At 69.9% G+C, this 57,671-nt stretch carries 51 protein-coding genes, 1 tRNA gene and 1 pseudogene (2 of these 53 running past the window's edge); 28 read left to right on the top strand and 25 right to left on the bottom strand.

All coding sequences use genetic code 11. The features are described 5' to 3' along the window. The 7 genes from SCAB_RS22150 to SCAB_RS22120 form a co-directional block, all read left to right on the top strand. Positions 1-163: the 3' end of an SCO family protein gene (locus SCAB_RS22150; protein WP_013002311.1), read on the top strand. 509 nt of this gene lie to the left of the window's left edge; 163 of the gene's 672 nt are visible here — the last part of the coding sequence; its start codon lies off the left edge, out of view; the stop codon is at positions 161-163. Continuing rightward, the gene (locus SCAB_RS22145) at positions 160-621 is read left to right on the top strand and encodes a copper chaperone PCu(A)C (RefSeq protein ID WP_013002310.1); all 462 of its coding nucleotides are present in this window, start codon (positions 160-162) and stop codon (positions 619-621) included. The genes SCAB_RS22150 and SCAB_RS22145 overlap by 4 nt, the downstream gene beginning before the upstream one ends. Positions 622-634: 13 nt before the next feature. Next, positions 635-2,638, top strand: a complete 2,004-nt coding sequence (locus SCAB_RS22140; RefSeq protein WP_013002309.1) for a copper resistance CopC/CopD family protein — start codon at positions 635-637, stop codon at positions 2,636-2,638. 8 nt (positions 2,639-2,646) lie between these two features. Continuing rightward, positions 2,647-4,047: an iron uptake transporter deferrochelatase/peroxidase subunit gene (gene efeB, locus SCAB_RS22135; RefSeq protein ID WP_013002308.1), complete on the top strand. Its 1,401-nt coding sequence runs from the start codon at positions 2,647-2,649 to the stop codon at positions 4,045-4,047. Positions 4,048-4,241: 194 nt separating this feature from the next. Continuing rightward, on the top strand, positions 4,242-5,177 hold the full coding sequence (gene pheA, locus SCAB_RS22130) for a prephenate dehydratase (protein ID WP_013002307.1): 936 nt from the start codon (positions 4,242-4,244) through the stop codon (positions 5,175-5,177). A 704-nt stretch (positions 5,178-5,881) separates the two neighbouring features. Then, a complete protein-coding gene (gene serS, locus SCAB_RS22125) occupies positions 5,882-7,159 on the top strand; it encodes a serine--tRNA ligase (RefSeq protein ID WP_013002306.1) in 1,278 nt (425 codons plus the stop codon). Positions 7,160-7,182: 23 nt separating this feature from the next. Next, the gene (locus SCAB_RS22120) at positions 7,183-8,055 is read left to right on the top strand and encodes an HAD family hydrolase (RefSeq protein ID WP_408054982.1); all 873 of its coding nucleotides are present in this window, start codon (positions 7,183-7,185) and stop codon (positions 8,053-8,055) included. 479 nt (positions 8,056-8,534) lie between these two features. Here the strand turns inward: SCAB_RS22120 and SCAB_RS22115 are convergent. The 6 genes and pseudogenes from SCAB_RS22115 to SCAB_RS22090 all read right to left on the bottom strand — a co-directional run bounded on the left by SCAB_RS22115 (position 8,535) and on the right by SCAB_RS22090 (position 12,940). Next, positions 8,535-8,618, bottom strand: a tRNA-Ser gene (locus SCAB_RS22115). A gap of 284 nt (positions 8,619-8,902) precedes the next feature. Then, positions 8,903-9,112, bottom strand: a pseudogene (locus SCAB_RS49555) (SGM_3592 family protein); the annotation flags it as partial. A 257-nt stretch (positions 9,113-9,369) separates the two neighbouring features. Then, positions 9,370-10,089 carry an ABC transporter permease gene (locus SCAB_RS22105; RefSeq protein WP_013002304.1) on the bottom strand — a complete coding sequence of 240 codons (720 nt, stop codon included), beginning with the start codon at positions 10,087-10,089 and terminating at the stop codon, positions 9,370-9,372. Positions 10,090-10,099: 10 nt separating this feature from the next. Beyond that, positions 10,100-11,011, bottom strand: a complete 912-nt coding sequence (locus SCAB_RS22100) for an ABC transporter ATP-binding protein (RefSeq protein WP_005482879.1) — start codon at positions 11,009-11,011, stop codon at positions 10,100-10,102. Beyond that, positions 11,008-11,961, bottom strand: coding sequence for an ABC transporter permease (locus SCAB_RS22095; protein WP_013002303.1), 954 nt, complete (start codon positions 11,959-11,961; stop codon positions 11,008-11,010). Before SCAB_RS22095 ends, SCAB_RS22100 begins: the two co-directional genes overlap by 4 nt. Beyond that, positions 11,951-12,940: an ABC transporter ATP-binding protein gene (locus tag SCAB_RS22090; RefSeq protein ID WP_037726022.1), complete on the bottom strand. Its 990-nt coding sequence runs from the start codon at positions 12,938-12,940 to the stop codon at positions 11,951-11,953. The genes SCAB_RS22095 and SCAB_RS22090 overlap by 11 nt, the downstream gene beginning before the upstream one ends. A 393-nt stretch (positions 12,941-13,333) precedes the next feature. Here SCAB_RS22090 and SCAB_RS22085 point away from each other — a divergent pair, with 393 nt between their 5' ends. The 6 genes from SCAB_RS22085 (at position 13,334) to SCAB_RS22060 (ending at position 19,723) form a co-directional block, all read left to right on the top strand. Next, positions 13,334-14,191 carry a M24 family metallopeptidase gene (locus SCAB_RS22085; RefSeq protein ID WP_013002301.1) on the top strand — a complete coding sequence of 286 codons (858 nt, stop codon included), beginning with the start codon at positions 13,334-13,336 and terminating at the stop codon, positions 14,189-14,191. Next, positions 14,188-15,972 carry an SDR family oxidoreductase gene (locus tag SCAB_RS22080; RefSeq protein ID WP_013002300.1) on the top strand — a complete coding sequence of 595 codons (1,785 nt, stop codon included), beginning with the start codon at positions 14,188-14,190 and terminating at the stop codon, positions 15,970-15,972. Before SCAB_RS22085 ends, SCAB_RS22080 begins: the two co-directional genes overlap by 4 nt. Positions 15,973-16,120: 148 nt before the next feature. Further along, positions 16,121-17,062 (top strand): MerR family transcriptional regulator, encoded by a 942-nt coding sequence (locus SCAB_RS22075; protein ID WP_013002299.1) that lies wholly within the window; start codon positions 16,121-16,123, stop codon positions 17,060-17,062. A gap of 132 nt (positions 17,063-17,194) precedes the next feature. Then, positions 17,195-17,743 (top strand): RNA 2'-phosphotransferase, encoded by a 549-nt coding sequence (locus SCAB_RS22070; RefSeq protein ID WP_041669472.1) that lies wholly within the window; start codon positions 17,195-17,197, stop codon positions 17,741-17,743. Positions 17,744-17,779: 36 nt separating this feature from the next. Continuing rightward, positions 17,780-18,682, top strand: coding sequence for an LLM class flavin-dependent oxidoreductase (locus SCAB_RS22065; protein ID WP_013002297.1), 903 nt, complete (start codon positions 17,780-17,782; stop codon positions 18,680-18,682). A gap of 171 nt (positions 18,683-18,853) precedes the next feature. Continuing rightward, positions 18,854-19,723, top strand: a complete 870-nt coding sequence (locus SCAB_RS22060; RefSeq protein WP_013002296.1) for an HAD family hydrolase — start codon at positions 18,854-18,856, stop codon at positions 19,721-19,723. Between the two features lie 59 nt (positions 19,724-19,782). Here the strand turns inward: SCAB_RS22060 and SCAB_RS22055 are convergent, their stop codons facing one another. The 5 genes from SCAB_RS22055 to hisC form a co-directional block, all read right to left on the bottom strand. Then, on the bottom strand, positions 19,783-20,847 hold the full coding sequence (locus tag SCAB_RS22055) for a M23 family metallopeptidase (RefSeq protein WP_013002295.1): 1,065 nt from the start codon (positions 20,845-20,847) through the stop codon (positions 19,783-19,785). Positions 20,848-21,062: 215 nt separating this feature from the next. Next, positions 21,063-24,674, bottom strand: coding sequence for a thiol reductant ABC exporter subunit CydD (cydD, locus tag SCAB_RS22050; protein WP_041669470.1), 3,612 nt, complete (start codon positions 24,672-24,674; stop codon positions 21,063-21,065). A 126-nt stretch (positions 24,675-24,800) separates the two neighbouring features. Further along, positions 24,801-25,805 carry a cytochrome d ubiquinol oxidase subunit II gene (cydB, locus tag SCAB_RS22045; RefSeq protein ID WP_013002293.1) on the bottom strand — a complete coding sequence of 335 codons (1,005 nt, stop codon included), beginning with the start codon at positions 25,803-25,805 and terminating at the stop codon, positions 24,801-24,803. A gap of 27 nt (positions 25,806-25,832) precedes the next feature. Beyond that, entirely contained in the window at positions 25,833-27,341 is a 1,509-nt protein-coding gene (locus SCAB_RS22040) for a cytochrome ubiquinol oxidase subunit I (protein ID WP_013002292.1), read from the bottom strand. Between the two features lie 204 nt (positions 27,342-27,545). Continuing rightward, positions 27,546-28,625: a histidinol-phosphate transaminase gene (hisC, locus tag SCAB_RS22035; RefSeq protein ID WP_013002291.1), complete on the bottom strand. Its 1,080-nt coding sequence runs from the start codon at positions 28,623-28,625 to the stop codon at positions 27,546-27,548. A 424-nt stretch (positions 28,626-29,049) separates the two neighbouring features. Between hisC and SCAB_RS22030 the strand changes: the two genes are divergently transcribed. From SCAB_RS22030 to SCAB_RS22020, 3 genes are all read left to right on the top strand, one after another. Next, the gene (locus SCAB_RS22030; protein WP_013002290.1) at positions 29,050-30,162 is read left to right on the top strand and encodes a LacI family DNA-binding transcriptional regulator; all 1,113 of its coding nucleotides are present in this window, start codon (positions 29,050-29,052) and stop codon (positions 30,160-30,162) included. Between the two features lie 215 nt (positions 30,163-30,377). Further along, a complete protein-coding gene (locus SCAB_RS22025) occupies positions 30,378-31,457 on the top strand; it encodes a metallophosphoesterase (RefSeq protein ID WP_037726029.1) in 1,080 nt (359 codons plus the stop codon). A gap of 184 nt (positions 31,458-31,641) precedes the next feature. Continuing rightward, positions 31,642-32,520 (top strand): hypothetical protein, encoded by an 879-nt coding sequence (locus tag SCAB_RS22020; RefSeq protein ID WP_013002288.1) that lies wholly within the window; start codon positions 31,642-31,644, stop codon positions 32,518-32,520. 188 nt (positions 32,521-32,708) lie between these two features. Here SCAB_RS22020 and SCAB_RS22015 read toward each other — a convergent pair whose 3' ends face one another. Both SCAB_RS22015 and thiC read right to left on the bottom strand, forming a co-directional pair. Then, the gene (locus SCAB_RS22015; RefSeq protein ID WP_013002287.1) at positions 32,709-34,154 is read right to left on the bottom strand and encodes a VWA domain-containing protein; all 1,446 of its coding nucleotides are present in this window, start codon (positions 34,152-34,154) and stop codon (positions 32,709-32,711) included. A gap of 95 nt (positions 34,155-34,249) precedes the next feature. Then, entirely contained in the window at positions 34,250-36,094 is a 1,845-nt protein-coding gene (gene thiC / locus SCAB_RS22010) for a phosphomethylpyrimidine synthase ThiC (protein WP_013002286.1), read from the bottom strand. A 220-nt stretch (positions 36,095-36,314) separates the two neighbouring features. On the opposite strand from thiC, the gene SCAB_RS22005 reads away from it, so the two are divergent. Then, positions 36,315-37,772, top strand: coding sequence for a YibE/F family protein (locus SCAB_RS22005; RefSeq protein ID WP_013002285.1), 1,458 nt, complete (start codon positions 36,315-36,317; stop codon positions 37,770-37,772). A gap of 30 nt (positions 37,773-37,802) precedes the next feature. On the opposite strand, the gene SCAB_RS22000 is transcribed toward SCAB_RS22005, so the two are convergent. The 4 genes from SCAB_RS22000 to SCAB_RS21985 all read right to left on the bottom strand — a co-directional run bounded on the left by SCAB_RS22000 (position 37,803) and on the right by SCAB_RS21985 (position 40,511). Further along, entirely contained in the window at positions 37,803-38,240 is a 438-nt protein-coding gene (locus tag SCAB_RS22000) for an SsgA family sporulation/cell division regulator (protein ID WP_005482911.1), read from the bottom strand. Between the two features lie 98 nt (positions 38,241-38,338). Further along, positions 38,339-39,064, bottom strand: coding sequence for an IclR family transcriptional regulator (locus tag SCAB_RS21995; RefSeq protein ID WP_013002284.1), 726 nt, complete (start codon positions 39,062-39,064; stop codon positions 38,339-38,341). Positions 39,065-39,816: 752 nt separating this feature from the next. Beyond that, on the bottom strand, positions 39,817-40,029 hold the full coding sequence (locus SCAB_RS21990; RefSeq protein WP_013002283.1) for a DUF5326 family protein: 213 nt from the start codon (positions 40,027-40,029) through the stop codon (positions 39,817-39,819). Positions 40,030-40,193: 164 nt separating this feature from the next. Continuing rightward, positions 40,194-40,511, bottom strand: a complete 318-nt coding sequence (locus SCAB_RS21985; protein WP_013002282.1) for a cupin domain-containing protein — start codon at positions 40,509-40,511, stop codon at positions 40,194-40,196. 57 nt (positions 40,512-40,568) lie between these two features. Here SCAB_RS21985 and SCAB_RS21980 point away from each other — a divergent pair, with 57 nt between their 5' ends. The 5 genes from SCAB_RS21980 to SCAB_RS21960 all read left to right on the top strand — a co-directional run bounded on the left by SCAB_RS21980 (position 40,569) and on the right by SCAB_RS21960 (position 44,284). Then, positions 40,569-40,946 (top strand): phage holin family protein, encoded by a 378-nt coding sequence (locus SCAB_RS21980; protein WP_013002281.1) that lies wholly within the window; start codon positions 40,569-40,571, stop codon positions 40,944-40,946. A 7-nt stretch (positions 40,947-40,953) separates the two neighbouring features. Continuing rightward, the gene (locus SCAB_RS21975) at positions 40,954-41,445 is read left to right on the top strand and encodes a low molecular weight protein-tyrosine-phosphatase (protein WP_013002280.1); all 492 of its coding nucleotides are present in this window, start codon (positions 40,954-40,956) and stop codon (positions 41,443-41,445) included. Beyond that, positions 41,442-42,587, top strand: coding sequence for a cystathionine gamma-lyase (locus tag SCAB_RS21970; protein WP_013002279.1), 1,146 nt, complete (start codon positions 41,442-41,444; stop codon positions 42,585-42,587). The genes SCAB_RS21975 and SCAB_RS21970 overlap by 4 nt, the downstream gene beginning before the upstream one ends. 187 nt (positions 42,588-42,774) lie before the next feature. Continuing rightward, entirely contained in the window at positions 42,775-43,680 is a 906-nt protein-coding gene (locus SCAB_RS21965; RefSeq protein ID WP_013002278.1) for a LysR family transcriptional regulator, read from the top strand. Positions 43,681-43,801: 121 nt separating this feature from the next. After that, complete coding sequence (locus SCAB_RS21960; protein ID WP_013002277.1) at positions 43,802-44,284, top strand: NUDIX domain-containing protein; 483 nt, start codon at positions 43,802-43,804, stop codon at positions 44,282-44,284. 36 nt (positions 44,285-44,320) lie between these two features. On the opposite strand, the gene SCAB_RS21955 is transcribed toward SCAB_RS21960, so the two are convergent. After that, positions 44,321-45,772 (bottom strand): globin domain-containing protein, encoded by a 1,452-nt coding sequence (locus SCAB_RS21955; protein WP_231885107.1) that lies wholly within the window; start codon positions 45,770-45,772, stop codon positions 44,321-44,323. Between the two features lie 678 nt (positions 45,773-46,450). On the opposite strand from SCAB_RS21955, the gene SCAB_RS21950 reads away from it, so the two are divergent. Beyond that, positions 46,451-47,317, top strand: a complete 867-nt coding sequence (locus tag SCAB_RS21950; RefSeq protein ID WP_041670834.1) for a GNAT family N-acetyltransferase — start codon at positions 46,451-46,453, stop codon at positions 47,315-47,317. Between the two features lie 28 nt (positions 47,318-47,345). On the opposite strand, the gene SCAB_RS21945 is transcribed toward SCAB_RS21950, so the two are convergent. Beyond that, on the bottom strand, positions 47,346-48,554 hold the full coding sequence (locus tag SCAB_RS21945) for an MFS transporter (protein ID WP_013002274.1): 1,209 nt from the start codon (positions 48,552-48,554) through the stop codon (positions 47,346-47,348). A gap of 140 nt (positions 48,555-48,694) precedes the next feature. Here SCAB_RS21945 and SCAB_RS21940 point away from each other — a divergent pair, with 140 nt between their 5' ends. Both SCAB_RS21940 and SCAB_RS21935 read left to right on the top strand, forming a co-directional pair. Then, positions 48,695-49,153 (top strand): MarR family winged helix-turn-helix transcriptional regulator, encoded by a 459-nt coding sequence (locus SCAB_RS21940; RefSeq protein ID WP_013002273.1) that lies wholly within the window; start codon positions 48,695-48,697, stop codon positions 49,151-49,153. Positions 49,154-49,162: 9 nt separating this feature from the next. After that, entirely contained in the window at positions 49,163-49,615 is a 453-nt protein-coding gene (locus SCAB_RS21935) for a GNAT family N-acetyltransferase (protein WP_013002272.1), read from the top strand. Positions 49,616-49,695: 80 nt separating this feature from the next. Here SCAB_RS21935 and SCAB_RS21930 read toward each other — a convergent pair whose 3' ends face one another. Both SCAB_RS21930 and dnaB read right to left on the bottom strand, forming a co-directional pair. Then, the gene (locus tag SCAB_RS21930; RefSeq protein ID WP_013002271.1) at positions 49,696-51,081 is read right to left on the bottom strand and encodes a serine hydrolase domain-containing protein; all 1,386 of its coding nucleotides are present in this window, start codon (positions 51,079-51,081) and stop codon (positions 49,696-49,698) included. Positions 51,082-51,129: 48 nt separating this feature from the next. Then, positions 51,130-52,608, bottom strand: a complete 1,479-nt coding sequence (dnaB, locus tag SCAB_RS21925) for a replicative DNA helicase (protein WP_037726035.1) — start codon at positions 52,606-52,608, stop codon at positions 51,130-51,132. Positions 52,609-53,057: 449 nt separating this feature from the next. Between dnaB and SCAB_RS21920 the strand changes: the two genes are divergently transcribed. After that, entirely contained in the window at positions 53,058-54,404 is a 1,347-nt protein-coding gene (locus SCAB_RS21920; RefSeq protein WP_013002269.1) for an MATE family efflux transporter, read from the top strand. A gap of 215 nt (positions 54,405-54,619) precedes the next feature. On the opposite strand, the gene rplI is transcribed toward SCAB_RS21920, so the two are convergent. The 4 genes from rplI to rpsF form a co-directional block, all read right to left on the bottom strand. Further along, the gene (gene rplI / locus SCAB_RS21915) at positions 54,620-55,066 is read right to left on the bottom strand and encodes a 50S ribosomal protein L9 (RefSeq protein WP_005482940.1); all 447 of its coding nucleotides are present in this window, start codon (positions 55,064-55,066) and stop codon (positions 54,620-54,622) included. A gap of 18 nt (positions 55,067-55,084) precedes the next feature. Further along, the gene (gene rpsR / locus SCAB_RS21910; protein ID WP_003949403.1) at positions 55,085-55,321 is read right to left on the bottom strand and encodes a 30S ribosomal protein S18; all 237 of its coding nucleotides are present in this window, start codon (positions 55,319-55,321) and stop codon (positions 55,085-55,087) included. A gap of 83 nt (positions 55,322-55,404) precedes the next feature. Continuing rightward, positions 55,405-55,962, bottom strand: coding sequence for a single-stranded DNA-binding protein (locus tag SCAB_RS21905; RefSeq protein WP_013002268.1), 558 nt, complete (start codon positions 55,960-55,962; stop codon positions 55,405-55,407). 75 nt (positions 55,963-56,037) lie between these two features. Beyond that, positions 56,038-56,328 carry a 30S ribosomal protein S6 gene (gene rpsF / locus SCAB_RS21900; protein ID WP_005482942.1) on the bottom strand — a complete coding sequence of 97 codons (291 nt, stop codon included), beginning with the start codon at positions 56,326-56,328 and terminating at the stop codon, positions 56,038-56,040. A 261-nt stretch (positions 56,329-56,589) separates the two neighbouring features. Between rpsF and SCAB_RS21895 the strand changes: the two genes are divergently transcribed. Both SCAB_RS21895 and femX read left to right on the top strand, forming a co-directional pair. After that, a complete protein-coding gene (locus SCAB_RS21895; RefSeq protein WP_013002267.1) occupies positions 56,590-56,904 on the top strand; it encodes a hypothetical protein in 315 nt (104 codons plus the stop codon). A 224-nt stretch (positions 56,905-57,128) separates the two neighbouring features. After that, positions 57,129-57,671, top strand: partial view of a peptidoglycan bridge formation glycyltransferase FemX gene (femX, locus tag SCAB_RS21890; RefSeq protein ID WP_013002266.1) — the 5' portion only. 579 nt of this gene lie beyond the right edge of the window; only the first 543 of its 1,122 coding nucleotides appear in the window; its start codon is at positions 57,129-57,131; the stop codon falls past the right edge of the window.

Here is a 57,671-nt window from a genome sequence, read left to right as displayed (position 1 = left end):
CCCGCCCACCAAGAAGAACGGCAAGATCGTCTCCGAGCACGGCACCCAGGTCATCGCGTTCTCGCCGAAGACCGACGCGGGCTACGTGCTGTACGACGAGGACGCCACCGTGCAGGACTACGAGAAGGACCTGCCGAAGCTGCTCAAGGGCGAGAACCCGTGAGGCCACGGCTCGCCGGCCCCGTCCTGGTCACCACCGCCGCACTCGTCCTCGCCGGGTGCGGTTCCGACGGCGACTCCACCGCCGCCGCGAGGCTGTCCGTGAAGTCCGCCTACATGCCTCAGCCCGTCACGGACTCCCTGGCCGCCGGCTATCTCGTCATCGAGAACGACGGCGGCAAGGCGGACGAGCTGACCTCCGTCACCAGCGACATCGCCCGCGACGTCACCGTGCACGAGACCACCGGGCAGTCGATGCAGGAGGTCACGGGCCTGAAGGTCCCCGCCGAGGGCGAACTCGTGCTCAAGAGCGGCGGAAACCATCTGATGTTCGAGAACCTGAAGCGCAAGCCGAAGGAGGGCGAGACGGTGTCCCTGCGGTTGCACTTCACCAAGTCCAAGGCCATCACGGTCGAGATGCCCGTGAAGTCGGCGACGTACCAGCCGACCAGCGGGCGCTGAGGGAGGGAGCACGGTGAGCCGGTTGAGGCCGTTGCTGTTGCTGTTGTTCGCCGCTGTCGGGGTGCTGCTCGCCGGCGCCGTGCCCGTCTCCGCGCACGCCGCGCTGACCGGCAGCGACCCTCAGCAGGGGTCGGTGGTCCAGGACGCGCCCGACCAGGTGTCGCTCACCTTCTCCGAGCAGGTCGCGATGTCCGACGGCGCGGTGCGCGTGTACGACCCCAAGGGCAAGGAGGCCGACACCGGCAAGGTCACCGAACTGGGCGGCAACAGCTACTCGGTCGGTCTGCACTCGGGCCTGCCGAACGGCACCTTCACCGTCACCTACCAGGTCGTCTCGGCGGACAGCCACCCCGTCTCCGGAGCCTTCACCTTCTCCGTGGGGGCACCCTCCAAGACGACGGTCGCGGTACCCGAGCAGCAGGCCGGCGGCGGGGTCGTCGGCGGTCTGTACGGGTTCGCGCGCTACCTGTCGTACGCCGGTTTCATCGTGCTGGTCGGCGGGGCGGCCTTCGTGCTGGCCTGCTGGCAGCGCGGTGCCGGCGTACGGCCCGTGCAGCGGCTCGTGGTCACCGGCTGGCTCACCCTGACCACCGCCACCCTCGCCATGCTGATGCTGCGCGGCTCGTACACCGGCTCCGGCAAGCCGGGCGACGTCTTCGACCTCGGCCTCCTGAGCCAGGTACTCCAGACGAAGACGGGCGCCGCCCTCGTCTCCCGCCTGCTGCTGCTCGCCGCGGCGGCCCTGTTCATCGCGGTGCTGTTCGGCGCGTACGCACGACGGGACGAGGAGGCCGAGCAGGTCGAAGAGGGCGAGCAGGTCGAAGAGGGCGAGGCCGAAGGCGGGGACGACGGCGAGGACGAAGGTGCCGACGAGGGCTCCTTCCGGCGGGACCTCACCCTCGGGCTGGCCATCGGCGGAGGCGTGGTCTCCACCGGTCTCGCCGCGAGCTGGGCGATGGCCGAGCATGCATCGACGGGCATCCAGACCGGCATCTCAATGCCCGTCGACATCCTGCACCTGCTGGCGGTCGCCGCCTGGCTGGGCGGTCTGGCGACCCTGCTCGTGGCACTTTTCCGGGCACCGGCGGACGCGCAGATCGAGACCGAGGCCGTACGACGGTTCTCACGGGTCGCCTTCGCGAGCGTGCTCGTCCTGACCGCGACCGGCGTCTACCAGTCGTGGCGCCAGGTCGGCACCTGGTCCGCGCTGACTGGCACCTCGTACGGGCAGTTGCTGCTCGTGAAGATCGGCCTGGTCGCCGTGCTGGTCGGGATCGCGTGGATCTCCCGCCGGTGGACCGCACAGCTGGCGGAAGCACCGGAGGCGGCGGAGACGGATGCCTCCGAGGCCGCCGTGGCGATGCGCGCCGCCGATGGATCCGCGGGGAGCACCGGCGGTGGTTCCGGAGAAGCCGCCGACGAGGGGTCGGACGAGGGGCCCGAGCGGGCCGCCCAGCTCGCCCGGCAGCGGGCGGCGGTGGCGAGCACGCGCGAGAAGCGCCTGCGGAACGCCGATCCCGGCCGCAGGGGGCTGCGCCGGTCGGTACTGGCGGAGGCGGGCGTCGCCGTCGTCCTGCTCGCCGTCACGACGGCGCTGACCGCCGCGGAACCCGGCCGCACCGTGGAGGAGGCCAAGGCGGCCAACGCCGCCGTGCGGCAGGAGAACGAGACGTCGGGAGCCCTGGCGCTGGACATGTCGTTCGACACGGGCGGCAAGAACGGCAAGGGAGTGGCCCGGCTGCAGATCGACCCCGCACGCGTGGGCGCCAACGAGATGCACGTCTACGTCCAGGGCCCGGACGGCACACCCTTCGACGTCCCGGAAGTGAAGGTGGCCTTCACCCTGAAGGCCAAGGAGATCGGCCCCCTGCCCGTCGTCCCCGAGCGCGTCACCACCGGTCACTGGACGGCGAACGGCGTGCAGATCCCCATGGCGGGCGACTGGAACATCGAGATCACCGTACGGACATCTGAGATCGACCAGGTGACCGTCAGCAAGAACGCGAAGATCGGCTGAAACACACCATGGCTGACCAGGACCTTGTCGAAGGCGACGCCGTCACGCCGGACGGCGGGCGCGGCGGTGACGGGAGTACGGCCCGGGCCGGCGCCGGTGACGGCACCGGCACCGGGCACGTGGCCGGTGCCGGGCGCGCGGCCGGCGGCGCCATCTCGCGTCGACTGCTGCTGGGTACCGCCGGCGCGACCGGACTCGCGCTGGGCACGGCAGGCGGCGCCGCCGGCTATGCGGCCGGGTCCTCCTCGTCCTCCTCAGCCCCGGGCGAGAAGGTCACGCCGCTCTCCTCCCTCGGCGCGGGGGAGGAGAGGTTTCACGTGAAACATCAGCCGGGGATCACCACGCCCCTTCAGGCCCGTGGCCACCTCATCGCGTTCGACCTGACCGCCGGGGCGGGGCGCAAGGAGGCGGCCGCTCTGCTGCGCCGCTGGTCGGACACGGCCCGGCGGCTGATGGCGGGCAAGCCCGCGGCGCAGGACGACACCGATATCGCCCGTGACGCGGGACCGTCGTCGCTGACGGTCACCTTCGGGTTCGGCCACAGCTTCTTCGCCCGTACCGGTCTGGAGAAGCAACGCCCGGAGTCCCTGGACCCGCTGCCCGACTTCTCCTCGGACCAGCTCGACAAGGCACGCAGCAACGGCGACCTGTGGGTACAGATCGGGGCCGACGACGCACTCGTCGCCTTCCACGCCCTGCGCGCGATCCAGAAGGACGCGGGCGGCGCGGCCCGGGTGCGCTGGCAGATGAACGGCTTCAACCGTTCGCCGGGCGCCACGGCCCACCCCATGACGGCACGCAACCTGATGGGCCAGATCGACGGCACCCGCAACCCGAAGCCGGCCGAGTCCGACTTCGACGAGCGGATCTTCGTGCCCGCGTCCGCCTCCCCGTCCACCTCCGGCGATCCGGCGTGGATGGCGAACGGCTCCTACGCCGTCGTACGCCGTATCCGCATGCTCCTCGACGACTGGGAACAGCTCTCGGTCAAGGCGCAGGAGGAGGTCATCGGGCGGCGCAAGTCCGACGGCGCACCCCTGAGCGGCGGTGAGAAGGCGACCGAGACGACTGCGATGGACCTGGAGAAGACCGACGCCCAGGGCAATCTGCTCGTGCCGATCAACGCGCACGCCCGCATCAGCCGCCCCGACCAGAACGGCGGCGCGGCCATGCTCCGCCGCCCGTTCTCCTTCCACGACGGCATCGACGCGAAGGGTGTCCCCGACGCCGGCCTTCTCTTCGTCTGCTGGCAGGCGGATCCCCTCCGCGGCTTCGTCACCGTCCAGCGCAAACTCGACCGCGGCGACGCCCTCTCGAAGTTCATCCGCCACGAGTCGAGCGGCCTCTTCGCGGTGCCGGGCGGCGCTGCGGAGGGGGAGTACGTGGGGCAGCGACTGCTGGAGGGCTGATCCGGCCGGTGGGTGGTGTCGCGGCCGAAGGCTGGTGGCCCGGCCGGTGGGCGCGATCGGCCTGACCCGGCGGCTGGGGGCCCGACGACGGCCCCAGCAGGCGTACGGGTGTCTCCCCGAGCCCCGCGTCGCCCGCAGGGGTGGTGGGACGGCATGCGTGCGCCGGGCCCCGCGAGGCCCATTAGGGTGAGCCCATGCCAGCCAGCTACGTCTACCTCGGCCCCGAGGGCACCTTCACCGAGGTCGCCCTGCGCACGCTGCCGGAGGCCGCGACCCGCGAGCTCGTCCCGATGGTGTCCGTCCCAGCGGCGCTCGACGCCGTCCGCAACGGCGAGGCCGAGGCAGCGTTCGTCCCGATCGAGAACTCCGTCGAGGGCGGCATCACCACCACCCTCGACGAGCTGGTCGCCGGCGCTCCGCTGATGATCTACCGCGAGGTGCTCCTCTCGATCACGTTCGCCCTGCTGGTCCGGCCGGGCACCAAGCTGTCGGAGATCAAGACCGTCACCGCGCATCCGGCCGCCCAGCCGCAGGTCCGCAACTGGATGAAGGCCAACCTCTCCCCGGACGTCGTCTGGGAATCCGCCGCCTCGAACGCCGACGGCGCCCGCCTCGTCCAGGAGGGCCGTTACGACGCCGCCTTCGCCGGCGAGTTCGCGGCCGCGCGGTACGGCCTGGAGGCGCTGCAGACCGAGATCCACGACGCGGAGAACGCCCAGACCCGGTTCGTCCTGGTCGGCCGCCCCGCCCGGCCCGCCGCACCGACGGGCTCCGACAAGACGTCCGTCGTCATCTGGCAGCGCGACGACCACCCCGGCGGGCTGCGCGACCTCCTCGGTGAGTTCGCCGTCCGCGGCGTCAACCTCATGCTGCTGCAGTCCCGCCCCACCGGCGAGGGCATCGGCAACTACTGCTTCGCCATCGACGCCGAGGGCCACATCTCCGACCGCCGGGTGGCCGAGGCCCTGATGGGGCTCAAGCGGATCTGCCTCCAGGTCCGCTTCCTCGGTTCGTACCCGCGCGCGGACGCCGCGACCGCGAAGATCCGCCCCACGCTGCCGGGCACCTCGGAAGCCGAGTTCGTGGCGGCGGCGGACTGGGTGGCGCGCTGCCAGGACGGCCGGTTCTAGCGGCGGGCATCGGACGCCCCGACCGTCACCTTCCCCCTCACCCCCACCGACGGCGACCGCGAACGCGACGGCAGATCCAGGGGCAGCCTCTTCCCGGGGCGATACCTTGCGCGTGGGTCGGCCGCCGGTCCTACCTGCCTATTTTCTTCGTCCACAGAAGTTATCCACAGGGCGGCTTCTCGACCTGGGGACAAGTCGACAACACATCGCCACACAGTCGACAAATCCCCTTGATGGCATGTGGTGCGTCCACAACCGCGTGGGTCACCCTTCGCCCATGCGTTTCCCCCCGTCAATCCTTTAGGGCGACCCATTTACCCGCGAATCCACTCGAAAGTGGGCGTGAAGGCGGTTTGAGCCGGGAATCCTCAAGTCGGCCCCCGATCCCCCTGACCGCCCGCCCCGTAGTCCACAGATCTTTCACACAGCCTGTGGATAACTCTGCGGCACGGCGTCCCGCTGTGGACGGCGCAGCCTCAAGTCCCCTTCGGAACAAGGGAGTCGAGTCAACCAGGCACCGCGACCGCCCCCTCTTTCAGGGGGCCGCGCTCCCCTCATTGACGTTCACCGTCCCCGGCACCCGGTTTCCCTCGACACCGGCTCCCCTCCGCTGCCTCCCTCGACATTCGACGCGAAAGCCCATAGAAGGGTCACGTGGTGAATTCGATTCGTGGGCCGGAACCACGCACCGGTAGCCTTGGAGGGTGATTGACCTTCGCCTGCTCCGTGAGGACCCCGACCGTGTGCGCGCGTCCCAGCGCGCCCGTGGAGAGGACGTCGCGCTCGTCGACTCCCTCCTGTCCGCCGACGAGCGGCGCAGGTCCTCCGGCGTCCGCTTCGACGAGCTCCGCGCCGAGCAGAAGTCGCTCGGCAAGCTGATCCCCAAGGCGTCCGCCGAGGAGAAGGCCGAGCTGCTCAAGCGCGCGGAACAACTCAAGGCCGACGTCAAGGCCGCCGACGCCGAGCGCGACGCGGCCGACACCGAGACCCAGGAGCTCCTCCTGCAACTCGGCAACCTCGTCCACCCCGACGTTCCCGTCGGCGGCGAGGAGGACTTCGTCACGCTGGAGACGCACGGCGAGATCCGTGACTTCACGGCCGAGGGCTTCGCGCCCAAGGACCACCTCGAACTCGGCACGATCCTCGGCGCCATCGACACCGAGCGCGGAGCCAAGGTCTCCGGCTCGCGCTTCTACTTCCTGACCGGCGTCGGGGCCCTCCTCGAACTCGCGCTGGTCAACGCGGCGATCGCCCAGGCCACCGCCGCCGGCTTCACCCCGATGCTGACCCCGGCGCTGGTCCGCCCGCAGTCGATGGCAGGCACCGGCTTCCTCGGCCAGGCCGCCCAGGACGTGTACCACCTCGACAGGGACGACCTCTACCTGGTCGGCACCTCCGAGGTCGCGCTGGCGGCGTACCACATGGACGAGATCATCGACGCCGACCGCCTCCCCCTGCGCTACGCCGGTTTCTCCCCCTGCTTCCGCCGCGAGGCCGGTTCGCACGGCAAGGACACCCGGGGCATCTTCCGCGTCCACCAGTTCGACAAGGTCGAGATGTTCTCGTACGTCGCGCCGGAGGACTCCCAGGCCGAGCACCAGCGTCTGCTGGACTGGGAGAAGCAGTGGCTGACGTCGCTGGAACTGCCCTTCCGCGTCATCGACGTCGCCTCCGCCGACCTGGGCTCCTCGGCCTCGCGCAAGTTCGACTGCGAGGCGTGGATCCCGACCCAGGGCAAGTACCGCGAGCTGACCTCGACCTCCGACTGCACCGAGTTCCAGTCGCGCCGTCTGCAGATCCGTGTCCGTGACGGCAAGCAGGTCAAGCCGCTGGCCACGCTCAACGGCACGCTCTGCGCCGTCCCGCGCACGATCGTGGCCATCCTGGAGAACCACCAGCAGGCCGACGGCTCCGTCCGCGTCCCCGAGGTCCTGCGTCCGTACCTGGGCGGCCGCGAGGTGCTGGAGCCGGTGGCCAAGTGAACGAGGCGGCTGCCGCCGGGGGTATCACGGACTCCGGGACGACCGCGGCGTCCGGAACGACCGAGGCGCCCGAGGTCCGCACACCTTCCGTGCGGCCCTCGGGCTTCCCGTACAAGCTGATCGCCACCGACCTCGACGGAACGCTCCTGCGCTCCGACGACTCCATCTCCCGACGCACCCGTGAGGCGCTCACCGCGGCCACCGACGCGGGCGCCGCCCACATCGTCGTGACGGGCTGGGCCGTCCCGTGGACCCGCCACGTCCTCGACGACCTCGGCTACACCGGCCTGGCCGTCTGCGGCCAGGGCGCCCAGGTCTACGACGCCGGAGAGCACCGACTGCTCACGGCCGTCACCCTGGACCGGCAGCTCGCGGCCGTGGCCCTCGCCAAGATCGAGGCGGCGGTCGGCCCTCTGCACCTGGCGGCCGGCCGGGCGGGACTGGAAGGCGAGGTACTCGTCGGGCCCGGTTACGCCCTGCACGGTTCCCTCCCCACCACCCCGCTCACGGACGTGTCCGACCTCTGGGCGGCCCCGCTGAACAAGATCTACATACAGCACCCCACCCTGACCACCGACGAGCTCGCCGAAGCCTCCCGCCAGGCCGCCGGCGGCTTCGTCACGGTCGCCATGGCCGGCGAGGGCATCCTCGAACTCCTCCCTCTCGGCCTCACCAAGGCCACCGGTCTCTCCCTCGCCGCCCGCCGCCTCGGCGCGAAGCGCACCGACACCATCGCCTTCGGCGACATGCCGAACGACATCCCCATGTTCACCTGGTCCGCCCACGGCGTGGCCATGGCCAACGCCCACGCCGATCTCAAGGCCGTCGCCGACGAGGTGACCGCGTCCAACGACGACGACGGCATCGCCGAGGTACTGGACCGACTGCTCGGCTAGCCACCGTGCCCCGCGGGAAACACCGCAGACGCGGGCCGGCAGCAAGGGCGTCACCGCCGTACAGGGGAACGGGGTGCGCTCGCCCTGAGAGTCACGAGCGCGCCGGCAGGTCGAAGGGCCACCGGCCGGCCGGTAGCCGCTGGAGCGCACACCGGGTGAGACCGCGCGGCAGCGGACGACGAAGCGAGCGCGTGCCGCGGGACGTGGCCGACACTTCCGGGGGCCGCATGTACACGGTGGCGGTGCGGGCCGGCCCTCCGGTCGGACGCGGTGGCGGTGGCTGGCGAGCCTTCCGGTCGGACGCGGCTGCCGGAGCCGGCAGTGTCTCTGCGCGGTGGCACCAGCGGGCTGCACCGGCGCGCTCCCTGCTGTGGCGCCACGAGCCCGCCCGCGCGCACCCTGGCCCCAGCTCGGTCGGAGTGCCCGGCCCATAGACCCCGACCCAGCAGTACGGCCAGGTCACAGCGACAGCGAAACGGCGGAGGATGCACGGATCGAACGTGCGCGGGCAGAACCCGACCACGGCTTAGCAAGCCGGTGCCTTACCACTCGGCCAATCCTCCGGGTGGGCGGCCCGCGCGAAGCGATTCGCGCGCTCGAAGCGGCCGCCCCGGGCAACCCCCCGCTGGGGGCGCGGACTCGACGGAGGGGTAACTACTCCGGAACCCGCCGTGGGTTGCCCTGCCGGGAACTCGACGTACTGCGCCTGAAGGACAGCATCGCCGGGCTCCTCTCCCAGAACGTGACGCCGGCTCGATCCGGCGACCTCGACATCAACCACTCTGCCCGGCAGCCGAGTTGTCCGCCACCGAATATCCTTCGCCCGGGCCGCCGCCCGCGGGGCCGGTCACCGTCGGCGCCACCTACGACGTCGCGCCTTGCTGAAGAACCATCCGGCGGGCGGCTCGTCCGAACGCCAGGGCTGGGGATCAGGTGCCTCCTGCCGCCAACGCGCCGCAAGCATCCGGGCCCGCGCCGACGGCTCGGCGGTCTCGGCGTCCCGTACGAAGTCCGCGTCCAGCACGACGTCGTCCCACGCGCCCTGCCCCGCACCCGCCGGGGCTCCGCCTTCGGATCTCCCTGCGGACGAGAAGCCCGCGCGGTCCTCGCCCGCGCCGTCGGTCGTCGTCCTCGGTGCGTCGCCGCCCTCGGGCGCCACCTCTGTTGCCATCCCCGTGCCTCCTGCCTCCGGGCCGCCCCTTCCGGCCGCGCATGCCCCGTGTCTCCCCTCGCCCAGTCTGCCCGGACGAGCGTGAAGCCCCGGTCAAGATCAGAGAGGCGGGCCTCCGGGGCGAAGCGCCCCGGAGGGCGCCGTCACTCCTCGCCGGCCAGCTTCAGTGTCCGCAGCTTCTGTCCCGCGTACCAGGTCGCTCCCGCCGTGACCACCGTCAGCAGAACCACCGCGGTCGGCAGGCCCACATCGGACGTCACCGGGCCGCCGTCGGTGACCTTCTGGGCGACGGCGAGTGCCCACTGCTGAACGCTGAGCGTGCGGGCGCCCTCCACCAGGGATCCGAAGAGCGTCTCCCAGACGAGTGCGTACACCAGCCCGAAGACGACCGCGTGCCGGGTGACCGTACCCAGCAGCAGGAACATCGCCGCGTACGCGATCGAGGCGACCAGCGCCGCCACCGTGTAGGCGACCGCGATCTGTTGTCCGTTGCCGTTCAGGATCAGGCCCGCGACGAGCGTCGGGACGGCCGAGAACACCATGGTCACGGCGATGGCCACGATCAGCTTGGTGAAGATGATCGTCGGGCGCTTCACCGGCTTCGCCAGCAGGTACACCACGGAGCCGTCGTCGATCTCCGGTCCGATCGCACCGGTCCCGGCGATGACGCCGATGATCGGCACCATCGTGGCGAGGGCGAACCCGCCGAGCAGGTCCGCTGCCACCTGGTCGTCGGCTCCGCTCAGGCCGCGTACGGCCACCGAGAGCACGATCAGCAGGGCGGGAAGCGCGCTGAGGATGAGGGCCCGACGGCGGCCGAGCAGAGCCCGGTAGGTGAGCCGGGCGACTGTGGGGTCGTACATCTTCGGCCTCCTACGCCGCGACGAGATACGAGAAGACGGACTCGAGCGACTCGTCCGACGGCGACACCGTGAGCAGACGGATGCCGTGGTCCCGGGCCACCCTCGGCAACAGCGTCGTGAACCTGCCGAAGTCGACGGCCTGGATACGCAACGCACCCTCGGCCAGGTCCACTTCGATCCCGGCGGTCGACGGATCGGCGATCAGTGCGGCGGCCAGCGCACGGTCGTCGCTGGAGCGCACCAGGTAGCGGTGCGGGCGGTCGGTCATCAGACGGCGGATGCGCCGGAAGTCACCGCTCGCCGCGTGCCGCCCGGCGACGATCACCTCGATATGGGCCGCCAACTGCTCGACCTCTTCGAGGATGTGCGACGAGAACAGCACCGTGCGTCCCTCGTCGCCCATGCGCCGCAGCAGATCCATGAGCTGCATGCGCTGGCGGGGGTCCATGCCGTTGAACGGCTCGTCCAGCAGGAGCAGGGACGGCTCGTGGACCAGTGCGGACGCCATCTTCACGCGCTGGCGCATGCCCTTGGAGTAGGTCGAGATCTTGCGGTCCTGCGCGTACTCCATCTCCACCGTGGCGAGCGCCCGCTGGGCGGCCTTGGCCCCCAGACCGTGCAACTCGGCGTTGGCGACGACGAATTCGCGGCCGGTGAGGAAGTCGTACATCGCCTCGCGCTCGGGGACGATGCCGATGTGCTTGTAGATCTGCTCATTGCGCCACACCGGCGTCCCGTCGAGGGTGACGGAGCCCGTGGAGGGGGCGAGGAAGCCGCCCATCATGTTGATGAGGGTGGACTTGCCGGCGCCGTTCGGACCGAGCAGGCCGGTGACACCGGGGCCGATCGTCATCGTGACGTCGTTGACCGCCACCACGTTGCCGAACCAGCGTGAGACGTGGTCGATGTTGAGGGTGGTCACAGCCCGACCTTTCGGTAGCGGCGCATCAGCAGGCCGTAGCAGCCGGCGATGAGACCCAGGACGACGAGGAGATAGAGGACTCCCTGCCCGGTGGAGGGCCCGTGCCCGCCGGGGAAGGCGGAGGTGGCGCCCAGGAAGGCGGTCTGTACGCCGTCGATCAGGGTGATGGGCGAGAAGAAGCCGAGCCAGGGCACCATGTCCGAGCTGTTCTGCTCGTCGGCGATGGCCTGGATGACGGACACGGCCCCGTAGGAGATGGTCAGGACGGCGATGACGGCCGCGATACCGAAGCCGCGGCGCGGGGTGACCGCCGAGATCACCAGGCCGATGCCGGCGAAGAGGAGCGACAGCAGTGCCACGGCCACCAGTCCCTGTGCCAGTCCCTTGGTCTGGTCGGTGAAGTCGAACTCGGCCAGCAGCGCGCCCACATAGAGCACGAGCAGGGGCACCGCGGTCAGGATGAAGAGCGCCGAGGTCAGCGCCGCGAACTTCGCGCGGACGTAGTCGGCGGTCTCGATCGGGCGCGAGAAGTACAGCGGGACGGTCTTGAAGCGCAGGTCGCGCGAGACGGCCTGAGGTGCCTGGGAGGCGACGTACAGGCCGATGACGGCCTGCATGATGACCGCGTACTCCGTGTACTTGACGGGCAGGTCCTTGATGGGCAGGCCCTGGGACTGGGTGGCGATGGCCACCGCCACCATGATGGCCGCCGGCACGCACATCACCGCGAACAGCAGCATCGGCAGCACCTTGGACTTGGCCGAGCGGCCCAGTCCGTAGGCCCCGCGCAGGGACTGCGAGTACAGCGAACGGCGGGCGTAGGCGCGGCCGAGGCGCGGACCGTCGTACGAGCGGTATCCGATGTTGTGGATGCGGCTCTGCTCGCCCGTGCCGGCGGGCTGTCCACCGGCGAGGGCCGGTGCTTGCGCACCGTGCTGCTCAACCGCCATGGCCGACCGCCTCCTTCCCTGCGTCCTGGGCGTTGCGGGTGCCCGTCTGCTCGTCGTTGTCCTGGAAGACCTCGGCGATCTGGTGCCTGCGCTGCTCCATGCGGACGAGGCCGAGACCCAGGTCGGCGACGGCGTCGCGGACCAGGTCGTAGGTCTCGTCGCCCTGGGCGGTGATCAGCAGGATGTGCCCGGCGCCGGGAAGGCCGCTTCCTTCGGACACGGTCACCCCGCGCGCGTGGAGCGCCTCGCGCAGGGCATCGGTGCCGTCGGGATGCTCGTCGCTGTCGGTGACCTCGATCGCGAGGGTCGCCGTGCTCTGGGTGAAGTCCCTGGTGGAGCTGGACCGCAGAAGCTTGCCGCCGTCGACCACGACGACGTGGTCGCAGGTGCGCTCCAGTTCGCCGAGCAGGTGCGAGGTGACGAGCACCGAGATGCCGAAGTCGGTGTGGATGCGGCGGATCAGGCCGAGCATCTCGTCCCGGCCGACCGGGTCCAGGCCGTTGGTCGGCTCGTCCAGGAAGACCAGCTGCGGGTCGTGGACCAGGGCCTGGGCGAGCTTCACCCGCTGTTTCATGCCCGTGGAGTAACCGCCTATGGGCCGATACCGCTCCTCGTAGAGGCCGACGTGGCGCAGGGTGTCCGCGGTGCGCTCGCGCGCGGCCGTCGGAGGGAGTCCGGACATGCGGGCCATGTGCACGACGAACTCGGTGGCCGAGACGTCGGGCGGCAGGCAGTCGTGCTCCGGCATGTACCCCACGCGCTCGCGGATGGTGCCGCCCTTGGTGGCGACGTCCAGCCCGAGCACCTCGGCACGGCCCTCCGAGGCGGGGGACAGGCCCAGCAGGATTTTGATCAGTGTGGACTTGCCGGCGCCATTGGCACCGACGAGTCCCGTCACACCGGGTCCGATGTCCACGGAGAGCCGGTCAAGAGCGGTCACCCTCGGGAACCGCTTGCTCAGGCTTTCGGTCGCGATCACAGTCACGATCTAGACATTAGGACCACGGGCCGACGCCGTCGTCACCCCGCAGAGCTGTCTCCGCATCACCCTCGAGTCGTACGGGCCCGTAGGGGGCATCCACCGCCGGGTCCCCCAGGGGTCCCCCTGAGGTCGAACCGGCCGGACGGGACGTGCCCCGTGGCAGTGGCCGTCAAATGGTGAACGGCCGGGGTGGCCGTTACGTGCCCGGGGGGCGCGGTTTCGTGCCCGACGCCGCATGTCGTCGTTCCCGCCCACGGTCCGGGCGTCCCGTCCTCGTCGGTTCTCCACGGCCGCCGCCCTACCCCCATTGACGCAGCCGCCGATCACTGTCACATTCATTGATGTCACATGACGAACACGGACCGTAGTCGACGAGGACGGGTGAGGGCAGTGCGTGACACGACCTCGGCACCGAACGGCGGACTCACCGCGCAGCTGCGGGGTTTCCGGCAGGTCCAGACGCTCGCGTACGAGTGCGCCGAAGCGGTCGCGGCCCAGCTGAGGCCCGGCGTGACCGAGCGCGAGGCGGCACGGATGCAGCGTCGCTGGCTGGGCGAGCGGGGTGTGCGGGACTGGTTCCATCTGCCGTTCGCATGGTTCGGGGACCGCACGGCGTTCGTGAACTTCCGTGTGCCGCTGCAGTTCTTCCCCACCGACCGCCGCCTCGAAGCCGGAATGCCTTTCATCCTCGACATGGCCCCCATATACAAGGGCTACACGGCGGACATCGGCTACTCGGGCTGCCTCGGGCCGAGTCCACTGCACCACAGGCTGATGACGGACCTTCGAACACACCGCGAGCTGATCCTGCGCGAGGTGCGCGAACGCCGGTCGCTGCGCGAGATCTACGAGGACGTGGACCGGCTCCTGGTCCGTCAGGGATATGCCAACCGGCATCGGGCCTACCCCTTCGGCGTCATCGCGCACAAGGTGGACCGGGTCAGGGAGCGCCGTTGGTCACTGCATGTGTTCGGGTTCGGCACGCAGGCGTTGAAGGGGCTCGCGTCCGACGCGCTGCGCGGACACCGCGAGGGCTGGTCCCCGCTGTGGTCGCCCCACCGCTTCTCCGATCACCCGCCTCGGCCGGGGTTGTGGGCGGTCGAGCCCCACATCGGCTTCCGGGGCACGGGCGCGAAGTTCGAGGAGATCCTCGTCGTCACCGACTCCCGGAACTTCGAGGAGAGCGCGTTCTGGCTCGACGACGACCTCCCGCACGTCCGGCGGTGGGCGGAGGAGACCTGCCGATGACCGAAGGGGGAGACATGGAAGACGCGGAATCGCTCGGAGGAGCGCGGGTGCGCCGGGTGCGGGCGGACGGGGTCGAGCTGTGCGTGGCCGAGCTGGGCGATCCCGAGCAGCCGACCGTGCTGCTCGTGCACGGTTATCCCGACACCAAGGAGGTCTGGTCCGAGGTCGCCCCACGACTGGCGGAACGCTTCCACGTGGTGCTGTACGACGTGCGCGGGCACGGCGGGTCGACGGCCCCCGAGCCGTTGCGCGGCGGGTTCACCCTGGAGAAGCTGACGGACGACTTCCTGGCGGTGGCGGACGCGGTCAGCCCGGGCCGCCCCGTCCACCTCGTGGGGCACGACTGGGGCTCGGTGCAGGGCTGGGAGTTCGTGACGGTCGAGCGGACCGAGGGCCGCATCGCGTCCTTCACCTCGATGTCGGGTCCCTCCCTCGACCACATGGGGCACTGGATCAAGCGGCGGGTGAAGCGCCCGACCCCGCGCCGGATCGGCCAGCTCCTCGGCCAGGGCGCCAGATCCTGGTACGTCTACGTACTGCACACGCCTGTGCTGCCCGAGCTCGCCTGGCGCGGGCCTCTCGGCAGGCACTGGCCCGGCCTGGTCCGACGGGCCGAGAGGCTGCCCCGGGGCGACTACCCCAGTCCCTCGCTGCCCACGGACGCAGCGCACGGGGCGTGGCTGTACCGGGACAACATGCGGACCCGGCTGTCCCGCCCCCGTGACGACGCGTACGCCCACGCGCCCGTGCAGCTCATCACGCCCCTGGGCGACCAGTTCCTCTCCGAGCAGCTCCACGACGACCTGGAATCGTGGGCTCCGCAGCTCACCCGCCGCACCCTGCCCGCCAAGCACTGGATCCCGCGTACGCGCCCCGATCAACTCGCGTCGTGGATCACCGAGTTCGTCTCGGCGACCGAGGGCGGCCGACCCGCACCGGTGGCGACCGGAACGTACACGGAGCGGTTCGGTGGGCAATTGGTGCTGGTGACGGGCGCGGCCGCCGGTATCGGCCGGGCCACGGCCTTCACGTTCGCCGAGGCGGGGGCACGTGTGATCGCCGTCGACCTCGACGCCGAAGGAGCGTCCCGCACGGCCGAGTTGTCCCGGCTGATCGGCGCGCCCGAAGCCTGGGCCGAGGTGGTCGACGTCTCGGACGAGCAGGCCATGGTGAAGCTCGCCGAGAAGGTCGCCGCCGAGTACGGCGTGGTCGACGTGTTGGTGAACAACGCGGGGATCGGGCTGTCGGGTTCCTTCCTCGACACCACCGCGGAGGACTGGCGGAAGGCCCTCGACGTGAACCTGTGGGGCGTGATCCACGGCTGCCGGCTGTTCGGCCGACAGATGGTGGAGCGGGGCCAGGGCGGTCACATCGTCAACACCGCCTCGGCCGCCGCGTATCTGCCCTCCAGGTCCCTCCCCGCGTACAGCACCTCCAAGGCGGCCGTCCTGATGTTGAGCGAGTGCCTGCGCGCGGAGCTGGCCGGCCGGGGCATCGGGGTGTCGGCGATCTGCCCCGGCATCGTCAACACCGGCATCACCTCGACCGCGCGCTTCGCCGGCGTCGCACCCGAGGAGGAGCAGCGTCGGCAGCGGAGGGCAGCGAAGCTGTACGGACTGCGCAACTACCCGCCGGAGAAGGTCGCACAGGCCGTTCTGCGCGCGGTCGTCCACGATCAGGCGGTCGTGCCCGTCACCCCGGAGGCCCACGGGGGACGCTTCCTGTCCCGGTTCGCCCCGCGGGCGCTGCGCGCACTCGCCCGTCTGGAGCCACCGTTGTGAGTCCCGGGACGGCAGGAGAGAGCGGAAACAGGCGTCCCAGGGGCAGCCCGCACCACGGCTTCCTCGGCGGCCGGGGGAGGAAGGAACGCGGCGCCGCCGTCATTCGCCGCCCGCGCGCTGACGCGCCCCGGCAGGAAGAGGCACGCAGATGGTGAACGACGAACCGGCCGGGGCCGCTTACCGCATCGAGGACCTGGCGCACCGCAGCGGTGCCACGGTCAGGACGATCCGCGCCTACCAGGACCGAGGACTGCTCCCCCGCCCCGAGCGGCACGGCCGGGCCAACGTGTACGCGGACGCGCATCTGACCAGACTGCGCCAGATCGCCGACCTCCTCGACCGCGGCTACACCTTGGCCTCCATCAAGGAACTCCTGGATGCCTGGGACACGGGCCGCGGCCTCGGCGGGGTCCTGGGTCTGGCCGCGGAGGTCGACGGACCGTGGACCGACGAGAAGGCGGTACGGATGTCACGCGGCGAGTTGGCCGAGCGGTTCGGCGGCGTACCGGACGAGGCCGCGGTGGCGGACGCCCTGCGGCTGGGCGTGCTGGAGCGGGTGCCCGGCGCGGAGGATCTCTTTCTCGTACCGAGCCCCCAGGAGCTGTCCGTGGCCGCGGAGTTGCACGCTGCGGGGGTGCCTTTGTCCGCGATCGCGGGTCATCTGCGGGAGTTGAGGGAACAGGTCGAACACATCGCCACCCGTTTCCTGGAGTTCACCACCGAGCACGTCTTCGCCCGCTACATCGGGACGCACCAGCCACCGACCGAGGTCGACGCGGTCGAGGCGGCGGCGCTCGTCCGCCGACTGCGGCCGCTCGCCCAGCAGACGGTGGACGTCGAACTCGCGCGCGCGATGCGGAGGTTCGCCACACGGCAGCTGCGCCGACATCTGGACCCCGAAGGCGCCGCCGAGCCCGTCGACAAGACGTGTTCCGTGCGCATACCGGCCTCGACAATGCGGGCCGTCGAGAAGCTGGTTGGGCCCGCACGAGCTGGGGCCTTCATCACCGCCGCAGCCGAACGGGAAGTACAGTCACGCGCCTTGGATGCTCTGGCATCAAATATGCCCGAAAGTAACAAACATGACTAATTACCCTATATTCGACGGCGAGTTGTCCACAGAATCTGCAATTCCCCTGTGGATAACCGCACTTCGCTGTGGATCAAACATCGGGATCAAAATCACGTGCGTGACGCGGGTCTCGCCAGGCACGCTGGCGGCATGGATGAACGACGTACCGTGAGAGTGTCCAAGTACCTCTCCAAACACCTGCGACACCAGCCGGAGCGGATCGGGCTCACCCTCGACGAAGGTGGCTGGATCGGGATCGACACGCTCATCGAGGCGGCCGCCGCCCATAACTTTCCCTTCACCAGGGCGGAACTCGACCACGTGGTCGCGGCCAACGACAAGCAGCGCTTCGCCGTCCAGGGCGACCGGATCCGCGCCAGCCAGGGTCACACCGTCGACGTGGACCTGGGCCTCACGCCCGCGACCCCGCCGCCGTACCTCTACCACGGGACCGTGCCGGCCTTCCTCGGTGCGATCCGCGACGAGGGGCTGCGCCCCATGAACCGGCACGACGTGCATCTCTCACCCGATCGTGAGACCGCCACCCGCGTCGGCGCCCGTCGCGGCCGCCCCGTCGTGCTCTCGGTGGACGCGGGGGCCATGCACCGGGACGGTCACGTCTTCCGCGTCAGTGCCAACGGGGTGTGGCTGGCCGAGGCGGTTCCGCCCCGGTACCTGCGGTTTCCCGAGGCGCGCTGAGCGGAACCTTCCGACGGCCGGCCTTAGGCTCGTCCCATGAGTCTGCGCCTGAGCACCGTGATCCTCCCCCACCTCCGCTGGCACGAGGGAGGCCGCGACAACTGGCAGCGGGCCGAGCAGCTCGGGTTCCACACCGCGTTCACCTACGACCACCTGTCGTGGCGCACCTTCCGGGACGGACCCTGGTTCGGCGCCGTACCCACCCTGACCGCGGCAGCCGCCGTCACCGAACGCATCCGCCTCGGCACGCTCGTCACCTCGCCGAACTTCCGGCACCCGGTGACCCTCGCCAAGGACCTGATCTCCCTCGACGACATCTCGGGCGGCCGGATGACTCTCGGGGTCGGCGCGGGCGGCACCGGCTTCGACGCCACCGCGCTCGGCCAGGAGCCGTGGACACCGCGTGAGCGCGCCGACCGACTGGCCGAGTTCGTTCCCCTGCTCGACCGCCTGCTCACCGAGGACTCCGTCTCCTACGAGGGCGACCACTACTCCGCCCACGAGGCCCGCAACATCCCCGGCTGTGTGCAGCGCCCCCGGCTGCCCTTCGCGGTGGCCGCCAACGGCCCGCGCGGCATGCGGCTGGCCGCACGGTACGGGCAGGCGTGGGTGACCACGGGAGACCCGAAGCTGTTCGAGTCGGGAACTCCCGAGCAGTCGGTCCAGGCCATTCGCGGGCAGATCGAGAGGCTGGCCGACACGGCCGCCGCGCTCGGCCGGGACGCCGCCCGGCTCGACAAGATCCTCCTCACGGGCTTCACCCCGGACCGCGGCAGGCCGCTGGAGTCACTGGACGCGTTCGTGGACTTCGCCGGGCGCCACGCGGAACTGGGCATCACGGACATCGTGGTCCACTGGCCGATCCCGGACTCGGACTTCGCCGCGGACGAGAAGGTCTTCGAGCGGATCGCCATGGAGGCACCGGCGCAGCTGTCCTGAAAGCGGCACGCAGCGGACGCGGAGGAGGTGTGCCGTACCGGTCGCTGCCGCTCGTGGTGGCCTGCGGTGGGCTCCCGCAACGGCGCGGGCGACGGGCGTACCGGACCGGCGATCACTCACCTGTGCGGCCACCCGCACGACCGTGCGCGCATATGCGCGACAATGGGGCCCGTGACCTCAGCGACGCGACAGCCCGAGACCCCGGCCCCGACCGTCCCGCTCCGGCTGATAGCCACGGACCTCGACGGCACCCTGCTCCGTGACGACAAGTCGGTCTCACCCCGCACCGTCGCCGCCCTCGCGGCCGCGGAGGAGGCAGGCGTCGAGGTCTTCTTCGTGACCGGCCGGCCCGCCCGCTGGATGGACGTCGTCAGCGAACACGTGCACGGCCACGGCCTGGCGATCTGCGGAAACGGCGCCGCGGTGGTCGATCTGCACGGCGGCCCCGGCGCCCATCGCTTCGTCAAGGTCCGCGCGTTGGCGAGGGAGAACGCGCTCGACGCCGTACGGCTGCTGCGCGAGGCCGCGCCGGGCACGGTCTACGCGGTCGAGCAGACGTTCGGGTTCAATCAGGAGCCCGAGTACCCGAAGCTGCACATGGAGATCCCCGACATTCTCGCGCCCGCGGAGAAACTGCTGGCCCCTGGGGGTGTGGCCGACGACGAGCCGGTGCTGAAGATCCTCGCTTACCACCCGTCGATCGACCCCGACGACTTCCTCGCCACCGCCCGGATCGCCGTCGGCGACCGCGCCACCATCACCCGCTCCAGCCCGAGCGCGCTGCTGGAGATCAGCGGCCCCGACGTCTCGAAGGCCAGCACCCTCGCCCTGTGCTGCGCCGAGCGCGGCATCTCCCACGAGGAGGTCGTCGCCTTCGGCGACATGCCGAACGACGTCGAGATGCTCACCTGGGCCGGCCGGTCGTACGCCATGGGCAACGCACACCCGGACGTCCTCGCCGCGGCCTCGGGCCGGACCGTGGCGAACAACGAGGACGGGGTGGCGGTCGTCATCGAGCGGCTGCTGGCGGAACGCCTGTAGCCGACGACCGACCCGGCCGGCACCCACGGCTGCCGGCCGCCGACCGGCAGATGCCGTGGCTACAACTCCACCCCGTGGTCCCGCAGCCACGGCGCCGGATCCACTCCCGACCCCAGCTCCGGGGTGACGCGTACCTCGAAGTGCAGATGGGGCCCGGTGGAGTTTCCGGTGGTGCCCGACTGCCCGATCCACTGCCCCGCCGTCACCCGATCGCCCTGGTCGACGGTGACGGCGGCAAGGTGCGCGTACTGCGTGTAGTAGCCGTCGGCGTGCTCGACGACGACCTGGATGCCGAAGGCGCCCCCGCAGGAGACCGTGACCACGCGTCCCGCCCCGACGGCCCGCACGGGTGTGCCGATCGGCACCGCGAAGTCCTGTCCGGTGTGCCGACTGACCCAGCGCTCACCACCGCTGCCGTACCCCGCGGAGAGCTCGTACCGGTCCACGGGCGTGACCCACGCGCTCGCGGTCCCGCGGTCCGGCTGGTCGAGCCGGACGGCCCCCCGGCAGGCACCGGCCGCGACCGCCGCGTCGGCCTCTCCCTGCAGCGTCCACTGGGCCTCTTCGAGCTTCTGGTGGATCGCCTGCTTGATCTCGGCGAGTCCGGTCCTCCGCGCCTCCAGCGCCCGCCAGGCCGCGGCCGCCTTCGCCTCGTCCCTGACGAGCCTCGCCTCCGCGCGACGATTCCGGCTCACGGCGTTGTTGACCGCCAGGTCGGCCTGCCAGACGGCCCGTCGGCCGCGCATCAGCTCCTCGGGGTTCTCCGCGAACAGCATCTGCGCGGTGTACGGCACGCCGCCCCCCTCCCGATACTGGGCGCGCGCGATCCGGCCCAGATCGGCGTTCAGCACCGCGATGTGCTTCCGCTCCCGCGCGAGCAGCTTCTCCAGCCGCCGCACCTTCGTCCTCTGGCCCTCGGCGACCCGTCGTCCCGCCTCGTACCGCTGTGTCGCCACCGCCGCCTCGTCGAACAGTCGCGCCACTCGGGCACTGGTCCCTGCCTCGCCCGTCGGGCCCGCGGCCTCGCCACCGTCGCTGTCGGCCGCCGTCGGCCCGGCCCCAAGGACCGCCGCCGCGCACAGCAGCACCACGGCGAACAGCGGGTTCCGGCGAGACAAGCGCATGTCAGCGATCGTGACCCGCCCTGGCGCCGCAGTCCTGTTCGAGTCGTACGCCTGGGGGACACGGTGCCTCGGACGGGTCAAAGGCCTGGGCCGAACAGGGTCCCGGATGCGACCCGTTCGGCGCGGGGGCTTGCGGACGGCCCCGGCGCCCCGGCAGGCCGAACAGGTCCTCCGCACTGTCCTCCCGGGCGGTGGCCAGGACTTCGGCGACGCGCTCAGGCCCGTGCCAACAGCTCTCCCGCGGCCTCCCGCTCCGCCATCGCCCGCAAGGGCCCCTCCACCACGACCAGTTCCGCGTAGGACCCGCGTTGCACGACGCGCCCTTCCGCCAGCACGACGACCTCGTCCACGGCATCCAGCCCGGCCAGCCGATGGGTGATCAGCACCGTCGTACGACCCTCGGTCGCGGCCAGGAGGTCAGCGGTGAGCGCGTCGGCGGTCGGCAGGTCCAGGTGTTCCGCGGGCTCGTCGAGGACGAGGACGGGAAAGTCGGCCAACAGCGCGCGGGCGAGGGCGAGTCGCTGACGCTGACCGCCGGACAGCCGAGCCCCGTGTTCACCGGTCAGGGTGTCCAGCCCGTCCGGCAGTCCGTCGACCCAGTCGAGCAGGCGGGCCCGCGCGAGCGCGTCCCGCAGCTCCGCCTCGCTGGCGCCCTTCCGAGCGAGCAGCAGGTTCTCCCGCACCGAACTGTCGAAGAGGTGCGCGTCCTGGGCGCAGAGCCCCACGAACCGCCGTACGACGTCCCCTTCGAGCGTGTGCGCGTCCACTCCACCCAACGTGTACGTCCCTGCCCGCGCGTCCAGGAAACGCAACAGCACCTGTGCGAGCGTGGTCTTGCCGGCTCCCGAGACACCGACCACGGCGACCCTGCGCCCCTGTTCCAGGGTGAGGTCCAGGTCGGCGAGCGCGTCCCGGTCCTGCCCGGCGTACCGCGCGCCGAGCCCTGCCAGCCGCAGCGGGAACGGCGACACCGGCGCCCCGGCCGGCTCCACCGGCTCGCGTACGGGTTCGGGGGCGTCCAGCACCTCGTACACCCGCTCCGCGCTCCTGCGCACCCGCTGGCGGAACTGCACCGCCAACGGCATCCCGAGCACCGCCTCGAAGGAGGCCAGCGGGGTGAGCACGACCACGGCCATGGCCACACCGCTCAGCCGCCCGGCGGCGACAGCCTGTGCCCCGAAGAATGCGGTGACGGCGACGGTGAGACCGGAGACGAGCGCCGTGAGACCGTCGCCGAGCGCGGTGGCGGTGGCGGCCCGGGACGCGATCCGGGTGAGCACCTGGTCGGCCTTCCGTGCCGCGGCCGTGCGCGCAGGCAGGGCACCCGCGACCGTCAACTCGGCGGTACCGGTGAGCAGATCGGCCACCCGGGTGGCGAGGACCCCGCGCGACGGAGCCAGCCGGTGCTCCGCCCGCCGGGCCACGGCCCCCGTGACGAGGGGCACTCCGGCCCCGGCTGCGAGGAGCCCGACGGCGAGTGCGGCTCCGGCCTCGGGCAGCAGCCAGGCCGTGAACCCGACCGACGCCGCGGAGACCACCGCCGCGGCCCCCGCCGGAAGCAGCCAGCGCACCCAGTAGTCCTGCAGGGCGTCCACATCGGCGACCAGTCGCGAGAGCAGGTCGCCCCGCCGGGTCGTCCGCAACCCGGCGGGCGCCAGCCGCTCCAGGCGGCGGTAGACGGCCACCCTGGTGTCGGCCAGCATCCGCAGCACGGTGTCGTGCGACACCAGCCGCTCCGCGTACCGGAACACCGCCCGTCCGATCCCGAACGCCCGCGTCGCCGTCACCGCGACCATCAGGTACAGCACCGGAGGCTGCTGAGAGGCCCGTGAGATCAGCCACCCCGACGTCGCCATCAGACCCACGGCACTGCCCAGCGCGAGGCTGCCGAGCAGCAGGGCCAGGGCGAGCCGGCCACGGCGCGGCCCGGCCATGGCGCGGACACGGCCGAGTACGGACAGCGAGGAGGCCCCGGACGTCACTCCGGAGCGAGCCTCGGCGCTCCCGGCCCCCGGCCCGGCCCCGGCGGCCCCCGCCCCAGCCCCGGTTCCTGCCCTCGGTCCGGCCCCGGTCCCCGCAGCGTCCACGGAGTCACGTGCGGCGGTCGCTGTCCCGCCCGCCCCCGTGCCGACGGCCCGCACGACCGTGCCACCGGAGACGCCGGACTCGGACGCCCTCTCGGCCGCCCGCCCCTCCAGCCGCACCACGCGGTCCGCCACGTCCAGCAGAGCCGGCCGGTGGACCACCAACAGCACGGTCCGTCCCGCCGACAAACGCCGTACCGCCTCCACGACCTCGGCCTCGGTCTCTCCGTCCAGCGAGGCCGTCGGTTCGTCGAGCAGCAGCACAGGCCGGTCGGCGAGGAACGCACGGGCGAGGGCGAGCCGTTGCCGCTGCCCGGCGGAGAGACCGGCGCCGTCCTCACCGAGGACCGTCCCGGCCCCGGCAGGCAGCGCGTCCACGAACCCCAACGCCCCCGCGTCGCCGAGCGCCCGCCGCACGGCAGCGTCGTCCGCGTCAGGACGGGCCAGCCGTACGTTCTCGGCGATCGACCCGGCGAACAGATGAGGCCGCTGCGGCACCCAGGCGATACGCGAACGCCATGTGTCCAGGTCGAGCGAGGAGAGGTCGCTCCCCCCGACCCGAACCCCACCCGACGCGACCTGCGTGAACCCCAGCAGCACGTTCAGCAGCGTCGACTTCCCCGCGCCACTCGGCCCTACGAGGGCCACCGTCTCACCTGAGCCCACGGTGAAGGACACGTCCGAGACGGCGTCGTACGGCCGCCCGGAGTAGCGGACGGTCACCCGGTCGAAGTGGAGGTCACCGGCGGACGGCACCGCCCCGGTCCCGGACGACGGCACCGACGTCTCCAGGACCTCGAAGATCTCCTCGGCCGCCGCGAGCCCCTCGGCCGCCGCATGGAACTGGGCACCCACCTGCCGGACCGGCAGATACGCCTCCGGGGCCAGCACGAGGACGACCAGCCCGATGTAGAGGTCCATCTCGCCGTGCACGAGCCGCATGCCGATGGTGACCGCGACCAGCGCGACCGAGATCGTCGCGAGCAGTTCCAGGGCGAAGGACGAGAGAAAGGCGATCCGCAGCGTCCGCATGGTCGTCTGGCGGTACTCGCCGGTGATCCGTTTGATCGACTCGGCCTGGGCCTTGGCCCGACCGAACACCTTCAGTGTCGGCAGCCCGGCGACGACGTCCAGGAAGTGTCCCGACAGCTGTGACAGCAGCCGCCACTGGCGGTCCATCTGCGCACGGGTGGCCCAGCCGATGAGCACCATGAAGACCGGGATCAGTGGCAGGGTGCCGACGATGATCGCCGCCGACACCCAGTCCTCGGTGACGATCCGCGCGAGGACCGCGACGGGAACGACGACCGCGAGGCCCAACTGCGGCAGATAGCGCGAGAAGTAGTCGTCGAGCGCGTCGACCCCACGAGTGGCGAGGGCGACGAGCGAGCCGGTGCGCTGCCCACTCAGCCAACCGGGCCCCAGCGCGGCGGCCCGCTCCAACAGCCGCCCCCGCAGCTCCGACTTCACCGCCGCACTCGCGCGATGAGCCGCCAGCTCGGTGAGCCAGGAGACCAGGGCCCGCCCCAGAGCGACCGCCGCCAGGAGCAGCAAGGGGGTGCGAAGCGCGCTGACCGGCATCCCGTGCTGGAAGGCGCCGACCACCACTTCCGCGATGAGCATGGCCTGTGCGATGACCAGCGCCGCCCCGACGACACCCAGGCCGACGACCACCATCAGGAATCCGCGAGTGGCGCGCGCGTACCGCAACAGTCGTGGGTCGATCGGTTTCACGTGAAACACCCTCTTCTTCGCAGGCATGTTTCACGTGAAACATGCCCCTTCAGCCAGAAGGGGGTGTGTTTCACGTGAAACATCACCGAACACACCCCGCCCGTGACGCAGTACGCCTCGTCTCAGCGCACCGGCTCAGTGCGCCGACTCGGCGATGTGCTGCGTACCGATCCGCTTGCGGAACACCCAGTACGTCCACCCCTGGTAGAGCATCACGACCGGTGTGGCGATGGCCGCACACCACGTCATGATCCTCAGCGTGTACGGGCTGGACGAAGCGTTGGTGACCGTGAGGCTCCAGTCCGCGTTCAGCGAGGACGGCATGACGTTCGGGAAGAGTGTCAGGAAGAGCATCGCGACGGCAGCGACGATCGTGATCCCCGACAGGGCGAAGGCCCAGCCCTCCCGTCCGGATCGCACCGCCGCCAGCGCGGCCAGAAGGGCCGCGACCGCCACGGCCGCCGCGACCAGAGACCCACCGTCACCCTTTTCGATCTGGGTCCAGAGCAGGAAGACCAGGGCGAGCCCCGCCGTCACCGCTCCGACGCGCAGCGCCAGTTTCCGCGCCCGATGCCGGATGTCCCCCACGGTCTTGAGGCCGACGAACACTGTCCCGTGGAAGGTGAACAGCGTCAGTGTGACGAGACCGCCCAGCAGGGCGTACGAGTTCAGCAGATCGGTGAGACCGCCCACGTACTCGAAGTCCCGGTCGATCTTCACCCCCCGCACGATGTTGGCGAAGGCCACACCCCACAGGAACGCCGGGAGCAGCGAGGTCCAGAAGATCGCCGTCTCCCAGTTGCGCTGCCAGTTCTCCTCGGGGCGCTTCACCCGGTACTCGAAGGCGACACCCCGCACGATCAGGCAGACCAGGATGAGCAGAAGCGGGAGGTAGAAGCCGGAGAAGAGCGTGGCGTACCACTCGGGAAAGGCCGCGAAGGTCGCGCCGCCCGCCGACAGCAGCCATACCTCGTTGCCGTCCCAGACGGGTCCGATGGTGTTGATGAGGACCCGCTTCTCCGGACGGTCGCGGGCCAGCAGTTTGGTGAGGACACCGACCCCGAAGTCGAAGCCCTCCAGGAAGAAGTAGCCGATCCACAGGACGGCGATGAGGACGAACCAGACGTCGTGAAGTTCCATGACTGTGCTCCCTTGGCCCGGTGCGGCCTAGTACGAGAAGGCCATCGGCTTGTCGGCGTCACGGGAGTCGCCGCCGATCTTCGTGGGCGGGTTGAGGTCGGCTTCCGTCAGCTCCGGCGGCCCCGCCTTGACGTACTTCACGAGCAGCTTCACCTCGACGACGGCGAGGACGGCGTACAGGGCGGTGAAGACGAGCATCGAGGTGATGATCTCGCCCTGGGAGACACCGGGGGAGACCGCGTCCTCGGTGCGCAGCACGCCGTAGACGACCCACGGCTGGCGCCCCATCTCGGTGAAGATCCAGCCCCAGGAGCTGGCGATCAGCGGGAAGCCCAGGGTCAGGACCGCGATGCGCCAGTACCACTTGGTGAGGGTCGGGCCGAGGGCCTTGCCCGGCAGCAGCACCAGGTGGGGGACCTCGTCGTCGCCGACCCGCAGGTGCTGAGGCAGCAGGAACTTGCGACGGGTGAGCCAGAGGCCGGCCGCGCCGATCGCGACGGACGCCATGCCGAAGCCGATCATCCAGCGGAAGCCCCAGTAGGCGACGGGAATGTTGGGCCGGTAGTCGCCGGGACCGAACTTCTCCTGCTCGGACTTGTTGACGTCGTTGATGCCGGGGACGTACGAGTCGAAGTCGTCGTTGGCGAGGAAGGACAGCAGACCGGGGATCTCGATGGCGACCTTGTTGTGTCCCTCGTCGACGTCCCCGTAGGCGAAGACGGAGAAGGGTGCGGGCGACTCGCCGTCCCACAGGGCCTCGGCGGCGGCCATCTTCATGGGCTGCTGCTTGAACATGACCTTTCCGAGCAGGTCACCGCTGATCGCGGTGAGCATGCCGGCGACCACCACGGTGACCAGGCCGAGTCGCAGCGAGGTCTTCATCACCGGGATGTGCTTCTTGCGGGCCAGATGGAAGGCGGCGATACCGACCATGAAGGCACCACCGGCGAGGAAGGCCGCCGAGAGGGTGTGGAAGACCTGGGTGAGCGTGGTGTTCTGGGTCAGGACGAGCCAGAAGTCGGTCAGCTCGGCCCGGCCCTTGGCCTCGTTGATCCGGTAGCCGACGGGGTGCTGCATCCAGGAGTTGGCCGCGAGGATGAAGTACGCCGACAGAATCGTGCCGATGGAGACCATCCAGATGCAGGCCAGATGGATCTTCTGCGGCAGCTTGTCCCAGCCGAAGATCCACAGACCGATGAAGGTGGACTCGAAGAAGAAGGCGATCAGTGCCTCGAAGGCGAGCGGGGCCCCGAAGACATCGCCGACGAAGCGGGAGTAGTCCGACCAGTTCATGCCGAACTGGAACTCCTGCACGATGCCGGTGACGACACCCATCGCGATGTTGATCAGGAAGAGCTTGCCCCAGAACTTGGTGGCCTTGAGGTACTTCTCGTTCCCCGAGCGCACCCAGGCGGTCTGCAGGCCGGCGGTGAGCGCGGCGAGCGAGATCGTGAGGGGGACGAAGAGGAAGTGGTAGACGGTCGTGATACCGAACTGCCAGCGCGCCAGGGTCTCCGGCGCCAGAGCGAGGTCCACGTCTTCTCCTTCCATGCCGTGGCACTGCCTCAGCCCGTCCCGCCTGTCACGTGCATCTCAGGACAACCAGGACGCGCTTGTGAATGCATTCACATTCACAAGCAAGTATGACGCATGCCCGTTCGAGGCCGGAGCGGGGGGTCCCCATAAGCAGGGGGTCCGGAGATGAATCTCCGAACCCCCTGGTCAGAAGCTCCTGAACGCTCAGAGCTCCTTGCGGAACTCCTCCGTCACCTTCAGGAAGATGTCGTTCGCCTCGGTCTCGCCGATCGTCACGCGCACACCCTCTCCGGGGAAGGGCCGCACGACGACACCGGCCCGCTCACACGCACCCGCGAACGCGACCGTGCGCTCCCCCAGCCGCAGCCACACGAAATTGGCCTCGGTCTCCGGCACCGTCCATCCCTGGCCGCGCAGTGCCTCGACGACCCGCTTCCGCTCGCAGACCAGCGAGCCGACCCGGCCGATCAGCTCGTCCTCCGCGCGCAGCGAGGCGACCGCGGCGTCCTGTGCGAGCTGACTCACACCGAACGGCACGGCCGTCTTGCGCAGGGCGGCCGCCACCGGCTCATGAGCGATCGCGAAGCCCACGCGGAGACCCGCGAGGCCGTACGCCTTGGAGAAGGTGCGCAGCACACAGACGTTCGGCCGCTCGCGGTAGAACTCGACACCGTCCGGCACCTCGACGTCCCTGACGAACTCGCGGTACGCCTCGTCCAGCACCACCAGCACATCGCCGGGCACCCGGTCGAGGAAACGCTCCAGCTCGGCACGCCGGACCGCCGTACCCGTCGGGTTGTTCGGGTTGCAGACGAAAATCAGTCGGGTCCGGTCGGTGATCGCGTCCGCCATCGCGTCCAGGTCGTGCACATCACCCGGCGTCAGCGGCACCTGCACGGCCGTGGCCCCGCTGATCTGCGTGATGATCGGGTACGCCTCGAACGACCGCCAGGCGTAGATCACCTCGTCGCCCGGCCCCGAGGTCGCCTGCAGCAGTTGCTGGGCGACGCCGACCGAGCCGGTGCCCGTCGCCAGGTCCGTGACCGGCACACCGAAGCGGTCCGCGAGCTCGCTCACGAGCCCTGTGCACGCCATGTCCGGGTACCGGTTGAAGGACGCGGCCGACCCCGTCACGGTCTCCAGCACGCCCGGCAGCGGCGGGTAGGGGTTCTCGTTGGAGGACAGCTTGTACGCCACCGGGCCGCCCGCCGCGGCCGGCTTGCCGGGCTTGTAGGTGGGGATACCCTCCAGCTCGGCTCGCAGCTTGGGGCTCGTCTCGCTCACCGCAGTCCTCCTCGTCGACGTAATGCTTCTCACCTTATGAGGATTCGGCGCCGCTGCGAATGGCCTGTGGACAACCGCGTGTGCCCGGTCTCCACGTCCCTGTCGCCGTCCCTGTCGCCCCGTCCGCCCCACGGGCATCACCGTACGAAGGTGCACGAAACAGGGGGCGCATCGCGTCCGAGCGCACGCGCCGGTGGCTCACGCCGTAGCGCGCGTCACCCGTGCAGGTGAGTTGAGACCTCTTCGAGACATGAGCTACTTGGCAGGCCCATGCGCGTCGACAAGTCACGTACTGGCATTGGATCGTTCAACTCCCTTGCAATGCAAGGAATTTACCCCCAATCGACCATGCAGAAACGTGCCTGTCAACGACTGCATATGCGTCCGCACTACCCCACCGCATGAGCCCTACTATCGGCTCGCCATGACAGCAGCAGGGAAGCACCAGGTGAGCCGCGCGGAAACTCCCCGCCGAGGCAACCGGTCGGGCCGGGCGGGCATCCGGGACGTGGCCGCCGCCGCCGGAGTCTCCATCACGACCGTTTCCGACGCCCTCAACGGCAAGGGCCGGCTCCCGGACGCCACCCGACGCCATGTACGCGAGGTCGCCGACCGACTTGGCTACCGCCCCTCGGCGGCCGCCCGAACCCTCAGAACCGGCAAGTCCGGCCTCATCGGCCTGACCGTGACCACGTACGGGGATGAACCTTTCACCTTCACCGAGTTCGCGTACTTCGCGGAGATGGCGCGGGCCGCCACGTCGGCCGCGCTGGCCAGGGGCTACGCCCTGGTCATCCTCCCCGCCACCTCGCGGCACGACGTGTGGTCGAACGTCGCCCTGGACGGCACGGTGGTCATCGACCCCTCCGACCACGACCCGGTCGTCAGCGATCTGGTCCGCCAGGGCTTACCCGTGGTCTCCGACGGCCGTCCGGGCGGCACCCTGCCGGTCACCGCGTGGGTCGACAACGACCACGAGGCCGCCGTCCTCGGCATCCTCGACCACCTGGCCGACGCGGGCGCCCGCCGGATCGGACTCCTCACGGGCACGACGACCGACACGTACACGCATCTGTCCACCAGCGCGTACCTGCGCTGGTGCGAGCGCGTGGGCCAGGATCCCGTGTACGAGTCCTATCCGGCGCACGATCCGTGCGCGGGGGCCGTGGCCGCCGACCGGCTGCTGGCCCGCCCCGACCGCCCGGACGCGGTCTACGGACTCTTCGACCCGAACGGCACCGATCTGCTGGCCGCCGCCCGACGGTACGGTCTGCGGGTCCCCGACGACCTGCTGCTCGTCTGCTGCAGCGAGTCCGCCGTGTACGCGACCACGGAACCCCCGATCACCACGCTCTCGCTCAAGCCGCGCAGGATCGGCACCGCCGTGGTCCAGCTCCTCATCGACGCCATCGAAGGGGTCGAATCGGACCAACCGGTGGAACAGGTGATACCGACGGAACTGATCGTGCGGACCTCGTCCGAGCGGCGCCCACCGCGTACGACGGTCAGTCCACCACGGTCACCCGAAGCGGATTGACGCCCCGACCGAGGATCCGAACGGGATTTGGGCGGGGAGAGCCCCGCCCAATTCGGGAGAAAACCGCGGTGAACCGGGGCGCTGCGCCATTTCACCACCCCTGGGTCATCACATGGCGCGATCCGCATTCCTATGATGGGCGCACACACCGGCGGGCCGCTGCGACCAGGCAGTCCGATGCGGTGCAGATGCGGGCGATGGTGGTGGAGGGGTCGATGACTCAGGGGGCCGGTCAGGGACCCGAGGTGCGGACGCCGACGGTGCGCGATTTCCGTGTGCCCGCGTACGTCCACGAGGCCGGTCCGTACGGACAGACCGCAGAGCCGGGCGAGGTCTCCGGGCCCGCCGAGGAAACCGAGGGTTACCCCGACGGGTACACCCCGACTCAGCGCGACCTGCCGGTGATCAACCGGGGTGACACGCTGCAGGTCGTGATCGACCCGGAGGCCGCACCGGCCGAGCCGTCCTCCGCCCGGCCGAGCCCCCTCTTCGTCGTCGGGGACGTCCACGGCTATCTGGACGAGCTTCTCGCCGCGCTCCACGAGAAGGGGCTCGTCGACGAGGCGGGCAACTGGTCGGCGGGCACCGCCCGGCTCTGGTTCCTCGGTGACTTCACCGACCGGGGCCCGGACGGCATCGGCGTCATCGATCTCGTGATGCGCCTGTCCGCCGAGGCGGCCGCGGCCGGTGGCTACTGCAAGGCCCTGATGGGCAACCACGAGCTGCTGCTGCTCGGCGCCAAGCGCTTCGGCGACACCCCCGTCAACTCCGGCGCGGGCACCGCCACCTTCCAGGCCGCCTGGCTGCTCAACGGCGGCCAGAAGACCGACATGGACCGCCTACAGGACCACCACCTCCAGTGGATGGCCCGCCTGGACGCGATGGAGGAGGTCGACGGCCACCTCCTGGTGCACTCCGACACCACCGCCTACCGGGACTACGGCGACTCCATCGAGGCCGTCAACGACACCGTCCGCGAGACGATCACGCGCAACGACCCGGACGAGGTCTGGGACCTCTTCCGCAAGTTCACCCGGCGCTTCTCCTTCCGCGACGAGGGCGGCGCCGATGCGGTGCGCTCGCTGCTGGGGACCTACGGCGGTACCCGCATCGTGCACGGTCACAGCCCCATCCCGTACCTGCTGGGCGAGGTCGGCTCGGAGGACGGCGAGGACGGCACGGGTCCCTCGGTCGACGGCCCGTACACCTATGCGGACGGTCTGGCCGTCGCCATGGACGGCGGCGTGACCATGGCAGGAAAGCTGCTGGTCCAGGAACTCCCGCTGCGCGGCTGAGCCGGCGGCGGGCAGGCGTGGGACGTCGGAAAGACTTCGTCGGCCGGGGGCCGAATTCTTCAAACCCCCTGTCACCGCCTGCCGTCACCGCTCTACCATCGGCTTATCCGTAGCAGGCTCCCCTCCGTTTCTGCCCGACGGCTCGTCAGCATGCCGAGCCACAAGCCCTACGGAGCATCGGGGGATGCACATGAACAGCGTTCCGCAGCACCTGCTCAGTGAGGACCGCCAGGAGTTCGAGCGGATCCTCGGCGAGGTGCTGCGCTCCGCACCACACCGCCCGGAATTCGCCGCCGGCCTCCAGCGGCTCAACACCGAACAGCTGCGCACCATGGCGCTCAACGCCACGGCGATCATCACGGCCGCCGCGGCGACCGAGTACCAGTACTACGTGAAGGTCCGCGACGAGTTCCGCAGCCCGTCCTCGGCCACCGCGTCCGACCACGAGCGGTCGGCGTCCGGCACCGGCGAACCGGACGGCACCGCCGTGAATCTCGCGGCCGCGGTCGGCGAGGTCACCGAGGCGGCCGGCGCGGGCGCCGGTGCCATCGCCGCGGTTCTCGCTCCCGTCCTGGCCGGGACCGCCGCCGTGCTCTTCCTGCTCGTGGGATACGTCATGAAGGCGCTCGACCCGGAGCGCGCGATAGCCGAGACCCTGCTCACCACCGGGTGGGTCTTCGGCGCGGTCACCGCGGCCGCCATCCTGGTGGCCGCCGTCGGCCTCCTGCTCACCGCCCTGCGCAACAACGCGACCGCACTCCTGGACGACGGAGTCCGCAGCGAACTGAACGAGGAAGTGGCCCGGGCCAGGGAAGCCTGGCGCGACACGCTTCTGGAGCGGGGCATCCTGCCGTTCCTGCGCGACGCCCTCGCCAACCCGAGCCAGGCCCTGCCGGACGAACCGGAACGGCCGGCTCCGCCCAGCCGTATGCCGCACCTCGGCTACAACCGCCCGAGCTTCAGCAGCAGCCCTGACAGCGGTAGCTCACGCTCCCGCCCCAGCTTCAGCAGCCCGGACTTCACCAGCCCGGACTTCGGCGGGCCGGAACACCAGCCCGAGTAGGGCTCGGCGCTCCGGCCGCCGTTCCGGACGCCTGAGGGTCGCTCGGGAGGTCGCCGCCTGAACCGGACCTGTCGCCACCGTCGCCGCTCGACCCGATCTGTCGGGGCGGACCGTGCGGCACCCGCACGGCAGGCGGCGGGTGCTTCCGCTGGGCAGCCCCGGCCTGATCGCGCCCCGGGATCATCGGATCAGATGATGCCCGCCCGGCCGGCAGCGGTCACCCAGGCCGGGAACTCGGACAGGAGACGGTCGTACAGCTCCTGGTCGGGGACGGTACCGATGTCGTCCACCGCGAAGAAGCCGACGTTGTCCACGCGACGGCCGGGCAGCGTGTCGAAGCGCTCCAGTACGCCGTAGTTGGCCCGCCCCAGCCCCACGAACTGCCAGAAGATCGGCTCCTCGACGGCGTCCCGCAACTCTCGCTCGATGAGGGCGTCCCGGTAGACACCTCCGTCGGAGAAGAACAGGACCAACGTGGGGGCATCGGCCGGATTCTCCCGGACGTACGTACGAATCTGGGTGATCGCCTTCTGCTCCTCGTTCTGGATGCCGACCGTCCGCATGTCGATCTGGCCTTCCACCAGCCCTCTGGCCGGCTTCTTGCCACGGCGGAAGAGACTGATCTGTCCTACCCGCACATGCAGCTGCAGCCAGGCCGGGAGATCCCCGATGCGCAGGTCGGGCAGCCGCGCCGCGTTCGAAGCGAAGGTCCAGGCCTGCATCTGACCGTCGTCGTCCAACTGCGCGGCAACCGCTGCCATGCGCTCCACGACATCGGCGACGATGCCCTTGGAGTAGAGGAAGGACATCGACCCGGAGGCATCCAGGACCAGGATGACGCGGGCGGTGACTCCTTCCGCACCGTGCTTTCTGAGGCTGACGGCCACCTGTTCCTTGCGCAGTGACAGACGCTTGCGCATGTCGACGGGCAGGCGCTCCTCGTCCTTGTCGAGACGCGGGGGGCCTGCCGGCGACGGCCCCGCTGCCGGTCCCGGTCCTGGGGCCGGCGCTGCAGGAGGTGGCGCGGCGGCCGGAACAGCCGGTGCCGTGGGCGGAACAGGTGGCGCGGAGGTAGGGGAGACCACGGGCGGGTCCGAGGGAGCGTCGTCGACGGTGATACCGAAGTCGGAGGCCAGCCCCGCGAGCCCGGAGGCGTACCCCTGTCCGACCGCGCGGAACTTCCACCGCCCCGCCCGCAGATACAGCTCGCCGCCGATGAACGCGGTCTCCGTCCCCGCCTCCATGGCGAACCGCGCGATCTCGGTCCCGGTCCCCGCGTCCCACAACCGCAAGGTCAGTCCGGGCACCTGTCCGAACGTTCCGCCGTCGGCCGAGGCGCACAGCAGGACCCGCTCGACCGCCGGTTCGAGCGCACGCAGGTCCACCTCGACGGTGTCGGTCAGGACACCGCCGGCGCTCCGCTTCCCCCGGTGAGTCACGGCGTTCGACACGTGCCGAGGCTGGTTGTAGAAGACGAAGTCACCGTCGTCGCGAACGCGTCCGATGCCGGTGAGCAGCAGTGCCGAGGCATCGACATCGGGTACACCGGGGCCTTCGGACCACGTCAGCTCGACCCGTACCGAGGATGAATCGACGGAAAGGTTGGCACCTTTGCTCAGTGCTCTCGCTGTCATGGAGGCAGTCTGCCCGCCGAAGGCACGGGAGGGCAGACCTGCCTCGGTCCGCAAGGGTGCGATGCCCCGAGCACCGGGGCATCGCACGCCGGATCTCACTCCGCCAGCGGCAGATACACCCGGTTCCCGCCCTGTGCGAACTCCTTGGACTTCTGGAGCATCCCCTCGGCGATCTCCTCCCGGGACGCTCCCTCGGCCGCCGCACCGCCGAACCGCTCCGTGATGCTGCGACTGATCTTCATCGAGCAGAACTTCGGCCCGCACATGGAGCAGAAGTGGGCCGTCTTGGCCGGCTCCGCCGGGAGCGTCTCGTCGTGGAACGCACGAGCCGTGTCGGGATCGAGGGCCAGATTGAACTGGTCCTCCCAGCGGAACTCGAAGCGGGCGTCCGACAACGCGTCGTCCCACTCCTGTGCGCCGGGATGCCCCTTGGCCAGGTCCGCCGCATGGGCCGCGATCTTGTAGGTGATGACGCCGGTCTTCACGTCGTCACGATCGGGCAGCCCCAGGTGCTCCTTGGGGGTGACATAGCAGAGCATCGCCGTGCCCCACCAGGCGATCATCGCGGCACCGATGCCCGAGGTGATGTGGTCGTACGCCGGGGCGACGTCCGTGGTCAGCGGGCCGAGCGTATAGAACGGAGCCTCATCGCAGATCTCCTGCTGCAGATCGATGTTCTCCTTGATCTTGTGCATCGGGACATGTCCCGGGCCCTCGATCATCGTCTGTACGTGGAAACTCTTGGCGATCGTGTTGAGTTCCCCGAGTGTGCGCAACTCCGCGAACTGCGCCTCGTCGTTGGCGTCCGCGATCGACCCCGGCCGCAGGCCGTCGCCGAGCGAGTACGTCACGTCGTAGGCGGCGAGGATCTCGCACAGTTCCGCGAAGTTCTCGTAGAGGAACGACTCCTTGTGGTGGGCCAGGCACCAGGCCGCCATGATCGAGCCACCGCGCGAGACGATGCCGGTCTTTCGGTTCGCGGTGAGCGGCACATACGCCAGGCGCACACCCGCGTGGACCGTCATGTAGTCGACGCCCTGCTCGGCCTGCTCGATGACCGTGTCCTTGTAGATCTCCCAGGTCAGCTCCTCGGCCTTGCCATCGACCTTCTCCAGCGCCTGGTAGAGCGGCACGGTGCCGATGGGGACGGGGGAGTTGCGCAGCACCCACTCGCGGGTGGTGTGGATGTTCCGGCCCGTGGAGAGGTCCATGACCGTGTCGGCGCCCCAGCGGGTCGCCCAGGTCATCTTCTCGACCTCCTCCTCGATGGAGGAAGTGACCGCGGAGTTGCCGATGTTGGCGTTGACCTTCACGAGGAACCGCTTGCCGATGATCATCGGCTCGATCTCCGGGTGGTTCACGTTCGCGGGCAGTACGGCCCTGCCCGCGGCGATCTCCTCACGGACGACCTCGGGCGAGACGTTCTCCCGTACGGCCACGTACTCCATCTCGGGCGTGATCTCCCCGCGCCGTGCGTACGCGAGCTGCGTCACCGCCCCTCCGTCGCGGCTCCGGCGTGGTTGACGCGGGCGCCCCGGGAACACCGCGTCGAGGTTGCGCAGTCCGCCACGCGGCGAGGTGTGCTTGATCCCGTCGTCCTCGGGACGCACGGGCCGGCCCGCGTACTCCTCGGTGTCGCCCCGGGCGATGATCCAGTTCTCGCGCACGGGAAGCAGTCCCCGCCGCACATCGGTCTCCACCGCCGGATCGGTGTACGGGCCGGAGGTGTCGTACAAGGTGACGGACTGTCCGTTGGTCAGGTGCACCTGGCGGACCGGCACCCGCAGATCGGGGCGGGAGCCCTCGATGTACGCCTTGTGCCAGCCGATGGACTTCCCGTCCTCCCGGGGCTGTTGGCCCACGGATGCTTCGCCCTCGGGCGAGGTGGATGCCCCGCCCGTCTGGCTGGAGGCAGGCGTGCGTGTGTCCTCGATGGTCATGAGACCTACTCCCTACGCCGGCATTACCCGGTAACAGGTTCAGCGGTCGACGCAGCGATTTCCGCCCGGCGATGTTCCACGTGAAACATCGCGTCTGCGGAGGTCAACGCCCTCTCAGCCCGGTGCTCCGAGCTCCCGCGTGTGCAAAGGTGCCTCCACGCTAGCGGCAGATGTGGCGCGGTGAACAGTGGGCATCGCTCGTTCTTGCGATGATCGGTCGGTGACCACGACGCAGCAGCCTCCGCCTCCGCCCCCCGAGCCGCCCCACGGCCATGGCCCCGGAAACGGTCATGGGCATGGATCCGACGGCGGCCACGGCTACGGTCCAGGGGGCGGCCGCGGCTCCGGCGGCGGCCCCGGCGACGGGCACGGCCCGTCCTCCGGCGGCCACGGCCACTCCCACAGTCACGGCCCTGCCGCTCCTGTCTCGCAGCACCTGCGCAAGGTCATCGCGGCGGTGCTGATCCCCTTCGCGACCGCGGTCGTCGTGGGCCTCGTCGTGCTCTGGCCCGGCGGCGCCCCCGCGCACGAACGCACCGGCGTGGGCTTCGACCGGCAGACGCAGCAGGCCACGGTCACGAAGGTCGACGAGGTCGACTGCTCGTCGGTGAACGCATCCGGCGACTCCCCGACCGGCGACACCTCCACGGCCGAGGGCTCGTCCGCCCAGCAGCAGGCCAACGGCACCTGCAAGAAAGCCACGATCCGCGTCGACACCGGCGACGACAAGGGCCGCACGTTCACGGAGATCGTGCAGCCGGACCAGTCGCGCCAGTTGGAGCAGGGCCAGGAGGTCGTGGTCGCGTACGAGCCCGCCGCGCCCAAGGACCTGCAGTACTCGGTCACCGATGTGAACCGGAAGCTCCCGATGGCCCTGCTCGCCGGGATCTTCGCTCTCGCCGTCGTGGTGGTGGGCCGGATGCGGGGTGTCATGGCCCTGGTGGCGCTGGCCATCAGCTTCATGGTGCTGACCCTCTTCATCCTGCCGGCCATCCTCCAGGGCTCGAACCCCCTGCTGGTGGCGGTGATCGGGGCCAGCGCCATCATGCTGATCGCCCTGTACATGTGTCATGGGCTCTCGGCCCGGACATCCGTGGCGGTGATCGGCACCCTGATCTCGCTGCTTCTGATCGGCCTGCTGGGGTCGGGGTTCATCGGCTGGGCCTATCTGACCGGCAACACCGACGACAACACCGGTCTGATCCACGGGCTGTACCCGACGATCGACATGAGCGGCCTGCTGCTGGCGGGCGTCATCATCGGCTCGCTCGGCGTACTCGACGACGTGACGGTCACCCAGACCTCGGCGGTCTGGGAACTGCACGAGGCCAATCCGGCGATGGGCTGGCGGGGGCTGTACCGCGCCGGCATCCGCATCGGCAGGGACCACATCGCTTCGGTGGTCAACACCCTCGTCCTCGCCTACGCCGGTGCCGCACTGCCCCTGCTGCTGCTCTTCTCGATCGCGCAGAGCAGCGTCGGCACGGTCGCCAACAGCGAACTCGTCGCGGAGGAGATCGTGCGCACCCTCGTCGGCTCGATCGGCCTGGTGGCGTCGGTGCCGGTGACCACCGCGCTGGCCGCCCTGGTCGTCTCGGCCGACCGCCCGGGTACCCCCGAAGCGGCCGCCGTGCCCGCTCCGGCGCGTGGGGGACGAGGCCGCCGCCGCAAGCGCTGAAGCGTTACGGCACCCGGGCGCCGTAACGGTTCATCCCGCGCTCTGTTCCTCCGCCAGGATGCGGTCCAGAGCCTCGTCGAGCAGCGTGTCGAAGTCGGCGAGGGAACGCTCCTGCCCCAGCGGCACGAGCTTGTCCGTACGGTCCAGGAAGGCCACCAGCGGCGCCGTGCCGACCCGGAACATGGCCTGGTCGGTGCCCACCTGAAGCCGGATCAGGACCTCGCCGAACGTCTCCGGGTCGGCGGGCGCGATGTGCACGTCCCCGTCCCCGCACGGCCGCCCGACACCGTCGATGAGCAGCTCCCGCCCGAAGGCCCAGGTCACCGGGGCGTCACCGGGCAGGTGGAAGGTCAGGCGCACCGCATAGGGATCGCAGGTCTCGTAACGGAGCTCCACAGGGATGCGGAAGGAGAGCTCCTCCGAGACGAGGAAGCTCATCATGACCTCTGCCTGTACCGACTCGCGCATCGCCTACCCCGCCGTGTTCGTCGACTGGCCAGGAATCATCCGCCTGACACCTCTGGAAGTTTGCTGAAAGTACACGAGAGATCACAAGGAGTGATTTTTCAGATGCTGATAGAGATCGCGAGTGTCCCTAGCAGGTTTCCGATCTCGGTCTGCAACTGACGGGCGAGGGGCAGCAGTCGGTCCGCCTGGTGCGAGGGCAGCGAGATGGCGAGTGTCCCGGCGGTGGGCCCCACGGTGACCGGAAGAGCGGCGCAGACCGTGCCCAGGGCGTACTCCTGCCGCTCCACGACCGGTTCCATCCGTCCCATGCGGCCCAGGCGCCGTAGCAGCGTCTCGTCGTCGCGGACGGTGTACGGAGTGAGGGACCGCACCGGATAGCGGTCCAGGTGATCGCGGCGGGCATCGTCGCTCAGCTGGGACAGCAGACACTGCCCGATGGCGTGGGCGTGAGCGGTCTCGCGGAAGTCGGCCCACTCCTCGACCGCCGGGGTGTTCGGGCTGTCGGCGACGCACTTGACCTCGATCTCGCCGTCCCGGTAGATCGCGAAGTACACCGGCACGCCCAGGGTGTCCCGCCAGTGCGCCAGCGCCTCCCCCACCGTGCTGCGACGTTTCTGCTGCGCTCCGCTGCTGCTCAGCCGCTCGGCAGCCTCCCCCAGGAAGAACAGCCCCTTCTCGCGGCGCAGATAACCCTCATGCACCAGGGTGCGGAGCAGGTGGTACGCCGTGGGCAACGCGAGCCCGGCGTCCCGCGCCAACTGCTTTGCGGGCGCTCCGTGTTCTCGCTCGGCCACCGCCTCCAGCAGCCGCATCGCGCGCTGCACGGAGCCGATCAGGGTGCCGGAGTTCGCCTCCGCCGCCGCGGGCTGCGCGGGGGACGGGATACGGGCTCCGCGCCCCGGACCGTAGCCGGGCCGCGCCCCGGAACGTACGGGCCCTGCCGGCGGCCGGGTCCTGGTCGGCGGCGCCAGTGGCTGTGCCTGCGCCAGGGCCGTCGGAGCAGACGACTGCAGCCGCGGCTGTGTCCGTGTCCGCGGCTCTGTCTCGGTCTGTGTCCGCGGCTGCGTACGCGCCTGAGGGGCCGAAGGGTCGGGGCGTCGCGCCTTCTCCTCGCCCGGCGACGTACGCGGCTGGGTGGGGGGAGCCGGAGTCTTCGGCCTCGTACGCGGCGAGGGCTGCGGGAGCAGTGCGTCGGCCTCCCGGACGCGCGCGTGCTCGGCGGCGATCGCCGGTGTCGACCGAGGGCCAGGCTGTGTGGGCGGAACCGTGCTCTGTGCCGACCGGGAGCGAGGCCGGGCGGGGACGGAAAGGGGTTCTGCGGATGCCGTGTCAGCCATGGCCGAGGGTCACTCCCGAAGCGCGAGGGGGGCCGCCCGTGCGGGGGACACGGGAGGAAGATGCGCCGCCCGCGGGGTCGAACCCGCGACGAGTTCCCGGACTCTAGCCGCCCGTCACCGCTCGTCGGCGGCCTCGCCGGGAAACTTCCCCCTGGGGAGGGAACCCCACGTTCCTGTTACCGCCGTGCAGTGACCGGGCTCACCCACTCACGCCTCACCCGTTGCGCTCCGCTGACGCCTCACCAGTCGCCGCGCGAGGAGGAGCCCGCCGTGAACTTCTTGACGACGTAGATCAGTCCGCCGACCAGCGCCACGAAGACCAGCAGCTTGAACAACAGGCCCACCACGACCTGGACGATGCTGACTATCAGCCCTCCGAACACCACCAGGGCGATGACCGGCACCGCGATCCACTTCACCCACCACGGCATCCCCGCGAAGATCTCCCGCATCGCCCCTGCTCCTTGTGTCTCCACCCGTCGCCCCGCCACCGGGGCACTCGTTCCGGGCCTTCTGCTGTCCTGACGTCGATGCTAGGGCCACGCGAGGGCCGTCCGGGGGCTTCGCACCCCTTGTCCGTCCCTGATCGTCCCCCTAGGGAACACCGTCGCGGACGTCAGCCCTCCGGCGGAGAGAACACCACCATGACCCTCAGGTCCTCGGTGATGTGGTGGAACTTGTGGGCGACCCCGGCAGGTACGTACACGACACTGCCGCGCGCGACCTGGGTGGTCTCCAGGCCCACCGTGATCGCCGCTCGACCGCTCACCACGAGGTACACCTCGTCCTGGCCGTGCGGCTTCTGCGGATCGAGTGCGCCGGCATCGAGCGCGTACAGACCGACCGACATGTTCCGCTCGCGCAGGAACTGCAGATAGGCGCCGTCGTTGGCGGCACGTTCCGCCTCCAGCTCGTCCAACCGGAATGCCTTCATCGAGTTAGTCGCCCCTGCCCGGTGCTCGTACCGATCGCTTCTGCCACGATCAGACACATGATGAATTTCCTAGTCAAGACGATCGCCAACGCGGGCGCCCTGGCGGTCGCCGTCTGGCTGCTCGACAAGATCACACTGACCGGTGACAACACGGGCAAGGAGATCGCCACCCTGCTGCTGGTCGCGCTCGTGTTCGGCCTGGTCAACGCCCTGGTCAAGCCGCTCGTGCAGGTGCTGACCCTTCCGCTGTTCATAGTGACGCTCGGGCTCTTCACCCTGGTGGTGAACGCCCTGATGCTGCTGCTCACCTCCTGGCTGGCCGACGTCCTCGACCTGAGCTTCCACGTGGAGGGCTTCTGGACCGCCGTCCTCGGTGGACTGATCATCTCGATCGTCTCCTGGGCACTCTCGCTCGTCCTGCCCGACGGGGACTGAGGTCGGCATGACCTATCGAGTCTGTTTCGTCTGCACCGGCAACATCTGCCGCTCCCCGATGGCCGAGTCCGTCTTCCGCGCCCGGCTGGAGGAGGCCGGGCTGGACGGCCTGGTCGAGGCCGACAGCGCGGGCACCGGAGGCTGGCACGAGGGCGCCGCCGCCGATCCACGGACCGTCGCCGTCCTGGAGGCGAACGGATACGCGGGTGCCCACACGGCACGGCAGTTCCAGGTCTCCTGGTTCTCCCGCCTCGACCTCGTCATCGCCCTCGACGAAGGCCATCTCAAGGCGCTGCGGCGCCTCGCGCCGACCGCGGCGGACGCGGACAAGGTCCGGCTGCTGCGTTCCTACGACCCCGCCGCCGGCGACGACCTCGACGTCCCGGATCCCTATTACGGGGGCACGGACGGCTTCGAGGAGTGCCTGGAGCTGGTGGAGGCGGCGAGCCCCGGCCTGCTGGCCGCCGTACGCGACGCGATGGAGGGACGGGCCGCATGAACGCGGAGAACCCCGCCGAGGGCCCCGGAGACGGCACCCGCGCGGTGAGGGCGGGCCTGCCCGAGCCCGTCAAGCACGAACCGACCCTGCCGGGGCCGGTCTTCGCCGCCCACTACCACCTGCCGGGTGAACCCACCGGCCCGTACGCCTACGGGCGCGACCAGAACCCCACCTGGACGCTCCTGGAACGGGCCATCGGAGAACTGGAGGCACCCGGACAGGACGACGCCGAGACGCTCACCTTCTCCTCCGGCATGGCCGCCATCTCGGCAGTCCTCTTCTCCCAGCTGCGCTCCGGAGACGTCCTCGTCCTGCCGAGCGACGGCTACAACGTGCTGCCGTTGGCGGGAGAGCAGCTGCGGTCGTACGGCATCGAGGTGCGCAGCGCGCCGACGGGCGCCGACGCCCAGCTCGACGCGCTGGACGGTGCCGGGCTGCTCTGGCTGGAGACGCCGTCGAACCCGGGGCTGGACGTCTGTGACGTACGCCGGCTCACCGAGGCGGCACACGCGCGCGGCTGTCTCGTGGCCGTCGACAACACCCTGGCGACCCCGCTCGGGCAGCGGCCGCTGGAGCTGGGCGCCGACTTCGCCGTGGCCAGCGGCACCAAGCAGCTGACCGGGCACGGGGATGTCCTCCTCGGGTACGTCGTCGGGCGTGACGCCTCGCTGATGGCCTCGGTGCGACGCTGGCGCAAGATCGTCGGCGCGATCCCGGGTCCGATGGAGGCATGGCTCGCGCATCGCTCGCTGGCCACGCTCCAGTTGCGCGCCGACCGGCAGAGCGCCAACGCCCTCGCCGTGGCCGAGGCGCTCAGGGAACGGCCGGAGGTGACCGGGCTGCGTTACCCCGGGCTCCCCGACGATCCCTCGCACAAGATCGCCTCGCAGCAGATGAGGCGCTACGGCTGCGTGGTGTCGTTCACCTTGCCCACACGCGCGCGTGCCGATCGTTTCCTCGACGCGCTCCGCCTGGTGGACGACGCCACGAGCTTCGGGGGAGTGCGTTCCACCGCTGAACGGCGCGGCCGTTGGGGAGGCGACGCGGTTCCGGAGGGTTTCATCCGCTTGTCGGCCGGGGCGGAGGACACGGCCGATCTGGTGGCCGACGTCCTGCGGGCGCTGTCGGTGACCGCCGGCTAGCGCGTCGCGCCGCACGACGGACGGTCCGAGCCTCCCCCCTCGTGGCTCGGACCGTCCCCGGTTCCGCGCACGAAGAACCGCGCGAACAAGGCTAGTTGACTCTGTGTCAGTGTCCAATCACAGTAGCGACAGGGGGCTATCGGCTTATTTATGGTTGGTCACTCCGGGCGGCGAAGGGAGGACAAGCATGGATCTGGCCTTACTGCGCACGTTCGTGACCGTGCACCGGGCCGGTTCCTTCACCCGTGCCGCCGCGCTGCTCGGCCTTTCACAGCCGGCCGTCACCTCGCAGATACGCACCCTGGAGCGGCAGCTGGGCCGCCCTCTCTTCCTTCGCCAGGCCCGCGGTGTGACCCCGACGACCATCGGCGACGAGCTGGCCCACAAGGCGGCTCCGCATCTCGACGCGCTGGTGGAGATCGCCGAGACCGGCCTCGACGACGACTCCTCCTTACGGACCCTGCACCTCGCCGGACCGCCGGAGTTCACCGCCGAGCGGGCCCTGCCCGCCCTCACCGAGCTGACCGGGGACGACGGCCAGGGCTTCGCACTGCGGGTGTCCTTCGCCGACTCCGACAAGGCGCTGGAGGGCCTCGCCGCCGGGCACCACGACCTGGCGATCACCACGGCCCAGCCCCGCGGCGCGCTGCTGACGGCGAACCCTCTCTGCGACGAGGAACACGTCCTGATCGCCGCCCCCCGCTGGGCGGACGAGATCGGGCCCGAGAGACTGCGCCGCGCAGGAACACATGCGCTGCGGGGCCTTCCCGTCGTCGAGGTACACGAGTCAATGCCGTTCGTCGCCCGCTACTGGGCGACCGTCTTCGACACCCGGCCCGCCGCCTCCGGCACCGTCGTGGTGCCCGACCTGCGGGCGGTTCTCGCCTGTGCCGTCTCGGGCGCCGGTCTCGCCGTACTGCCGCGCTATCTGTGCGCCGCCGCACTGGACCGCGGTGACCTCGTCGCGCTGCTCGACCCTGCGGTGCCTCCGCTGCGCACCTACTTCCTGGTCATCCGGACCGGCACCCTGGCCATGCCGCACATCGCGCGGGCGCACGAGTGGCTGCTGGCGGCCGCTGCGAGCTGGTCCTGAGACTGCGCCGCGGGACTCGGCCGGCACGAGCCGCCCACCCACGGGCCGCCCGTCGGCTCCGGGAGCCACTCTTCCCCGCCGGCGATGTTTCACGTGGAACATGCAGGGCCACATTTCTCCCATGACCGTACGACCCGTGGTCAAGCGCACCGCACGCGCCGTTCTGCTCGACGGCGACGACCTGATTCTGATCAAGCGGACCAAGCCGGGCATGGATCCCTACTGGCTCACGCCCGGTGGCGGTGTCGAGCCGGAAGACACCACCGTCGTCGACGCGCTCCACCGCGAGGTGCACGAGGAACTCGGCGCGAAGATCACCGATGTGGTGCCCTGTTTCGTGGACACCGTCGAGCACATCGGGGAGGACGGCGGCGCCACCGGTGTGAAGGTGCAGCACTTCTTCGTCTGCCGTCTGGAGTCCATGGACCCCTCCAAACGGCACGGTCCGGAGATGGACGAGCCGCTGGGCGAGTACGAGATCGTGCGCATCCCCTTCACCCGGGTCGGCATTGCCTCCGTGCACCTCGTCCCGCTCTCCCTGCGGCACTACCTGGACGGGAACATCGAGGGCGTGCGGGCGATGCACGCTCCGGACCTGGGCTGAGAGGGCGCCCGGGGCATTCGGCACAGCGCCCGGCAGTCAGTCGCCGGCCGCCACCAGTTCCTCGACCGAGTCGTGCCGTATGCGGTCCGGGGGGATGCCCGCGTCCTTCAACGCGTCGACACCGCTGCGGATCATGCCGGGCGGACCGGACAGATAGGCGTCGTACCCGTTCCAGGGCCCGTGGTCACGTATCGCGTCGGGCAGCTGCAGCAGCCCGTGCCGGTCGACGACCGGGCGGACCTCCAGCCACGAGTTGCTCTGCTGCAGCCGCAGCAGAGTGTCGAGATCGTAGAGGTCCTGGCCGGTGCGGGCCCCGTAGAAGACCTCCACCGGACGGTTCCGGCCGTGCTCGGCGACGTCCTCAACCATGGCCTTGATGGGTGCGATTCCGGTGCCGCCGCCCAGACAGAGCAGCCCGCTGTCGCTGGTGTGGTCGACCGTCATCGCGCCGGCCGGCGGCCCCAGTCGCAGAACATCGCCCGGCCGGGCCCGGTGCACGAGCGCGTTGGAGACCCAGCCCGCGGCGATCGCCTTCACATGGAACGTCAGCAGCCCGTCCGAGCGGGGAGCCGAGGCGAACGAGTAGTGCCGCCAGATCCGCGGCCACCAGGGAGTCTCCAGGCTCGTGTACTGCCCCGCGAGGAAGGGATACGGCTGGTTGGGACGGACGGTGATCACCGCAATGTCCGGAGTCTTCGGCTCGTGCGAGACGACCTCGGCCAGCCACCAGGGCGGGGCCCGCAGTTCGTCCGCCGCCGCCGCGTCGATCATCACCTGGGAGATGGTCGTGTACGTCCGGACCCAGGCCGCCTCGGTCTCGTCGTTCCAACTCTCCTTGGCGTACCGGCTCAGCGCGCCGATCAGGCACTCGCCGACGGCCGGATAGTGATCGGCCTGGGTGCCGTACTTGCGGTGACCGCGACCGAGGTTCTGCAGGTAGTCGACGAGGACCGGAGTGTTGTCGATGTGCTCGGCGGCGGTCAGCAGCGCCTTGAGCAGGCGGTCGCGCTGGGCGTCCATCGCCGGAGGGAACATCGAGCGCAGATCCGGATGCTGCACGAAGAGCAGCGCGTAGAAGTACGAGGTGACCTTGTCCGCGACGGGCCCGACCTCGGCCATCGTCCGCCGGATGAGAACGGCGTCGGGGGAGGCCGTGGGGCCACCCGGCGGGGCGGGCACACGGGTGCCGAAGACGGAACGCTCGGCGGCCTGCTCCTCGGGCCGGGCGGGAGGGGAGTGCGGCGGGACAAAGGAGGGAAGGTCCGCGGAGCTCTGTATTCGCTCCCGCAGCGCGCCTGCCCGGTCCTGTTCGGCGCCGCTCGGCGGCTCCAGGGAACGGCCCACGGGCCGCAGACCGGCGAGGCGGTACCCCTCGGGCTCCTGGTCCTCACCGGGGGACGGCGGAGAGGTGCGCGGTGTGAACCAGCCGCCTCCGTCGCTGCCCCCCGAAGTACCGTTGCCGGCCGACGCGGTGGTCGGAGCGTCCATGGTCTGCCTCGCCTCGAACATCTTTCGGTCGATCTACGTACGCCCCCGCTCGGAAGTCGCACGCTTTCCCCCGCGGACGGCCTTGCTTTTCCCCGTTCGTTCCTTGTCGGCCAATGCGGCCACATTCAATCCGGTCCCACTCCGGACAGACACGCAGGCGAGAGTGTGACGTATGCCGCAGTGCTCACCGCAGCGTTCCACAGCGCGCGAACGCCCCCGGCTCGTAACGGCAAACGCGGATCCCTGATCTCTCTGTCCGGTTAGGCTGCATTGAGCTGCGTTCGCACCCCCGTCATGAGACGGCTGCATCTCGCTTCGGACACGAACCGGACTCGACCCTACCGGCAGGACCGCCACACACAAGTCCCCCCATCGCGTGCCGGGAATTCCACGGGGGCGAATCAGCGATTCCTTCAATTGGCGGGCGTGGCACACCAATTCACAGATATCCCACAGATCCCGCCTGCGGACGAGTGGGTGTCCGGCCTCAGTCCCGGCGCTCGTGTCCCAAATGATGCGCGGACACGGCAAGCCGGCCCCTCCTTGCCCGGAGACGGGATGTTTCACGTGAAACATCGGCCCACTCGCCGTCCGGCGGCGCACTGCATGGCCAAAAGGGTGTACGTCCGCCCGCAAACCGGTGGACGCCGAGGGCCCATGTCGGACAGCCTGACCTGCGTGCCGACACCTTCCCCCGCCGTTCTGCCCATCCGCCGTCTGACGCCTCGTGACCGCGCCGCCTGCGCCGATCTGTCCGAGGACCGAGGCTGGCCCCGGGAGGAGCACAAGTGGGGGCTCCTCCTCGCGGCCGGTACCGGCTATGGCATCGACGCTCCCGAGGGCGGCCTCGTCACCGCGTGCGTGGTGACCGAGTACGGCCCCCCGGGCCGCCCTGAACTCGGGGCGATCGGCATGGTTCTGGTAGCCGAGCGGTACGCCCGCCAGGGCGTCGGCCGCCGTTTGATGCGCCATGTGCTCGCGAAGATGGGAACGACTCCCCTGACCCTGCACGCGACCCCGTATGGACGACCGCTCTACGAGGAGCTGGGTTTCAAGGTCACCGGGCAGGCCGAGATGATTCGCGGGCACTTCACCCCCGCAGAAGCTGACACCGGCGTCCGCACGCGTCCAGCCACGGCCGAGGACCTCAGCACCATCCTGGGACTCGACGGCGAGGTCTTCGGCACGGACCGCACCCACGTCCTCACCCGGCTTCCCGCCTTCGCCGATCAGCTGCGAGTGGCCGAGAAGAACGGCAGGATCATCGGATACGCAGCTGCCTGGCCCAACATGGACGACCACGTCGTCGGCCCGCTGATCGCCCGTGACACTCGTACGGCGAAGGCGCTCATCGCCTCCCTCGCCGCCCACACCGACCGCCAGTTGCGCACCGACATCGACGTACGCCACGAGGAGCTGTTGGCGTGGGCCAAGGAACGCGGCCTGGCATCGATCGCCTTCAACTCGGTGATGACCTACGGGCTCTCCGAGCTGCCGGGCGACTGGACCCGGCGGTACGCCCCGCTGACCGTGGCTGCAGGCTGAGGCACGACCCCGGCGGCCCTGCCGGCGGTCAGTGGTGAACGACAGCCCTCCGTGCGCCCGCTCCGGCGCCCTCGACAGTGGTGCCGGTGGCGTTCTCCCCGCGTTCCAGCATCGACGCGATGAGCGCCAGAACGAGCGCGCTTCCGGCGAGGGCAGCGCCGACCCAGTTGGGTGCCGTGTAGCCGAGACCGGCGTCGATGACGAGCCCGCCCAGCCAGGCAGCGAGGGCGTTGCCGAGGTTGAAGGCACCGATGTTCACCGCCGAGGCCAGCGTCGGGGCTCCTTGCGCCTGGTCGAGGACCCTCTTCTGCAGCGGCGGCACGGTCGCGAAGCCCAGCGCGCCGACCAGCGTGACGGTCACCGCCGCGGCGATCTTGTCGTGGGCGGTGAACGAGAACAGGGCGAGGACGACGGCCAGGGCGCCCAGTGAGACGTACAGCATGGGCATCAGCGCGCGGTCGGCATACTTGCCGCCCATGAGGTTCCCGCCGACCATGCCCACGCCGAAGAGGACGAGAAGCCAGGTGACGGAGGAGTCGGCGTAGCCGGCGACGTGCGTCATCATCGGCGCGATGTAGGTGATGGCCGCGAAGACGCCTCCGAAGCCCAGCACCGTCATCGCCATGGCCAGCAGAACCTGGATGTTCCTGAAGGCGGCCAGTTCGTCCCGGAGGCGGACGTCCTGCGGCCTCGGCAGGTCGGGGACCAACCGGGCGATGCCCAGCAGGCCGACCACACCGAGCGCGGCGACCCCGGCGAACGTGACCCGCCAGCCCACGGACTGCCCGATCAGGGTGCCCAGCGGCACTCCGACGACGTTCGCGACGGTCAGTCCGCTGAACATGGTCGCGAGGGCTCCGGCCTTCCGGTCCGGGGCGACGAGTTCGACCGCGACCACCGCACCGATGCCGAAGAAGGCACCGTGCGCCAGTGACGCGACAACACGGCCGAGCAGCATGACGGAGAAGGTCGGGGCGAGCGTGGAGAGCAGGTTGCCCACGATGAAGAGCCCCATCAGGAGCATGAGCATCCGTTTGCGGGACACCTTGGTCCCCAGTGCGGTCATGAACGGCGCTCCGAACACGACGCCGAGTGCGTAGCCGGTCACGAGAAACCCTGCGGCGGGGATGGACACCCCGAACTCGCCCGCGACCTCGGGCAGCACCCCCATGATCACGAATTCTGTCGTACCGATGCCGAAGGCGCCGATCGCCAGTGCCAGGAGCGCGAGAGACATGAGGACAGGAACCTTCCAGAAGAGTGCAGGTGCGCTTATGCAGCGTACACAATACTTGCAGACGCCTACTATCTGCGCATGCTCACTATTGCGCGCGTGGCCTACCCTGAAGGTGTGCGGCTTCGGACGGAGGAACACCGATGACAGCGACTGATCCCGCGCTCACCGCCCTCGCCCAGGGCTGGTGCGCTCTCTCCCTGTTGCACGGGCGGATCGAGACCCGCATCGAGCGCGCGCTGCAGTCCGGGCACGGCCTGAGCGTGCGGGAGTACTCCCTGCTCGACGTGCTGAGCCGCCAGCACGACGGCGAGGGCGGGCACCTGCAGATGAAGCAGGTCGCCGACGCGGTCGTCCTCAGCCAGAGCGCCACCACCCGACTGGTCACCCGTCTCGAGGACCGTGGTCTGCTCGCGCGCTATCTGTGCCCGACCGACCGCCGGGGCATCTACACCGATGTCTCCGAGGCGGGCCTGCTGCTCCTCGCCGAGGCCCGTCCCACCAATGACGCGGCCCTGCGCGAAGCATTGGACGAGGCGGCCAAGGACCCCGAACTGGCCCCGCTGGTCCGTGTCGTGGAGTCCCGGAGCATGTCCGCCTAGGGTGTGCGCATGGGAGATCTCGACATCCGTCCGGCAACCGAAGACGACATCCCGGAGATCGTCGCGATGCTGGCCGACGACCCCTTGGGGGCCCAGCGTGAATCGCCGGACGACCTCACCCCGTATCTCTCGGCGCTGAAGCGCCTCAGCGGCGACCCCCATCAGCATGTGGTGGTCGCCGTCCGCGATCAACGCGTCGTCGGCACGCTCCAGTTGACGATCATCCCCGGCCTGTCCCGGCGCGGCTCCACCCGTTCGGTCATCGAAGGAGTACGGGTGCACGCCGACGAGCGCGGCAGCGGTCTCGGCACGCAGCTCATCGAGTGGGCCGTCGACTCCTCGCGGCGTCTGGGCTGCCAGTTGGTGCAGTTGACGTCCGACGCCACGCGGGCCGACGCCCACCGCTTCTACGAACGGCTCGGCTTCGAAGCGACCCACGTGGGCTTCAAACTGCCGCTCTGAGCAGTGAGATGGGCGAGGGCGGGCTCACGTTTCACGTGAAACACCGCGAGCGGCCCCCTGGCCCCTCGCCCGAGCCTCGCCTACGGGATGCCGCGCCACCCCTCGGGATCCACTCCGCCGGGCACCGGAGCCCCTTCCTCGTACGGCTGACGCGTGAACACGAACGACCCGAGGTCCAGGTGGCTCACGGTCCCGTCCGGCCTTCGTAGGGCCCGCAGGAGCTCTCCGGCGAAGTAGCCGTTGAGTCCGGTCCAGCTGCCGTCGTCATTGGCACGGAAGCGTGCGCCGCGCAGTGTGGCGGAGAGAGGGTCCAGCGAGAGCCCGCCGTCGCCCGCGAGGCGCAGGACGAAGCTGTAGGTCCCCCAGTACCAGGGCCCGGCCAGCTCCAGGACCGAGGCGTCCACGGCGGGCAGCGGCCGCCACGGTTCAGGGATCCGCGGCTCGGCTTCCGCCACGATGCGTACGAGGTCGGCGGCCACCTCGGACACCACGGGCCCCGAGGTGCAGTTGGTCAGCACCACGGCTGCCACGTCGTCCTCGACACTGAGGGTGAGCTGCGCGAGGAAGCCGGGCACCGAACCGCCGTGACCGACGAGGAACCGGCCGCCCCGGTGCTGCAGCTGCATGCCGAGCCCGTACGCCACACCGGCCGACACATCGGCGGCTTCCCCCGGCGCGGCCGGCGTGCGCATCTCCCGGACGGATGCGGCGCACAGCACCCGGTCGTCCCCCCTGGCCAGGAAGACCGCGAAACGCGCCAGGTCGGCCGCAGTCGACCAGAGCTGGCCGGCGGGCCCCATACGGCCCAGGTCCTCGACCTTCTCCGGCAGCATCACGTCCGCCCAGGGATGGACGGCCCAGCCGCCGGCGTGCGGAGCCTCCGGGTGCCACGACGTACGGCGCAGCCCGAGCGGTTCGAGCACCTCGCGTCGCAGGACGTCCTCCCAGGCCGCGCCCCGCACCTGCTCGACCAGCGCGCCGAGGAGGGTGAAACCCGGGTTGGAGTAGTGGAAGCGGCGGCCGACGGGGTGCCGGTGGGGCTGCTCTCCGAGGACGTCGGCGAGTTCCGGCCGCAGGGCACCCGGGGTGCGTTCCCACCAGGGCGACGGCGACTCGGCGGCCAGTCCGCCCGTGTGCGCGAGCAGTTCGGCGATGGTCGCCTCCCCCGCGCCGGTGCCCGGAAGGTGCTTCTCCAGCGGATCGCCGAGGTCCAGCAGACCCTCGTCGCGCAGCCGCAGGACCAGGACCGCGGTGAAGGTCTTGGTGATCGAACCGATCCTGTACTGCACGTTCTCGTCCGGCGCGTGCCCCTCCACCGAGGTCCGCGCCCCGTTCCACACCGTCTCCCCGCCCCTGACCACCGCCGCGACCAGCGACGGCGTGCGCCCCTCGGCCTGGGCGACGGCGATGCGGTGCAGCAGAGCCCGGCGTGTGGCGGGGAGCAGCTCTTCCTGAGGTGTTGTCATGCGCCCAGTCCATCGGGCCGGACACCGCGCGTCGAGCTCATTTCCCCGTCAGGTCTGTGCCATGTCCACGAATCGCGAGTAGTGGCCCTGGAAGGCGACCGTGATCGTCGCCGTCGGGCCGTTACGGTGCTTGCCCACGATGATGTCGGCCTCGCCCGCGCGCGGCGATTCCTTCTCGTAGGCGTCCTCGCGGTGCAGCAGGATCACCATGTCCGCGTCCTGCTCGATCGATCCCGACTCACGCAGGTCGGACACCATGGGCTTCTTGTCCGTACGCTGCTCAGGTCCACGGTTGAGCTGCGACAGCGCGATCACCGGCAGCTCCAGCTCCTTGGCCAGCAGCTTCAGGTTTCGCGACATGTCGGAGACCTCCTGCTGGCGGCTCTCGGACCGTTTTCCACCGGACTGCATGAGCTGCAGATAGTCGATGATGACGAGCTTCAGGTCGTTGCGCTGCTTCAGGCGCCGGCACTTGGCGCGGATCTCCATCATCGACAGGTTCGGGGAGTCGTCGATGTAGAGCGGTGCGGCCGAGACGTCGGGCATGCGGCGGGCCAGGCGCGTCCAGTCCTCGTCCGTCATCGTGCCGGAGCGCATGTGGTGCAGGGCGACACGTGCCTCGGCCGACAGCAGACGCATCGCGATCTCGTTGCGCCCCATCTCGAGCGAGAAGATCACGCTCGGCATGTTGTGCTTGATCGAACAGGCGCGCGCGAAGTCCAGCGCCAGGGTCGACTTACCCATGGCGGGACGGGCCGCGATGATGATCATCTGGCCGGGATGCAGACCGTTCGTGAGCTGGTCGAGGTCGGTGAAACCCGTCGGCACGCCGGTCATCTCGCCCGACCGCGAACCGATCGCCTCGATCTCGTCGAGAGCCCCCTCCATGATGTCGCCGAGCGGCAGGTAGTCCTCGGTGGTGCGCTGCTCGGTGACCGCGAAGATCTCGGCCTGCGCCCTGTTGACGATCTCGTCGACGTCGTCGTCGGCCGCGTATCCCATCTGGGTGATGCGGGTGCCGGCCTCGACCAGACGTCGCAGGACGGCCCGCTCGTGGACGATCTCCGCGTAGTACTCGGCGTTCGCCGCCGTCGGCACCGTCTGGACGAGGGTGTGCAGATAGGAGGCGCCGCCGACCTTGGTGATCTCGCCGCGTTTGGTCAGCTCGGCGGCGATGGTGATGGGGTCGGCCGGCTCACCCTTGGCGTAGATGTCGAGAATCGCCTGGTAGATGGTCTCGTGAGCCGGCTTGTAGAAGTCGGGGCCCTTGAGGATCTCGACCACGTCGGCGATGGCGTCCTTGGACAGCAGCATGCCGCCGAGGACGGACTGTTCGGCGTCGAGGTCCTGCGGGGGGACACGCTCGAAGGCCGAACCCCCGCCGTCCCATTCCCCGTTGTCCCTGCCGCGGTCGTGCCGCTCCTCCCTGCCGCGGCCCCCGTCGTCCGGACGTCGTCGGGAAGGCGGCAGACGATCACCGGGTCCGCTGTCGGCCCACGGGTCGTCCAAGGGCTCGGAAATGCTCACCGAGCGACCTCCTCCCGTCCGCCGAGCGGACCTCGCCGTGCTTCTCATTTCTACGGCACGACACTGACAAATGAGAGGCCCAACTCCGGTTCTGGCGCGTCGGTATTGCGAGGTTCTCGTGATCTGCCGAGGAGCGGGCGCCGCACCACCGTAGGCCCGTCGGCACCGTCAGCCAATCTGGTTATCCACAGGCCATGTGGACGACGGCCCAGATGCTGTGGAGAACCCCGCGAAACCTGTGCACGACTCGGTGGACAGCCCTGTGAACAAGACCTCGTCCCTCCCTAGGAAAACGCTCTGAGCTGCGCCTTTACCGTCCACCGGCTGTGCAGGAGAAAAACTTTCCCGACCGGATCAAGATCATCACGATCTTCACGCGAGACCGTGTCCGACCAGGCGGATGGTAATAGTCACTAGCGCGTTGCATCTCTTACCTGTGGAAGATTAGATTGGTGCTCATGACACAGGCTTCCGCGCCCCCCAAGGCCACCCGGCGTCGGCACGATCGCGAGATCATCACGCTGGCCGTCCCGGCCTTCGGCGCGCTCGTCGCCGAGCCGCTCTTCCTGATGGTCGACACCGCCGTCGTCGGCCATCTGGGCACCGCACAACTGGCCGGTCTCGGTGTCGCTTCGGCCCTGCTCGTCACCGCGGTGAGCGTCTTCGTCTTTCTCGCGTACGCCACCACGGCCGCAGTCGCCCGACGCGTCGGAGCCGGAGATCTCCGGGCAGCCATCCGGCAAGGCATCGACGGCATCTGGCTCTCCCTGCTGCTGGGCATCGCGGTCGTGGCCGTCGTCATGCCCACGGCGCCCGCACTCGTCGCCCTCTTCGGTTCCTCGGACACTGCGGCTCCCTATGCCACGACCTATCTGCGGATCTCGGCGCTCGGCATCCCCGCCATGCTCGTCGTGCTCGCCGCCACCGGTGTGCTGCGCGGCCTCCAGGACACGAAGACCCCTCTGTACGTCGCCGTGGCGGGCTTCGTGGCCAACGGGGCGCTCAACGCGTTCCTCGTCTACGGCGCCGATCTCGGCATCGCAGGATCGGCCTGGGGAACGGTCATCGCGCAACTCGGCATGGCAGTCGCCTACCTCTGGGTCGTGATCCGCGGCGCCCGCAGACACGGCGCCTCTCTACGGCCGGACGTCGACGGAATACGCGCCTCGGCTCAGGCAGGGATGCCTTTGCTGGTCCGCACGCTCTCCCTCCGCGCCGTCCTCATCATCGCCACCGCCGTTGCCGCGCGACTCGGGGACGAGGACATCGCCGCGCACCAGATCATCCTCTCGCTCTGGAGCCTGCTCGCCTTCGCCCTGGACGCGATCGCCATCGCCGGGCAGGCCATCATCGGCCGATACCTCGGCGCGGACGACGCCCAGGGAGCCCGCGAAGCCTGCCGCCGGATGGTGCAGTGGGGCATCGCCACAGGCTCGGTGCTCGGCACGCTGGTGCTGCTCGCCCGGCCAGTGTTCATCCCCCTGTTCACGGACGACCCGGCCGTGCAGAGAGCCGCACTCCCCGCTCTGATCGTGGTGGCGCTGGCCCAGCCGGTCTCCGGCATCGTCTTCGTGCTGGACGGCGTACTCATGGGCGCGGGAGACGGCCCCTACCTCGCCCGGGCCATGCTGCTGACCCTGGTGGTCTTCGTCCCGGCCGCTCTGCTCGTCCCCGCCCTCGGCGCGGGTCTGACCGCTCTCTGGGGCGCCATGACGCTGATGATGGCGACGCGCATGCTGACCCTCTGGCTCCGTTCCCGCTCCGGCCTCTGGATCGTCACCGGAGCGACCCGCTGACAGAGCAGGACATGGGCCAGAGGATGTTTCACGTGAAACATGGGCCACTTCGCCCTGCGTCCCGTGAACGGCCACTCCGTCGACAGCCCTGAACCCACGGGCCGGCTGACTGATGTTCGCTGGGCACTGGGCGCCGGCAGAACGTCCGGGCACGCGTATGGGGCCGCACCCTTTGCAGGATGCGGCCCCATACGTCGCTTGAGCGAGAACGGCCCTTAGGCCGCGATGACCTCGATGTTGACCTTGGCGGCAACCTCGGGGTGCAGACGCACGGACGTCTCGTGGGCGCCCAGCGTCTTGATCGGAGAGGTCAGCTCGATGCGGCGCTTGTCGACCTCGGGGCCACCGGAAGCCTTGATCGCGGAAGCGATGTCGGCCGGGGTGACGGAACCGAAGAGCCGACCGGCGTCGCCGGAGCGGACAGCCAGACGAACCTTGACGGCCTCGAGCTGGCCCTTGACCTGGTTGGCCTGCTCGATGGTCTGGATCTCGTGGATCTTGCGAGCACGACGGATCTGCTCGACGTCCTTCTCGCCGCCCTTGGTCCAGCGGATCGCGAACTTCCGCGGGATCAGGTAGTTGCGAGCGTAGCCGTCCTTGACGTCGACGACGTCGCCGGCAGCGCCGAGGCCGGAGACCTCGTGGGTAAGGATGATCTTCATTGGTCGGTCACCCTTTCCTTAGCGCGCGGTGGACGTGTAGGGCAGCAGCGCCATCTCACGGCTGTTCTTGACGGCCGTGGCGACGTCACGCTGGTGCTGCGTGCAGTTGCCGGTCACGCGGCGGGCACGGATCTTGCCGCGGTCGGAAATGAACTTCCGCAGCATGTTCGTGTCCTTGTAGTCCACGTACGTGACCTTGTCCTTGCAGAATGCGCAGACCTTCTTCTTAGGCTTGCGCACAGGCGGCTTCGCCATGGTGTTTCTCCTGTGTGATCAAGAAGTTTGGGGGTGCGCCCCCGCCTTCGCCCTCCGAGGCCGGTGATCCGGCCCGGGATGCCTTAGAAGGGGGGCTCGTCCGAGTAGCCGCCACCGCCGCCGGAGCTACCGCCCCAGCCGCCACCGCCGCCGCCCTGGTTGCCACCGGCGGGTGCGCCGCTGGCCCACGGGTCGTCGGCGGGAGCGCCACCGGCCTGCTGACCGCCGCCGGAGCCTCCGCCCCAGCCGCCGCCACCCTGGCCACCGCGGCCACCGCCGGCGGTCTTGGTGACCTTGGCCGTGGCACTGCGCAGGCTGGCGCCGACTTCCTCGACGTCCAGCTCGTAGACCGTGCGCTTGACGCCCTCACGGTCCTCGTAGGACCGCTGCTTCAGCCGGCCCTGCACGATGACGCGCATGCCTCGCTGGAGCGACTCGGCGACGTTCTCCGCCGCCTGACGCCAGACCGAGCAGGTCAGGAACAGGCTCTCGCCGTCCTTCCACTCGTTGGTCTGACGGTCGAAGGTGCGGGGGGTGGACGCGACACGGAACTTCGCGACCGCCGCACCGGAAGGGGTGAAGCGCAGCTCGGGGTCATCGACAAGATTGCCGACGACCGTGATGACGGTCTCGCCTGCCATGGGGGTACCTCTCGGCGGGTTTGCTGCTGGCTGCTTGTGCTGCTACTCGAATCCCGGGACCAGCTGAGCGGAAGCTCAGTGGGTCTCGGGGCGGAGGACCTTGGTCCGGAGGACCGACTCGTTCAGGTTCATCTGGCGGTCGAGCTCCTTGACGACCGCAGGCTCGGCCTGCAGGTCGATGACCGAGTAGATGCCCTCAGGCTTCTTCTTGATCTCGTACGAGAGACGACGACGGCCCCAGGTGTCGACCTTCTCGACCTTTCCGTTGCCCTCACGGACGACGGAGAGGAAGTTCTCGATCAGGGGGGCGACAGCGCGCTCCTCCAGATCGGGGTCGAGGATGACCATCACCTCGTAGTGACGCATGTGGAACCCACCTCCTTCGGACTCAGCGGCCACGGTCGTTCCGTGGCAGGAGGGTTGTGATGCGTACGCAACGGTATCGGCCACCACTGACAATCGAGTTCCCGCGAGGGGCTCTGTCATGGCCTGGGCAGACACCGGTGCAGACGGTACAGACTACCTGCACCCCCGCTTCCGGTTGAAATTGGGGGGCGGTGACCGTCAATCTGTACACATCGGGTGTGTATGGCGCTACGATGCGCCGCCTTCCGCAGGAGGTGCCCTATGGCACAGACATTGCGACCCAACATCGCCGGCTCCCTGTTCGCCACCGACGACAAGCCCCACCCCGTGCAGGACACCCTGCTCGCCGTGACGCTCGTACTCGGGGCGGTCTCCTTCATCACGGCGATGTTCCACCATCTGCATCTGCTCAGCTCCTGGACGGGGCTGGTGGGCATTCTGACCGGCGCGTACGGGCAGTTCATCTCGGAGACGACCCGTGAGCGCTTCGGCCTGATCGTGGGTCTCGGTGCCTCAGCGGTCGGTTTCTTCCTCGGTATGGCCCACGGAGGCCTCTTCGGTGGGTTGATCGGCTGACGTCGCCCACTCGGCCGCTCGGGCGGCGGGCCGTGTTCCTCGCTGTCCGCCGCCCTATATCGGACCAAGCGACCCAATAACATCGCCTGGCGTCCCGGCCGCGTACCGGCCGGGCCCCAGGTTCCATACGGCCATTCGAGGCGCCCGCAGGGCGCAGTAGGCTTCGGCGCGAGAGCCGGAGCCCCTGTACCCATGGGGACACACCAGCCCGAGGAGCGCCCTGAATGAGCCTGACCCTGAGGACGATCAGCCGTGAGCAGCATCTGGCATACATCCAGAGCCTGCCCTCGGCTAGCCACATGCAGGTCCCGGCCTGGGCCGACGTGAAGGCCGAGTGGCGCTCCGAGAACCTCGGGTGGTTCGACGACAGGACCGGCGAGATGGTGGGCGCCGGCTTGGTGCTGTACCGCCAGCTGCCCAAGATCAAGCGCTACCTCGCCTACCTGCCCGAGGGCCCGGTCATCAACTGGTTCGCTCCGAACCTCACCGACTGGCTGGAGCCGATGCTCGCCCATCTGAAGCAGCAGGGCGCCTTCTCGGTGAAGATGGGCCCGCCGGTGATCATCCGGCGCTGGGAGGCCACCTCCATCAAGGCGGGTATCCAGAACCCCGACGTCAAGCGCCTGCGCGACATCGAGGCCGACTTCATCGAGCCGCGGGCCTTCGAGGTCGCCGACAAACTGCGTCGTATGGGCTGGCAGCAGGGCGAGGACGGCGGGGCCGGCTTCGGCGACGTACAGCCTCGCTACGTCTACCAGGTGCCGCTG

Origin of the sequence: Streptomyces scabiei 87.22 (assembly GCF_000091305.1) — a bacterium.
GTDB classification, from domain to species: Bacteria; Actinomycetota; Actinomycetes; order Streptomycetales; family Streptomycetaceae; genus Streptomyces; species Streptomyces scabiei.
This window is presented reverse-complemented; position numbering and strand designations above follow the sequence as displayed.

Coding starts and splice junctions, on each gene's coding strand:
- SCAB_RS21945 (WP_013002274.1), bottom strand. CDS start 48,554: ATGTCTCTCGCGCTCCTGGCACTGGCGATCGGCGCCTTCGGCATCGGT.
- SCAB_RS21980 (WP_013002281.1), top strand. CDS start 40,569: ATGATGAATTTCCTAGTCAAGACGATCGCCAACGCGGGCGCCCTGGCG.
- SCAB_RS22030 (WP_013002290.1), top strand. CDS start 29,050: ATGACAGCAGCAGGGAAGCACCAGGTGAGCCGCGCGGAAACTCCCCGC.
- SCAB_RS22000 (WP_005482911.1), bottom strand. CDS start 38,240: ATGCGCGAGTCGGTACAGGCAGAGGTCATGATGAGCTTCCTCGTCTCG.
- SCAB_RS22070 (WP_041669472.1), top strand. CDS start 17,195: ATGGATGAACGACGTACCGTGAGAGTGTCCAAGTACCTCTCCAAACAC.
- SCAB_RS21955 (WP_231885107.1), bottom strand. CDS start 45,772: ATGGACGCTCCGACCACCGCGTCGGCCGGCAACGGTACTTCGGGGGGC.
- SCAB_RS22080 (WP_013002300.1), top strand. CDS start 14,188: ATGACCGAAGGGGGAGACATGGAAGACGCGGAATCGCTCGGAGGAGCG.
- SCAB_RS22055 (WP_013002295.1), bottom strand. CDS start 20,847: ATGCGCTTGTCTCGCCGGAACCCGCTGTTCGCCGTGGTGCTGCTGTGC.
- SCAB_RS22105 (WP_013002304.1), bottom strand. CDS start 10,089: ATGTACGACCCCACAGTCGCCCGGCTCACCTACCGGGCTCTGCTCGGC.
- SCAB_RS21905 (WP_013002268.1), bottom strand. CDS start 55,962: ATGGCAGGCGAGACCGTCATCACGGTCGTCGGCAATCTTGTCGATGAC.
- SCAB_RS21960 (WP_013002277.1), top strand. CDS start 43,802: ATGACCGTACGACCCGTGGTCAAGCGCACCGCACGCGCCGTTCTGCTC.
- SCAB_RS21940 (WP_013002273.1), top strand. CDS start 48,695: ATGACAGCGACTGATCCCGCGCTCACCGCCCTCGCCCAGGGCTGGTGC.
- SCAB_RS21935 (WP_013002272.1), top strand. CDS start 49,163: ATGGGAGATCTCGACATCCGTCCGGCAACCGAAGACGACATCCCGGAG.
- SCAB_RS21990 (WP_013002283.1), bottom strand. CDS start 40,029: ATGCGGGAGATCTTCGCGGGGATGCCGTGGTGGGTGAAGTGGATCGCG.
- SCAB_RS22095 (WP_013002303.1), bottom strand. CDS start 11,961: ATGGCGGTTGAGCAGCACGGTGCGCAAGCACCGGCCCTCGCCGGTGGA.
- SCAB_RS21975 (WP_013002280.1), top strand. CDS start 40,954: ATGACCTATCGAGTCTGTTTCGTCTGCACCGGCAACATCTGCCGCTCC.
- SCAB_RS22075 (WP_013002299.1), top strand. CDS start 16,121: ATGGTGAACGACGAACCGGCCGGGGCCGCTTACCGCATCGAGGACCTG.
- cydB (WP_013002293.1), bottom strand. CDS start 25,805: ATGGAACTTCACGACGTCTGGTTCGTCCTCATCGCCGTCCTGTGGATC.
- SCAB_RS22020 (WP_013002288.1), top strand. CDS start 31,642: ATGCACATGAACAGCGTTCCGCAGCACCTGCTCAGTGAGGACCGCCAG.
- SCAB_RS21985 (WP_013002282.1), bottom strand. CDS start 40,511: ATGAAGGCATTCCGGTTGGACGAGCTGGAGGCGGAACGTGCCGCCAAC.
- efeB (WP_013002308.1), top strand. CDS start 2,647: ATGGCTGACCAGGACCTTGTCGAAGGCGACGCCGTCACGCCGGACGGC.
- SCAB_RS22015 (WP_013002287.1), bottom strand. CDS start 34,154: ATGACAGCGAGAGCACTGAGCAAAGGTGCCAACCTTTCCGTCGATTCA.
- SCAB_RS21930 (WP_013002271.1), bottom strand. CDS start 51,081: ATGACAACACCTCAGGAAGAGCTGCTCCCCGCCACACGCCGGGCTCTG.
- rpsF (WP_005482942.1), bottom strand. CDS start 56,328: ATGCGTCACTACGAGGTGATGGTCATCCTCGACCCCGATCTGGAGGAG.
- rpsR (WP_003949403.1), bottom strand. CDS start 55,321: ATGGCGAAGCCGCCTGTGCGCAAGCCTAAGAAGAAGGTCTGCGCATTC.
- SCAB_RS22025 (WP_037726029.1), top strand. CDS start 30,378: ATGACTCAGGGGGCCGGTCAGGGACCCGAGGTGCGGACGCCGACGGTG.
- rplI (WP_005482940.1), bottom strand. CDS start 55,066: ATGAAGATCATCCTTACCCACGAGGTCTCCGGCCTCGGCGCTGCCGGC.
- SCAB_RS21970 (WP_013002279.1), top strand. CDS start 41,442: ATGAACGCGGAGAACCCCGCCGAGGGCCCCGGAGACGGCACCCGCGCG.
- SCAB_RS21965 (WP_013002278.1), top strand. CDS start 42,775: ATGGATCTGGCCTTACTGCGCACGTTCGTGACCGTGCACCGGGCCGGT.
- pheA (WP_013002307.1), top strand. CDS start 4,242: ATGCCAGCCAGCTACGTCTACCTCGGCCCCGAGGGCACCTTCACCGAG.
- SCAB_RS22065 (WP_013002297.1), top strand. CDS start 17,780: ATGAGTCTGCGCCTGAGCACCGTGATCCTCCCCCACCTCCGCTGGCAC.
- SCAB_RS21895 (WP_013002267.1), top strand. CDS start 56,590: ATGGCACAGACATTGCGACCCAACATCGCCGGCTCCCTGTTCGCCACC.
- thiC (WP_013002286.1), bottom strand. CDS start 36,094: ATGACCATCGAGGACACACGCACGCCTGCCTCCAGCCAGACGGGCGGG.